Origin of the sequence: Nocardioides aequoreus (genome assembly GCF_000720335.1) — a bacterium.
GTDB lineage: Bacteria > Actinomycetota > Actinomycetes > Propionibacteriales > Nocardioidaceae > Marmoricola > Marmoricola aequoreus.
Map to the genome: position 1 here is coordinate 282,711 of NZ_JOJN01000001.1, position 57,671 is coordinate 340,381.

48 protein-coding genes and 1 pseudogene (2 of these 49 cut by a window edge) are annotated in these 57,671 nt (G+C 73.1%); 27 read left to right on the forward strand and 22 right to left on the reverse strand.

Translation table 11 applies throughout. The annotated features are described in order from the left end of the window. The 4 genes and pseudogenes from IG63_RS0101295 to acpS form a co-directional block, all read left to right on the forward strand. A protein-coding gene (locus tag IG63_RS0101295; RefSeq protein ID WP_030482575.1) for an acetyl/propionyl/methylcrotonyl-CoA carboxylase subunit alpha crosses the window boundary here: on the forward strand, window positions 1–764 show its final stretch. The gene continues 1,018 nt to the left of window position 1, outside the view; only the last 764 of its 1,782 coding nucleotides appear in the window; its start codon lies beyond the left edge, outside the window; it ends in the stop codon at window positions 762–764. Between the two features lie 335 nt (window positions 765–1,099). Next, window positions 1,100–3,613, forward strand: a pseudogene (locus tag IG63_RS23165) (FAD/NAD(P)-binding protein); the annotation flags it as partial. 257 nt (window positions 3,614–3,870) lie between these two features. After that, complete coding sequence (locus tag IG63_RS0101305) at window positions 3,871–12,993, forward strand: type I polyketide synthase (RefSeq protein WP_051706021.1); 9,123 nt, start codon at window positions 3,871–3,873, stop codon at window positions 12,991–12,993. Beyond that, on the forward strand, window positions 12,990–13,493 hold the full coding sequence (acpS, locus tag IG63_RS0101310; RefSeq protein ID WP_245604237.1) for a holo-ACP synthase AcpS: 504 nt from the start codon (window positions 12,990–12,992) through the stop codon (window positions 13,491–13,493). Before IG63_RS0101305 ends, acpS begins: the two co-directional genes overlap by 4 nt. Window positions 13,494–13,753: 260 nt before the next feature. Here the strand turns inward: acpS and IG63_RS0101315 are convergent, their stop codons facing one another. Continuing rightward, on the reverse strand, window positions 13,754–14,026 hold the full coding sequence (locus IG63_RS0101315) for a hypothetical protein (protein ID WP_157209973.1): 273 nt from the start codon (window positions 14,024–14,026) through the stop codon (window positions 13,754–13,756). 186 nt (window positions 14,027–14,212) lie between these two features. Here IG63_RS0101315 and IG63_RS0101320 point away from each other — a divergent pair, with 186 nt between their 5' ends. Further along, complete coding sequence (locus tag IG63_RS0101320) at window positions 14,213–14,446, forward strand: DUF4177 domain-containing protein (protein WP_030482579.1); 234 nt, start codon at window positions 14,213–14,215, stop codon at window positions 14,444–14,446. Window positions 14,447–14,525: 79 nt separating this feature from the next. Then, window positions 14,526–15,884, forward strand: a complete 1,359-nt coding sequence (locus IG63_RS0101325; RefSeq protein ID WP_084596473.1) for an HNH endonuclease — start codon at window positions 14,526–14,528, stop codon at window positions 15,882–15,884. A gap of 124 nt (window positions 15,885–16,008) precedes the next feature. Here IG63_RS0101325 and IG63_RS22475 read toward each other — a convergent pair whose 3' ends face one another. The 3 genes from IG63_RS22475 to IG63_RS0101335 form a co-directional block, all read right to left on the reverse strand. Then, window positions 16,009–16,398: a hypothetical protein gene (locus tag IG63_RS22475; RefSeq protein WP_169741740.1), complete on the reverse strand. Its 390-nt coding sequence runs from the start codon at window positions 16,396–16,398 to the stop codon at window positions 16,009–16,011. A 76-nt stretch (window positions 16,399–16,474) separates the two neighbouring features. Beyond that, a complete protein-coding gene (locus tag IG63_RS21950) occupies window positions 16,475–17,845 on the reverse strand; it encodes an AAA family ATPase (protein ID WP_169741741.1) in 1,371 nt (456 codons plus the stop codon). Window positions 17,846–18,188: 343 nt separating this feature from the next. Beyond that, window positions 18,189–18,593, reverse strand: a complete 405-nt coding sequence (locus IG63_RS0101335) for a nitroreductase family deazaflavin-dependent oxidoreductase (RefSeq protein ID WP_030482582.1) — start codon at window positions 18,591–18,593, stop codon at window positions 18,189–18,191. Window positions 18,594–18,648: 55 nt separating this feature from the next. On the opposite strand from IG63_RS0101335, the gene IG63_RS0101340 reads away from it, so the two are divergent. Then, a complete protein-coding gene (locus IG63_RS0101340) occupies window positions 18,649–19,563 on the forward strand; it encodes an alpha/beta hydrolase fold domain-containing protein (protein ID WP_211249162.1) in 915 nt (304 codons plus the stop codon). Window positions 19,564–19,569: 6 nt separating this feature from the next. Here the strand turns inward: IG63_RS0101340 and IG63_RS0101345 are convergent, their stop codons facing one another. The 4 genes from IG63_RS0101345 to IG63_RS0101360 all read right to left on the reverse strand — a co-directional run bounded on the left by IG63_RS0101345 (window position 19,570) and on the right by IG63_RS0101360 (window position 27,307). Further along, a complete protein-coding gene (locus tag IG63_RS0101345; RefSeq protein WP_030482584.1) occupies window positions 19,570–20,517 on the reverse strand; it encodes a class II glutamine amidotransferase in 948 nt (315 codons plus the stop codon). A 64-nt stretch (window positions 20,518–20,581) separates the two neighbouring features. Next, complete coding sequence (locus tag IG63_RS0101350; protein WP_051706022.1) at window positions 20,582–26,179, reverse strand: ATP-binding protein; 5,598 nt, start codon at window positions 26,177–26,179, stop codon at window positions 20,582–20,584. Window positions 26,180–26,242: 63 nt separating this feature from the next. Next, a complete protein-coding gene (locus IG63_RS0101355; RefSeq protein ID WP_030482586.1) occupies window positions 26,243–26,896 on the reverse strand; it encodes a TetR/AcrR family transcriptional regulator in 654 nt (217 codons plus the stop codon). A 39-nt stretch (window positions 26,897–26,935) separates the two neighbouring features. After that, complete coding sequence (locus IG63_RS0101360; protein ID WP_030482587.1) at window positions 26,936–27,307, reverse strand: VOC family protein; 372 nt, start codon at window positions 27,305–27,307, stop codon at window positions 26,936–26,938. Window positions 27,308–27,333: 26 nt separating this feature from the next. Here IG63_RS0101360 and IG63_RS0101365 point away from each other — a divergent pair, with 26 nt between their 5' ends. After that, on the forward strand, window positions 27,334–28,179 hold the full coding sequence (locus IG63_RS0101365) for a helix-turn-helix domain-containing protein (protein ID WP_030482588.1): 846 nt from the start codon (window positions 27,334–27,336) through the stop codon (window positions 28,177–28,179). Here IG63_RS0101365 and IG63_RS0101370 read toward each other — a convergent pair. The 3 genes from IG63_RS0101370 to IG63_RS0101380 form a co-directional block, all read right to left on the reverse strand. Beyond that, window positions 28,176–28,658, reverse strand: coding sequence for a nucleoside deaminase (locus IG63_RS0101370; protein WP_030482589.1), 483 nt, complete (start codon window positions 28,656–28,658; stop codon window positions 28,176–28,178). The two genes, IG63_RS0101365 and IG63_RS0101370, sit on opposite strands and share 4 nt — an antisense overlap. A 27-nt stretch (window positions 28,659–28,685) precedes the next feature. Further along, window positions 28,686–29,882 (reverse strand): SpoIID/LytB domain-containing protein, encoded by a 1,197-nt coding sequence (locus IG63_RS0101375; protein ID WP_030482590.1) that lies wholly within the window; start codon window positions 29,880–29,882, stop codon window positions 28,686–28,688. A gap of 124 nt (window positions 29,883–30,006) precedes the next feature. After that, window positions 30,007–31,428, reverse strand: coding sequence for an NAD(P)H-quinone dehydrogenase (locus IG63_RS0101380; protein ID WP_245604242.1), 1,422 nt, complete (start codon window positions 31,426–31,428; stop codon window positions 30,007–30,009). Window positions 31,429–31,495: 67 nt separating this feature from the next. Between IG63_RS0101380 and IG63_RS0101385 the strand changes: the two genes are divergently transcribed. Genes IG63_RS0101385 through IG63_RS0101395 form a run of 3 tightly spaced genes read left to right on the forward strand, consistent with a single transcriptional unit; the run spans window position 31,496 to window position 33,419 of the window. After that, window positions 31,496–31,951 (forward strand): gamma-glutamylcyclotransferase family protein, encoded by a 456-nt coding sequence (locus IG63_RS0101385; RefSeq protein ID WP_030482592.1) that lies wholly within the window; start codon window positions 31,496–31,498, stop codon window positions 31,949–31,951. A 17-nt stretch (window positions 31,952–31,968) separates the two neighbouring features. Beyond that, window positions 31,969–32,769, forward strand: a complete 801-nt coding sequence (locus IG63_RS0101390) for a purine-nucleoside phosphorylase (RefSeq protein ID WP_030482593.1) — start codon at window positions 31,969–31,971, stop codon at window positions 32,767–32,769. Window positions 32,770–32,795: 26 nt separating this feature from the next. Further along, window positions 32,796–33,419, forward strand: coding sequence for a class I SAM-dependent methyltransferase (locus IG63_RS0101395; RefSeq protein WP_030482594.1), 624 nt, complete (start codon window positions 32,796–32,798; stop codon window positions 33,417–33,419). Window positions 33,420–33,782: 363 nt separating this feature from the next. Here IG63_RS0101395 and IG63_RS0101400 read toward each other — a convergent pair whose 3' ends face one another. Further along, window positions 33,783–34,007, reverse strand: coding sequence for a hypothetical protein (locus IG63_RS0101400; protein ID WP_030482595.1), 225 nt, complete (start codon window positions 34,005–34,007; stop codon window positions 33,783–33,785). A gap of 47 nt (window positions 34,008–34,054) precedes the next feature. On the opposite strand from IG63_RS0101400, the gene IG63_RS0101405 reads away from it, so the two are divergent. Genes IG63_RS0101405 through IG63_RS0101425 form a run of 5 tightly spaced genes read left to right on the forward strand, consistent with a single transcriptional unit; the run spans window position 34,055 to window position 38,970 of the window. Continuing rightward, entirely contained in the window at window positions 34,055–35,035 is a 981-nt protein-coding gene (locus tag IG63_RS0101405) for an aldo/keto reductase (RefSeq protein ID WP_030482596.1), read from the forward strand. A 25-nt stretch (window positions 35,036–35,060) separates the two neighbouring features. Beyond that, the gene (locus tag IG63_RS0101410) at window positions 35,061–35,897 is read left to right on the forward strand and encodes a crotonase/enoyl-CoA hydratase family protein (protein ID WP_051706023.1); all 837 of its coding nucleotides are present in this window, start codon (window positions 35,061–35,063) and stop codon (window positions 35,895–35,897) included. Window positions 35,898–35,921: 24 nt separating this feature from the next. After that, on the forward strand, window positions 35,922–36,416 hold the full coding sequence (tpx, locus tag IG63_RS0101415) for a thiol peroxidase (RefSeq protein ID WP_030482598.1): 495 nt from the start codon (window positions 35,922–35,924) through the stop codon (window positions 36,414–36,416). Between the two features lie 28 nt (window positions 36,417–36,444). Continuing rightward, entirely contained in the window at window positions 36,445–37,314 is an 870-nt protein-coding gene (locus IG63_RS0101420; protein ID WP_084596479.1) for an LLM class F420-dependent oxidoreductase, read from the forward strand. Window positions 37,315–37,335: 21 nt separating this feature from the next. Continuing rightward, window positions 37,336–38,970, forward strand: a complete 1,635-nt coding sequence (locus IG63_RS0101425) for a phospho-sugar mutase (protein ID WP_030482600.1) — start codon at window positions 37,336–37,338, stop codon at window positions 38,968–38,970. 7 nt (window positions 38,971–38,977) lie between these two features. Here IG63_RS0101425 and IG63_RS0101430 read toward each other — a convergent pair whose 3' ends face one another. From IG63_RS0101430 to IG63_RS0101445, 4 genes are all read right to left on the reverse strand, one after another. Further along, window positions 38,978–39,517, reverse strand: coding sequence for a PH domain-containing protein (locus IG63_RS0101430; protein ID WP_030482601.1), 540 nt, complete (start codon window positions 39,515–39,517; stop codon window positions 38,978–38,980). A 13-nt stretch (window positions 39,518–39,530) separates the two neighbouring features. After that, a complete protein-coding gene (locus IG63_RS22480; RefSeq protein WP_157209975.1) occupies window positions 39,531–39,710 on the reverse strand; it encodes a hypothetical protein in 180 nt (59 codons plus the stop codon). A gap of 110 nt (window positions 39,711–39,820) precedes the next feature. After that, window positions 39,821–40,852, reverse strand: a complete 1,032-nt coding sequence (gene meaB / locus IG63_RS0101440; RefSeq protein ID WP_036194265.1) for a methylmalonyl Co-A mutase-associated GTPase MeaB — start codon at window positions 40,850–40,852, stop codon at window positions 39,821–39,823. Further along, window positions 40,849–42,039, reverse strand: a complete 1,191-nt coding sequence (locus IG63_RS0101445) for an acetyl-CoA C-acetyltransferase (protein ID WP_030482603.1) — start codon at window positions 42,037–42,039, stop codon at window positions 40,849–40,851. The genes meaB and IG63_RS0101445 overlap by 4 nt, the downstream gene beginning before the upstream one ends. 127 nt (window positions 42,040–42,166) lie before the next feature. Between IG63_RS0101445 and mce the strand changes: the two genes are divergently transcribed. Then, window positions 42,167–42,616, forward strand: a complete 450-nt coding sequence (mce, locus tag IG63_RS0101450; protein ID WP_030482604.1) for a methylmalonyl-CoA epimerase — start codon at window positions 42,167–42,169, stop codon at window positions 42,614–42,616. 70 nt (window positions 42,617–42,686) lie between these two features. Here the strand turns inward: mce and IG63_RS0101455 are convergent, their stop codons facing one another. After that, window positions 42,687–43,901, reverse strand: coding sequence for an endonuclease/exonuclease/phosphatase family protein (locus IG63_RS0101455; protein WP_030482605.1), 1,215 nt, complete (start codon window positions 43,899–43,901; stop codon window positions 42,687–42,689). Between the two features lie 136 nt (window positions 43,902–44,037). Between IG63_RS0101455 and IG63_RS0101460 the strand changes: the two genes are divergently transcribed. The 5 genes from IG63_RS0101460 (at window position 44,038) to IG63_RS0101480 (ending at window position 49,955) form a co-directional block, all read left to right on the forward strand. Then, a complete protein-coding gene (locus tag IG63_RS0101460; protein WP_030482606.1) occupies window positions 44,038–44,700 on the forward strand; it encodes a LuxR C-terminal-related transcriptional regulator in 663 nt (220 codons plus the stop codon). 90 nt (window positions 44,701–44,790) lie between these two features. Further along, entirely contained in the window at window positions 44,791–46,884 is a 2,094-nt protein-coding gene (locus IG63_RS0101465; protein WP_030482607.1) for a chemotaxis protein CheA, read from the forward strand. Then, on the forward strand, window positions 46,881–47,300 hold the full coding sequence (locus IG63_RS0101470) for a chemotaxis protein CheW (RefSeq protein ID WP_030482608.1): 420 nt from the start codon (window positions 46,881–46,883) through the stop codon (window positions 47,298–47,300). Before IG63_RS0101465 ends, IG63_RS0101470 begins: the two co-directional genes overlap by 4 nt. A 26-nt stretch (window positions 47,301–47,326) precedes the next feature. Next, window positions 47,327–48,886, forward strand: a complete 1,560-nt coding sequence (locus IG63_RS0101475; RefSeq protein WP_030482609.1) for a methyl-accepting chemotaxis protein — start codon at window positions 47,327–47,329, stop codon at window positions 48,884–48,886. 10 nt (window positions 48,887–48,896) lie between these two features. Then, the gene (locus IG63_RS0101480) at window positions 48,897–49,955 is read left to right on the forward strand and encodes a chemotaxis protein CheB (protein WP_051706024.1); all 1,059 of its coding nucleotides are present in this window, start codon (window positions 48,897–48,899) and stop codon (window positions 49,953–49,955) included. A 3-nt stretch (window positions 49,956–49,958) separates the two neighbouring features. Here the strand turns inward: IG63_RS0101480 and csrA are convergent, their stop codons facing one another. The 5 genes from csrA to IG63_RS0101505 form a co-directional block, all read right to left on the reverse strand. After that, entirely contained in the window at window positions 49,959–50,228 is a 270-nt protein-coding gene (gene csrA, locus IG63_RS0101485; protein ID WP_030482611.1) for a carbon storage regulator CsrA, read from the reverse strand. A gap of 97 nt (window positions 50,229–50,325) precedes the next feature. Beyond that, window positions 50,326–50,745: a flagellar assembly protein FliW gene (gene fliW / locus IG63_RS0101490; RefSeq protein ID WP_030482612.1), complete on the reverse strand. Its 420-nt coding sequence runs from the start codon at window positions 50,743–50,745 to the stop codon at window positions 50,326–50,328. Window positions 50,746–50,795: 50 nt separating this feature from the next. Then, window positions 50,796–51,683: a flagellar hook-associated protein FlgL gene (flgL, locus tag IG63_RS0101495; protein ID WP_030482613.1), complete on the reverse strand. Its 888-nt coding sequence runs from the start codon at window positions 51,681–51,683 to the stop codon at window positions 50,796–50,798. Further along, on the reverse strand, window positions 51,683–53,077 hold the full coding sequence (gene flgK, locus IG63_RS0101500; RefSeq protein ID WP_030482614.1) for a flagellar hook-associated protein FlgK: 1,395 nt from the start codon (window positions 53,075–53,077) through the stop codon (window positions 51,683–51,685). The genes flgL and flgK overlap by 1 nt, the downstream gene beginning before the upstream one ends. Window positions 53,078–53,080: 3 nt before the next feature. Next, entirely contained in the window at window positions 53,081–53,560 is a 480-nt protein-coding gene (locus IG63_RS0101505; RefSeq protein WP_030482615.1) for a flagellar protein FlgN, read from the reverse strand. 200 nt (window positions 53,561–53,760) lie between these two features. Here IG63_RS0101505 and IG63_RS0101510 point away from each other — a divergent pair, with 200 nt between their 5' ends. From IG63_RS0101510 to IG63_RS21210, 5 genes are all read left to right on the forward strand, one after another. Then, window positions 53,761–54,612 (forward strand): sigma-70 family RNA polymerase sigma factor, encoded by an 852-nt coding sequence (locus IG63_RS0101510; protein ID WP_051706025.1) that lies wholly within the window; start codon window positions 53,761–53,763, stop codon window positions 54,610–54,612. 127 nt (window positions 54,613–54,739) lie between these two features. Beyond that, entirely contained in the window at window positions 54,740–55,525 is a 786-nt protein-coding gene (locus IG63_RS0101515) for a flagellin N-terminal helical domain-containing protein (RefSeq protein WP_030482617.1), read from the forward strand. A gap of 135 nt (window positions 55,526–55,660) precedes the next feature. After that, entirely contained in the window at window positions 55,661–56,992 is a 1,332-nt protein-coding gene (gene fliD / locus IG63_RS20295; protein ID WP_036194137.1) for a flagellar filament capping protein FliD, read from the forward strand. A gap of 13 nt (window positions 56,993–57,005) precedes the next feature. Next, window positions 57,006–57,392 (forward strand): flagellar export chaperone FliS, encoded by a 387-nt coding sequence (gene fliS, locus IG63_RS0101525; protein ID WP_030482618.1) that lies wholly within the window; start codon window positions 57,006–57,008, stop codon window positions 57,390–57,392. Continuing rightward, window positions 57,389–57,671: the 5' portion of a hypothetical protein gene (locus tag IG63_RS21210; RefSeq protein ID WP_051706026.1), read on the forward strand. 56 nt of this gene lie beyond the right edge of the window; only the first 283 of its 339 coding nucleotides appear in the window; it begins with the start codon at window positions 57,389–57,391; its stop codon lies off the right edge, out of view. The genes fliS and IG63_RS21210 overlap by 4 nt, the downstream gene beginning before the upstream one ends.

The window sequence follows — 57,671 nt, forward strand, 5'->3', positions numbered from 1 at the left end:
TCCGCATCAACGCCGAGGACGGCGGCGCCGGCTTCATGCCCGCGCCCGGCACACTCACCCGCTGGCACCCGCCGTCCGGCCCCGGCGTCCGCCTCGACGGCGGCTACGAGGAGGGCGAGACCATCCCCGGCGCCTTCGACTCCCTCGTCGCCAAGCTGATCGTCTCCGGCCGCGACCGCACCCAGGCGCTGGAGCGCTCGCGCCGCGCGCTCGACGAGTTCGTCGTCGAGGGCATGCCGACCGTCATCCCCTTCCACGCCGCGGTCGTCGACGACCCGGCCTTCATCGGAGACGGCGAGTCCTTCTCGGTCTACACGCAGTGGATCGAGACCGACTTCGACAACCAGCTCGAGCCCTACGCCGGGCCCACGGCCGACGCCGACGAGCCCGAGGAGCGCCACCGCGTCACCGTCGAGGTCGGCGGACGCCGCCTCGAGGTGGTCCTGCCCGGCGGCCTCGCCGCCGTGGGCGGGGGCGCCGGTGGCGGCGCTGCGAAGAAGCCGAAGCGGCGTACGGGCGCGAAGGCCGGCGGCGCCGTCTCCGGCGACGCCGTCGCCTCCCCGATGCAGGGCACCATCGTCAAGGTCACCGTCGCCGACGGCGACACCGTCGCCGAGGGCGACACCATCGTCGTCCTCGAGGCGATGAAGATGGAGCAGCCGCTGAAGGCCCACAAGGCCGGCACCGTCACCGGCCTCGACGCCGAGGTCGGCGCGACCATCGCCAACGGCGCCGTCGTGTGCGAGATCAAGGACGCCGAGTAGGCGCAGTCAGGTCCGCCCCCGAGGTCTCGAGACGGTTGCTGCGCAACCTCCTCGACCACCCGGCGACCCGGGTGGTCGAGGAAGGCGCGCAGCGCCTGTCTCGAGACCCGGCGAGGCGGCGTACGGCGCGGCGGGGCGCTAGCGGGCCCACCCCTGCTACCTTTGTCGTCTAACTCACTCGACTTAGGGAGCAGACATGTCCGGTGGTGAGGGCGACTGCTGCGTCGTCGTGGTCGGGGCGGGCGCAGGAGGGGCGCTGACGGCGACCCACCTGCTGAGCGCAGTCTCCCCGCGCTACCGCGTGGTGCTGGTCGACCCGGCCGCGACGACGGGGCGGGGGGGCGGCGTACGCCACGACCGACGAGCGCCACCTGCTCAACGTGCCGGCCAGCGGCATGACCGCCTTCCCGCGCGATCCGGAGCACTTCTTCCGCTGGGTACGCCGCCACCGCGACGCCGACGCGCAGCCGCAGCACTTCGTGCCGCGCCGGTGGTACGGCGACTACGTCGAGGACCTGCTCGAGACGGCGGCGGAGTATCCCGGCAACGCCGGCTTCGAGCGGCGGCGGGCGCGGGTCACCGACCTCGTGCGCGAGGGCGAGCGCCTGGTGGTGCACGACGACCAGGGCGGTACGACGGTCGCGCGCGCCGTGGTGCTCGCCGGCGGCACCGCGAGCGGCAGCACCTGGGCGCCGGGAGAGCTGCGCGGGAGCGCGCGCTTCGTGGCCGACCCGTGGACGCAGCCGCTGCCCGACGACGGCGACCTGCTGCTGGTCGGCACCGGACTCACCATGGTCGACGTCGCCGTCTCCGCCGACCGGCCGGGTCGCACGATCCACACCGTCTCCCGCCACGACCTGCTCCCCCGCGTGCACCGCGTGCCGACCACCCCGCCGGTGCCGCCGCCCCCCGGGATCACCCGGCTGACCGACCTCGCCGAGCTGGGCGAGGCGATCCGCACCCACGTCGCGCGCACCGTCGCGGCCACCGGCGACTGGCGTCCCGCGATCGACGGCCTGCGACCGGTCACCGCGCAGCTGTGGTCGGGGCTGGCGGAGGAGCAGAAGCAGGCCTTCCTCACCCGACACGCCCGCACCTGGGACGTGCACCGCCACCGGATGTCGCCCGACGTGGCGGCGCGACTCGACGCGATCACCGAGGCCGGCCGGCTGCAGCGGCACCGCGGCACCGTCACGGCTGTCCACGAGCACGACGACGGCCTCGAGGTCGACCTCAGCGACGGCTCCACCCTCCGGGTGGCCGGGGTCGTCTCCTGCACCGGCCCGGTCGGCACGATCGCCCACGACCCCCTGCTCACGACGCTCGCCCGCAGCGGCGTCGTGCGTCCCGGACCCGTCGGGCTCGGCATCGACGTCGCCGACGACGGCCGGGTGCGCGGCGTGCTGCCGACGACGATGCCGGTCTACGCGCTCGGGTCCCTGCGGCGCGGCAGCCTGTGGGAGACCACGGCGATGCCGGAGATCCGCGAGCAGGCCTACAACGTCGCCCAGCGCGTCGTCCGCGCCCTGCACGGCGAGACAAAGCGCCGTCCGACCGACGTCTACGGGCTGTGCCTGACCACGGACGCCACGGCGGCGCGGGCCTACAACGACGCCCTCGGCCGGCTGCTCCGGCTGCAGGACGGCGCCGAGCGCGGGCTGCGCGAGGCGGTCGAGCACGACCCCGACTTCGTGCAGGCCCAGGCGGCGCTGGCGCTGCTCGGCCACGAGTGGGGCACCACCACGGACTGGGGACGCCGCCTCGACCGCGCGCACACCGCCGCGTCGCGACGCTTCCTCGACGACCGCGAGGTCAGCTTCCTGCGCGCGGTCACCACGCGGCTGCGCACCGACGAGGCCACCGGCGCGGCCGCCCTGCTGCGCCACGTGCGGCTCTTCCCCCGCGACGCGCTCGCGGTGAGCGTCGCCGTGCCCACCGTCGCCTTCGGCGGGCTCACCTCGGGCCGCCAGACCGCCGACCTGGTCGAGAGCCTGGGCCGCAGCTACGGCGACGACTGGTGGTACGCCGGCCAGCTCGCCTTCGTGCGCCAGGACCAGGAGCGGTGGGCGGAGGCCGAGGAGCTGGCGGCGTACGCCCTCTCCGTGGAGCCCGCCTCCGGCCACGCCGTGCACGCCCGCGCGCACGTCTTCTACGAGACCGGCGCCCACGCCGAGGGCCTGGCGTGGCTCGACGACTGGATCGGGGGCTGCGGTCGGCAGGCCAACCACCGCTCGCACTTCTCCTGGCACGCCGCGCTGCACGAGCTGATGCAGGGCGACCTCGACGGCGTACGCCGCCGCTACGCCCGCGAGCTCGCGCCGCCGGAGGTGCACGGGTCCCGCGCACTGGTCGACAGCGCGGCCCTGCTGTGGCGCTGCCGCGTCACCGGCGCGTGGCAGGACGAGTTGCCGGTGCAGCAGGCCTGCGAGGCCGCCCCCGTGGGCTGGCTCTCCGAGCCGCCGACGCCCTTCGCCGCGATGCACAGCGCGCTGGCGCTCGCCGCCGACGCCGACGACGTCGGGCTCGCCGCGCTGCGCGACGTCGCCGCCCGCCACGCCGACCCCGTCTTCCGCGACGTCGTGTCGCCGCTGTGCGCGGCGCTGGCCCGGCTCGTCGAGGGCTGGTACGCCGAGGCGGCCGACGCCCTGGGCGCCCTGCTCCCCCGCACCGGCGCGCTCGGCGGCAGCGCCGCGCAGCGGGAGGTGCTCGAGGACACCCTGGTGCACGCCCTGGCCCTGGCGGGCCGCACCGCCGAGGCCGCCACGGTGCTCGACCGGCGGCTCGACCGCCGTCCGTCGGCCCTCGACGTACGCCGCCGGGCCCGGCTCCTGAGCCCCTCGCCCCACTGAGTCGTACGCCGAGTGCTACCTCAGCGTCCCTCAGACCTCCTCCCGCCGACCCTGACGTAGCACTCGGCAAATTCACCGGCCGGCCGGTGAATTTGCCGACGGCGGCCCCGACCCGGCGTGACCTGCGCCACGCCCGGAGGGCGGCATGTCCGGGTCTGCAGGGGACTACCAACGAGTATGAAACGGCTACTCGCGAGTCTCGGAAAAAACGTGAGGAGAGATTCGTGTTTGAGCCTGGAACATGACAGACTCCTCGCATGACTCAGGTGCCTCCGACCACCCTCACCCACGACTCCGCCACCCCCGACCGGGGCCAGGCGCTGGCCGACCGGCTGCGCGAGGGTGCGGAGTTCGCCGTGACCTTCGGCGGCCAGGGCACGGACTGGTTCGCCACCCTGCGCGAGCTCCTCGAGGAGGACCAGGCAGGCGACCGCGTCGCCGAGCTGGTCGAGGAGTCGGCCCGCCGCGTGGCTCCCGTCTCCGGCCGTCTCGCCGCCGCGCTGCCGCGCCCCTTCGCGCCGCAGCAGTGGCTGGCCGACGAGGCCGAGGTCGACCGCGACGAGAGCTCGGCGCCCGCGCTCGGCGTCCCCGGCGTGCTGCTGAGCCAGTTGGTCGCGCTCGACCTGCTCTCCGCGGAGGGCCTCGACCTCACCCGCGTGGCGCCCGTCGCCGCCGTCGGTCACTCGCAGGGCATCCTCGGCGTCGCGGCCTTCGCCGGCCGCCGCGAGGAGGAGGCCTGCAGCGACGTCGACCTGCTCGCCATCGCCCGCCTCATCGGCGCCGCCGCGGGCATCGTCTCGCGCCGCGCAGGCCTGGTCGGCCACGGTGACGAGTCCCCGATGCTCTCGGTCGCCGGCGCCGAGCTGCCCGACGTCGAGCAGCTCGCCGCCCAGGTCAGCCGCGACGACGACCAGGTCGTCGTCGCCGCCGTCAACGGCCCCCGTCGCACCGTGCTGAGCGGCTCCCCCGACGGCCTGCGCCGCTTCCGCGCCGCCGCCGACGAGCGCGCCGCCCGCGAGAGCGCCGAGGTCGAGCAGAAGGCCCGCGGCGGTCGTCCCTTCGGCCCCGTGCTCGAGTCGATCCCCGTCGCCGTCGGCTTCCACCACCCCGCCCTCGCGCCCGCCGTCGACCTGGTACGCGAGTGGGCCGAGGAGTGCGGCCTCGACGCCGCCCTCGCCGAGCACCTCGCCCAGGCCATCTGCGTCGAGCAGGTCGACTGGCCGCGCGAGCTCGTCGACGCCGTCGGCGAGCAGACCGCCTGGGTCCTCGACCTCGGCCCGGCCGAGCTGTCGGCCAACCTCACCGCCCGCGCGCTGCGCGGCCGCGGCGTCACCGTCGTCCCCGCCGCCACCGCCGCGGGCCGCGACCAGCTCTTCACCGTGGGCGCCGAGCTCACCCGCGCCGCCGACTGGTCGGCGTACGCCCCCCGGCTGATCGACCGCGGCGACGGCACCCCCGTCGTCGACACCGCCTTCACCCGCCTCACCGGCAAGTCGCCGATCCTGCTCGCGGGCATGACCCCCACCACCGTCGACCCCGCGATCGTCGCCGCGGCCGCCAACCGCGGCCACTGGGCCGAGCTCGCCGGCGGCGGCCAGGTGACCGAGCAGATCTTCGCCGACAACGTCGCCCGCCTGGGTGAGCTGCTCGACGAGGGCGCGACCGCGCAGTTCAACACCCTCTTCCTCGACCCCTACCTGTGGAAGATGCAGGTCGGCGGCCAGCGCCTGGTGCAGAAGGCCCGCCTCGCGGGCGCCCCCTTCGACGGGCTCGTCATCAGCGCCGGCATCCCCGAGACCGACGAGGCCGTCGCGATCATCGAGGACCTCCACGCCGCGGGCATCAGCCACGTGGTCTTCAAGCCCGGCACGGTCAAGCAGATCCGCCAGGTGCTCGCCATCGCCCGCGAGGTCGAGACCCCCGTCATCGCCCACATCGAGGGCGGCGTCGCCGGCGGCCACCACAGCTGGGAGGACCTCGACGAGCTGCTGCTCGCGACGTACGCCGAGCTGCGCAGCGTCGACAACCTCGTCGTCTGCGTCGGCGGCGGCATCGGCACCCCCGACCGCGCGGTCGACTACCTGCGCGGCACCTGGGCCACCGCCCACGGCGAGGCCGCGATGCCCGTCGACGGCGTGCTCATCGGCACCGCGGCGATGGCCACCAAGGAGGCCACCACCGCCGACGCCGTCAAGGACCTGCTCGTCGCCACCCCCGGCGTCGCGACCAGCGACAACGGCGGCTGGGTGGGCGCCGGCCGCAGCGCCGGCGACGTCACCTCCGGTCGCAGCCAGCTCGGCGCCGACATCCACGAGATCGACAACGCCGCCTCCCGCTGCGGCGCCCTGCTCGACCAGGTCGCCGGCGACGCCGAGGCCGCCCTCGCCCGCAAGGACGAGCTCGTCGAGGCCATGGCCGCGACCTGCAAGCCCTACTTCGGCGACGTCGAGACCATGACCTACGAGCAGCTGCTGCGCCGCTACCTCGAGCTCGCCGGCCCGCGCGCCTCCACCGAGTCGCTGACCGGCAAGGACGCCGCCGGCAGCCAGTGGCTCGACGTCACGCTGCGCACCCGCTTCGAGGAGCTGCTCGACCGCGCCCTGGCGCGCGTCGTGCCCGAGACCTCCGGCGAGGTCGAGCGTCCCTACGAGCTCGCCCAGGTCGCCACCGACCCGGCCGGCTGCGTCGACGCGCTCGTGGCGGCGTACCCCGAGGCGAGCGACTGCGTGCTGCACCCCGCCGACGTCTCCTTCTTCGTCGAGGTCTGCCGCCGTCCCGGCAAGCCGGTCACCTTCGTGCCCGTGGTCGACGCCGACGTACGCCGCTGGTGGCGCTCCGACTCGCTGTGGCAGGCCCACGACGAGGCCTACCCCGCCGACCAGGTCATCGTGATCCCCGGCCCGGTCGCCGTCGCCGGCATCACCGTCAAGGACGAGCCGGTCGCCGACCTGCTCGACCGCTTCGAGGCCGCGCTGGTCGACGACCTCGCCGCCGCCGACGTCGCCCCGCTGCGGGCGGTCGCCCGCACCACCGTGGGCGACGACGTCACCCTGCTCGACGCCGCGGCCGCCGCCACCGACCTCGTGTGGGCCGGACGCGTCATCGCCAACCCGCTGCACCGCCTGGTGGGCACCGAGGCCGGCCTCGAGGCCGGCGACGACGACACCACCGCCGTGCTGCGCGTGCCGCTGAGCAAGGGCGAGCTCGCGCTGCGGGTCGACCTCTCCGGCGTGCCCGCCGGCGGTCTCCCCGTCATCAGCGAGGAGTCGGTCACCTCCGCGATGGCCGACCTGCTCGCGGTCACCGCGGGCGGCACCCTGCCCGAGGTCGTCGACGGCAGCGCGACGGTCACCACGACCTGGACCTCCGCGCTCGTCGCCGACCACGTCGGCGTCACCGACCCCGCCCGCCGCCGCAAGGGCGAGGGCCAGGCCGACCCGCAGGCCGGCGTCGTCCCCGACACGCTCGTGGGGCTCGCCTGGCCGGCGGTCTTCGCCTGCATCGGCCCCGTCGAGGGCCTGCTCGACCTGGTGCACCTCGACCACCGGATCAGCCTGGAGCGCCCGCTGACCGAGGTCGCCGACGGCGCCGAGCTGACCCTCACCGCCACCCGCACCGGCACCGTCGACTCGGTCGCCGGCCAGGTGATCTCGGTCGACGTCACCGTCACCGAGGGCGACGCGACCGTGGCCACGCTCTCCGAGCGCTTCATGGTGCGCGGCCGCACGGGCGAGGCCGAGCTGGCCGGTCCCGGGTCGGTCACCGGCGACGCCGAGGAGCGCCCGCGCGCCCGGCTCGACCGCTTCACCGCCACGGCGCCCCAGCACATGGTCGCCTTCGCCGCGGTCAGCGGCGACCACAACCCGCTGCACACCGACGTGCCCGCCGCCCGCCTCGCGGGCTTCGAGGGCCCGATCGTGCACGGCATGTGGACCTCCGCGGTCGCCCAGCGCGCCGCGGCGTCCGCCGGCGCCTCGCACCACCCGCGCGCCGTCCGCTCCTGGCTGACGCGCTGGGTCGCGCCGGTGCAGCCGGGCGCCGAGGTCGAGGTGACCGTCGAGCGCACCGGCGTGCTCGCCGGCGACACCGTGCTCGAGGTCAGCGTGCGCGCCGACGGCGAGCTCGCGATGGTCGCCGAGGCCGTGGTGGCCGCGCCGCGCACGGCGTACGCCTTCCCCGGCCAGGGCATCCAGAGCCAGGGCATGGGCCTCGACGCCCGCACCCGCTCCGCCGCCGCCCGGCAGGTCTGGGACCGCGCCGACGCCCACACCCGCGAGGCCCTCGGCTTCTCGATCCTGGCCGTCGTCCGCGACAACCCGACCGAGCTGTGGGCCGACGGCGAGCTGCACCGCCACCCCGACGGCGTGCTCTTCCTGACCCAGTTCACCCAGGTCGCGATGGCCACGCTGGCCGTCGCCCAGGTGGCCGAGATGCGCGAGAGCGGCGTCTTCGTCGAGGGCGCGATCACCTGCGGCCACTCCGTGGGCGAGTACAACGCGCTCGCGGCGGTCACCGGCATCCTCCCGCTGGAGGCGCTGCTGGAGATCGTCTTCCGCCGCGGCATGGCGATGCACCACCTGGTGCCGCGCGACGCGCAGGGCCGCTCCAACTACCGGCTCGCGGCCATCCGGCCTTCGCAGATCAAGCTCGCCGACGACGAGGTCGCCGGCTGGGTGGCCGAGATCTCCGAGCGCACCGGTGAGTTCATCCAGATCGTCAACTACAACCTGCGCGGCTCGCAGTACGCCATCGCGGGCACCGTGCGCGGTCTGGAGGTCCTCGAGGAGGAGGTCGCCGAGCGCCGCAAGCGCTTCAACGGCAAGGCCGCCTTCATCCTGGTGCCGGGCATCGACGTGCCCTTCCACTCCTCCGAGCTGCACGCCGGCGTGCCCGACTTCAGGGCCACGCTCGACGACCTGCTGCCCGAGACGATCGACCCGACGCTGCTGATCGGGCGCTACATCCCCAACCTGGTGCCCCGCCTCTTCTCCCTCGACAAGAGCTTCGTCGAGGAGGTCGCGGCGTACGTCGACTCCCCGCTGCTCAAGCCGGCGCTGGAGGACTGGGACACCTGGTCGGCCGACCCGAGCCGGCTCGGCCGGGCGCTGCTGATCGAGCTGCTGGCCTGGCAGTTCGCCAGCCCGGTGCGCTGGATCGAGACCCAGGACCTGCTCTTCGCCACCCCGGCGCAGGAGACCGCGACCGGCACCGGTCTGGGGATCGAGCAGTTCGTCGAGGTCGGCGTCGCGGGTGCTCCCACGATCGCCAACCTGGCCGCCAACACCACCAAGCTGCCGACCTACGACGGCGAGGCGCCGCGCATCCTCAACGTGGAGCGCGACTCCGCCGTGGTCTTCGGCACCGACACCCCCGTGGTGGAGGACGAGGAGGAGACCGACGAGACCGCGTCGGGCGAGTCCTCGGCCGCCGAGTCCTCGCCGGTCGAGCCTGTCGAGACCAAGGCGGCCGCTCCCTCTGCCGCCCCCACCGCGGCGCCGGGTGCCGAGCGTCCGGCGGACCTGACCTACAGCGCCGCCGACGCGACCACCACGCTGGCCGCGCTGCGCACCAAGGTGCGGCCCGACCAGATCGGCACAGCCGACACGATCGAGGCGCTATGCGACGGCGTCTCCTCGCGCCGCAACCAGCTGCTGGTCGACCTCGGCGCCGAGCTCGGCCTGGGCGCCATCGACGGCGCCGCCGAGGCCGACTGGAAGTCGCTGGGCGGCAAGGTCGACAAGCTGGCCCGCGGCTACTCCGCCTTCGGCCCGGTGCTCACCGAGGCCGTCGGCGACACGCTGCGCAAGTTCGCCGGCTCGAAGGGCTCGAAGGCCGCGGCCATCACCGACCGCGTCACCGACACCTGGCAGCTCGGCCCCGGGTGGGTCAGCCACGTGCAGGCGCTGCTCGCGTGCGGCCTGCGCGACGGCTCCTCCACCCGCGGCGGCGCGCTCGGCTTCGACAGCCAGCCCGCCGACGTCGCCAGCGCGGTCGACCAGGCCGTGCAGGCCGTCGGCGCCGCCCACGGCGTGAGCGTCTCGATGCCCGCCGGTGGCGAGGGCGGCGGTGGCGGCACCGTCGACGCCGCCGCGCTGGGCGAGCTGACCGAGTCGATCACCGGCCCCGAGGGCGTGCTGGCCTCCACTGCGCGCCACCTGCTGGGCCGGCTCGGCCTGGCCGACGAGGGCGTCGGCGAGTCGGAGGAGGACCTCGACGCCGAGCTGGTGCAGCTCGTCGAGGCCGAGCTCGGCTCCGACTGGGCCAAGAAGGTCGCCCCGGCCTTCGACGCCAAGCGCGCCGTGCTGCTTGACGACCGCTGGGCCTCGGTCCGCGAGGACTTCGCCCGTGCCTGGGCCGGCGACGAGGACGTGCTGACCCGCAGCTACGCCTCGCTCGACGCCAACGCGCAGGCGCAGGCCGCCTGGTGGCTCGAGCGGGCCCGCACCGAGGGCCGCAGCGACCTGGTCGACTTCTACGAGGGCGTGCTCGCCGCGGTCGACACCGCGCCGCAGTACGCAGGCGAGGTCGCCGTCGTCACCGGCGCGGCCCCCGGCTCCATCGCCGGCTCCGTCGTCGGCGACCTGCTGCGCGGCGGCGCCACCGTGGTGGCGACCACCTCGCGGCTCTCCAAGGCCCGGCTCGACTACTTCCGCGGCCTCTACCGCGACCACGCGTCGACCGGTGCTGCCCTGTGGGTGCTGCCGGCCAACCTGGCGTCGTACGCCGACGTCGACGCGCTGGTCGAGTGGATCTCCTCCCCCGTGGTCGAGGAGGCGGGTGGCCAGCGCACCGAGCTGCGCCCCGCGCTCTCCCCGACGCTGGTCTTCCCCTTCGCCGCCCCGCCCGTGCAGGGCACCGCGGCCGACGCGGGTCCCCGCGCCGAGGTGGAGTTCCGCGTGCTGGTCTGGGGCGTGGAGCGCCTCGTCACCGGCCTGGCCGCCCAGGGTGCCGAGCACAAGCTCGGCCAGCGGGTGCACGTGGTCCTGCCCGGCTCGCCCAACCGTGGCCGCTTCGGCGGCGACGGCGCCTACGGCGAGGCCAAGGCGGCGTTCGACGCCTTCGTGCAGCGCTGGCACGCCGAGTCGGCCTGGTCGGCTCGCGTCTCGCTGGCCCACGCCCACATCGGGTGGGTGCGCGGCACCGGCCTGATGGGCGGCAACGACCCGCTGGTCGGCGCCGTCGAGGCCGCCGGCGTCCGCACCTGGAGCCCGGAGGAGATGACCGCCGAGCTGCTCGAGCTGTGCACCGCCGACGCGCGGGCCAAGGCGGCGCAGGCGCCGATCACGGCCGACCTGACCGGCGGCCTGGGCGAGGCCGACCTCGACCTCGCTGCCCTGGCGCGCGAGGCCCGCGACGCCGCGACGGCGTCCGACGCCGACGCTGACGAGACCGACGCCAAGACCACGGTCACCGCGCTCACGCACCCCGCCGGCTGGGGGACCACCCAGGCGACGATGCCGTGGGCGGACCTCGACGCCAAGCCCGAGGACCTCGTGGTCATCGTGGGCGCCGGCGAGGTCGGCCCCGTGGGCTCGGCGCGCACCCGCTTCGAGATGGAGGTCGAGGACCACCTCTCCGCCGCGGGCGTGCTCGAGCTGGCCTGGGTCACCGGCAAGATCGTGTGGGAGCACGAGCCCACCGCCGGCTGGCACGACGCCGCGTCGGGCGACCCGCTCACCGAGGCCGAGGTCGTGGAGAAGTACGCCGAGGAGCTCGAGGCGTCCGTCGGCATCCGCCGCTTCCGCGACGACAACCAGCTCATCGACGGCACCGCGCCGCTGATGGTCTCGGTCTACCTCGACGAGGACACCTCCTTCGTCGTCCGCACCGAGGAGGAGGCCCGCGCCTTCGCCGAGGCCGACCCGAAGCACACCCGGATCGCTCCGGGTGAGGACGGCGACTGGGTGGTCACCCGCCTGGCCGGCGGCGAGATGCGGGTGCCGCGGCGCTTCAAGCTCACCCGCTTCGTCGGCGCCCAGGTGCCCGACGGCTTCGACCCCGCGGTCTGGGGCCTCGGCGCCATGGTCGAGTCGGTCGACCGGCTCGCGGCGTGGAACCTCATCGCCACCGTCGACGCCTTCGTCTCCAGCGGCGTCACCCCGGCCGAGCTGCTGCGCTGGGTGCACCCCACGCAGTTCGCCAACACCCAGGGCACCGGCATCGGCGGCATGCAGTCGACCCGCCGGATGTACGTCGACGCGCTGCTCGGCGAGGAGCCGCCCAACGACGTGCTCCAGGAGGCGCTGCCCAACGTGGTGGCCGCGCACACCGTGCAGAGCTACCTCGGTGGCTACGGCGCGATGGTGCACCCGGTGGCCGCCTGCGCGACCGCCGCGGTCTCCGTGGAGGAGGGCGTCGACAAGATCAAGCTGGGCAAGGCCAGCGTGGTCGTGGCCGGCGGCTTCGACGACCTCGGCATCGAGGGCATCCTCGGCTTCGGCAACATGAGCGCCACCGCCGACACCGCCCAGATGCTGGGTCGCGGCATCGAGGAGCGGCACGTCTGCCGGCCCAACGACCGCCGTCGCGGCGGCTTCGTGGAGGCCCAGGGTGGCGGCGCCGTCGTCCTGGCCCGTGGTGACGTGGCGGCCGAGCTCGGCCTGCCCGTGCTGGGCGTCGTGGCCTACGCCGCGTCGTTCGCCGACGGCATCCACACCTCCATCCCGGCGCCCGGCATCGGCGCGCTCGGTGCGGGCGTGGGTGGCACGAAGTCGCCGCTGGCGAAGTCGCTCGACAAGCTCGGCCTGGGGGCCGACGACCTCGCGGTGGTGAGCAAGCACGACACCTCCACGGCGGCCAACGACCCCAACGAGTCGCAGCTGCACGAGAAGCTCGCCGACGCGCTCGGCCGCACCCAGGGCTCGCCCCTCTACGTGGTCTCGCAGAAGTCGCTGACCGGTCACTCCAAGGGCGGGGCCGCGGCCTTCCAGCTCAACGGCCTGTGCCAGATGCTGGCCGCCGGCGTCGTCCCGCCCAACCGCGGGCTCGACTGCGTCGACGAGCAGCTCGCCGTCAACGAGCACCTGGTCTGGCTGCGCAAGTCGCTGGAGACCGGCCCGCTCAAGGCCGGCGTGCTGACCAGCCTCGGCTTCGGGCACGTCTCGGCGATGATCGTGGTGGCCCACCCGGGCGCCTTCGCCGCGACGCTGTCTGACACCCAGCGCGAGGCGTGGCTCGAGCAGGCCTCCGCCCGCCTGGTCGCGGGTGAGGCCCGTCGCCTCGACGCGATGCACGGCGGCGACCCGCTCTTCGTCAAGGCCGAGCAGCGTCGCTTCGCCGACGCCGACCTTGCCGCGACGAAGGCCGACGAGAGCGCCATGCTCGTCGACCCCGAGGCCCGCCTCGGCGCCGACGGCGTCTACGCCCGAGCCGCCCGTTGACCGACGACCGGATCCCCGGGGAGGCGACCAACCCGTCGCCTCCCCGGGACCGGGTCGTCGAGGAGGTTGCGCAGCAACCGTCTCGAGACGCCCCGACCCTCGACCTCGAGGGCGCCGTCGGCATCGGCGTCGACCTCGTCGCCATCACCGCCTTCGCCGAGCAGCTCGAGGAGCCCGGCACGCGCTTCGCCCGCGTCTTCACCCCGGGTGAGCGGCGTACGGCGGGCGACGACCCGCAGCGCCTCGCCGCCCGCTGGGCGGCCAAGGAGGCGGTGATCAAGGCGTGGTCGAGCACCTACGCGGGCCGCCCCGACGCCATCGACCGCGACCACGTCGACCTCCGCGAGATCGAGGTCCGCACCGACGCCTGGGGCCGCCCCTCCATCCGCCTCCACGGCGAGATCGCCCGCGGCATGGCCGGCTACACCGTCCTGGTCTCCCTCACCCACGACCCCGCCGCCGACACCGCCGCCGCCTTTGTCGTCCTCCAGAAGACCTGACCCCTCCCCCCTCGGTGGTCGAGGTGCGAGGCGCGCCAGCGCCGAGCCTCGAGACCCGGTGAGCCGACAGCCCGCCCTGAGCCCCGCCGGTCGAGCCCGTCGAGACCCCGTACGCCGCCCGCTCACCCGTACCTCGGGTGGTCGAGTAAGTCGCGCAGCGACTGTCTCGAGACCCGGTGGCCCGACGGGCGCCTCCACCCCTGCCGATCGAGCCGTCGAGACCCCTCCCTCGGGCGGTCGATGAGGGCCCCCGGGCGTCCTCAGGACCCCAGCGCGAAGTTTAGATAGACCACAAACGCCACGACGAAGGCCACAACGACGAGGAAGCCGGCGAACAGCCCCTCACCCAGGCGGCGCCAACTCCTCCGGGTGCCGACGAGCCACGTCAACGTCAGACAGACCAGCACCGTCACGAAGAGCAGCTGGCTCTTCAGGAGGAGGACCCCGGCGAACGTGAGGACACCGATGGCGATCCCGACCCCGATCGCAGCCAGACGCTGCGCAGTCTCTGCCCGCATCCGTCGGCGCGTCACCGAAGGAGTGTGCCGTACGTGAAGCCCCTGCGAGTCATGTCTCTGGGGAAATCCTCGCGTCTGGGTCTACGACCAGCGACTGCTGTGGCACTGGGACGTCGCCATCTAGGCACGCTTGCGCTGATCCACCACCACTCGCGAGCAGTGGCGCCTAGCCTGACCTCCTCGCGACCACGAGGAGGATCCATGACCAGCGTTCCCGCCGGCGACGACCGGCAGTACGTCGTACTTCAGACCGTCCTGCGGGAGAAGATGTGGAGCGCTGGGTCGGGAAACCTCACCGAGTTGGAAGACGTGCTCAACGACCAGGCCGCCCGCGGCTACCGGCTGCACACCATCACCACCGCGTCGTCCGGCAGCTCGGGCTTCGGCGGCGGGGACCGCATCCAGGCGACGATGGTCTTCGAGAAGGTCACCTGACCCGGCAGGGTGTGCCCCGACTAGCCGCGCTCCCGAAAAGTTCTCGACATCGCACACCTGTTCGAGTAGAATCGAACACATGTTCGACGTCGCAGTCGCCAGCTCGGCGCCCCAGCACGCGCCCACCGTCGACGACCTCGAGCAAGCCCTCATCGACCTGGCCTTCCTCGACGGAGCGGCAGACACCGAGGCCACCCAGATCGACCTGATCTCCTCCCTCGAGCGCCTCAAGGGCGCGATCGCCGCCGCCCAGGCCCGCGTCACCGACAACCTCGCCCGCGCCCGCACCGCCCGCGAAGCTGACCGAGGTGTCCCCGCCGCGAAACGATGCCGCGGCCTCGCCACCGAGATCGGCCTCGCCCGCCGCAGCGGCACCCACCGCGGCGCCCGCGACCTCGGCCTCGCCAAGACTCTGGTCCGCGAGATGCCGCACACGCTCGACCTGCTCACCCGCGGCGAGATCAGCGAGTGGCGCGCCACCATCGTCGCCCGCGAGACCGCCGTGCTCTCCGTCGAGCACCGCGCCCAGGTCGACGCCGAGCTGGCCGACCAACTCGCCCGGCTCGGTGACGTCGAGGCCGAGGCGAAGGCCAAGTCCATCGGCTACCGCCTCGACCCCGGCTCCGCGATTCGCCGTACGCGCGGCGCCCGCTCCGACCGCCACGTCAGCGTCCGCCCAGCGCCCGACACCATGTGCCGGCTCAGTGCCCTCGTCCCCGTCGAGCAGGGAGTCGCTTGTCTGGCCGCTCTCCAGCGGGCTGCCGACACCGCGCGCAGTGACGGCGAGCCCCGCTCCCGCGGCCAAGTCATGGCCGACACCCTCGTCGAGCGGATCACCGGCCAGGAGCACGCCTCCGACGTCAGCGTCGAGGTCCAGCTCGTGATGACCGACAGCACGCTGCTCGCCGACGACCACACGCCGGCCCAGGTCGTCGGCTACGGCCCGATCCACGCTTCGCTCGCCCGAGACATCGTCCACGGCGCCTCCCGCGCCTGGCTCCGCCGCCTCTACACCCGCCCCGACTCCGGCGACCTGGTCGCGATGGACTCCCGCCGACGCACCTTCTCCGGCGAGCTGCGCCACTTCCTCGTTATCCGCGACCAGATCTGCCGAACCCCCTGGTGCGACGCCCCCATCCGCCACGCCGACCACATCACCCCAGCCGCCGATGGCGGCGAGACCTCAGCCGTCAACGGCCAGGGCCTCTGCGAGGCCTGCAACTACGCCAAGCAAGCCGCCGACTGGGAGGCCATGCACCTACCCGGCGACGGGCACCAAGCCCTCATGAGCACCCCCACCGGCCATACTCACGTGTCATCGCCACCGGACCCACCGTGGTGCGCTCCGCCATCGAGCGCCAGTGTTTGGGGAGACCTCGCCGACTCTCACCCCGGCCCGAGCACGCTCGAGGCTCAGTTGCGCCTGCTGCTGACGTGAGCCCAGGATCTGCATCCGCCTTTACACTCTGCCCAAGTGGGGATGTGCGGATGAACCGTGATCAGGTGCGTTGTCGACGTCCAAACGCCAGTAGTCGTAATGGGACACGTCCTCTGCGAGGCGCTCAAGAAGGTCGCAGAGCGTCTGTGATCGTCACATTCAACTTCGACTGGCAGGCGGCCCGAGTAAAGTCGTCAAAGTCGTCGAAGTCGTTCGTTACGAGCCATTTCGAACCCGAGTTTGCCGCGGCGCCGAGCACAACTCGATCTTTGCGATTCTGTGATATCAAGCCGCGAATGATGCGACTCTGCGTCTGATTTGGCCTTGTGGCAAAGCAGACTCTTCCAGCGTCCAAAGCCTGCTGAAAGAGCAGCATGGCGGAACTGACTTGAGACAGCGTCTGCTGATATTCGGCCCAGATCAGACTTGTCTGCAACACTGGGGCATTTTTGCCGTTGTCGTCAAGAACCCAGTTACGTTCGCTATCGTCGATGAGCCACACGAGGAAGTCCAAGGCGTCAGCATAGAACGCAGAGTTTGGATTCTCGCTATGCGCTAGGACGTTGGTGTCGACGACGACGTCTTCGTGCTCATGCATCTGGGAGTCGTGCAGGCTTGCGGCGGTCACTGCGCTTACCGCGTGCGATTCGCGACTGCATTCGAGCCAAGGCAAGAGAGTCCCGCAACTGCTCCGCGAAGAACCCCTCTGGCCACTCCTCTCTGTCAATGCTCCCGCTGGAGGAAATGTCGATTGACTGCACGCGCGCCACTCCGGCATTTTTGTCAGCGAAGAAGACGGCAACATCACCCGCATCGATCACGTCCTCCGCAATCAGGCGCCTGAGACGCAGCAAGAGGTGTTCGCTGTGGGTCTCGATCAGCACCCTCTTTCCTGCGGCAGCCTGACGCGTGAAGTGATCCATGAGTCGCACCTGGAGCGCGGGGTTCAGGTGAATCTCAGGCTGCTGAACCAGCGATAGATTGTTTCTTTCGGTAGCGACCAGACTCTGGGTAACTAGCGGCAATAGTTGGGATAATCCCATTCCGCTATCCACGAGATTGGAGTCGGCACCGCCTTCTTGCGCCTTGCGCACAAGAAGCTCGAACGAGTCATAATCGGGACCAGACTTGAAGCTGAGCCCGCCGTAACCACATGCAATAAGAAAGTCGTTGACGGCGTCGACGAGTCGACCGTTGCCTTCGTACTTGTCCCTAAAGAGCATCTCCGGCGCAAACTCACCAGCAGTACCCACATGCGACGGCGGCTCAGCGCTCATGCGATAGGTCCGCTCTGGAAGGGCTCGGAGCGGGCTGAGATAACTGACCGACGAGAAGACGCTTCCAATAGCGGCGTTCACGTCAGCCTGGACCTGAAAGAAGCGCAGTCCTGCGTCAACCCAGGCACTGATTCGATCGCGATGCTCCTTCTTCACGTCGCGCAGGCTGCCAATTCCACTTAGCCCTGGAGAGCCGCTGATCAAGAAATGCTCTGGGCTTTGATCACGAATGGCGCGAAGCATTGTCGAGACCGGACCCAAGGGTCGCCCAGCACGGCCAGGACTCGGAACCATGGGACCGCTAATCTTGGTGGTCCGTCCGTCTCGGTCCCACGCAAACATGCGCCGCCCCAATTGATCACGCAACTGGTAGCGCTTCAACGCGCTGCTCGCCCCCCTGTCATCGCCAGCGACGAAAGTGAACTCTACTGAGTTAGGGACCATCGGCTCCGAATCGTCTACCACCCACTGGCGAGCGTCGCCTTCGAGTTCGACCTCGAAAGTGACTGGGAGACTGATATCGTGGTTACGAACAAAATCACGAAATCGTCCCGCCTCATACAGCGGCCCCTGCGACAGAAGCGCAGTCTCTGGGCGCGCCGACTCAAGGGTCTGCTTCAAGAGCAGCAACGGCGAGTAGAGCGACGTCTTGCCCGCGTTGTTCGCGCCGAGCAGGAGCGTCAACGGCTTCAGTTCGACCCACCCAGTGTCGACGTATCCGCGATAGTTCTGCCACCTAAACCTCATGATGCACCCATCCGCTCAAGTCGCGCCGATCGCTGGGGAAAGCATGCCTCACGGCTCCGCAATAACAATAGGGATCCGATCAAACGCGGTTGGCGCCACTTACGAATGCCGCGGAACTCAGGCGGCCCCGGTCTGCGACGGTTCACTGATGTGGGCAGTCAACGCTCCCGTTCCGTGACGCTGATCGTCACCCATGCTGCTGCAGCGCGTGGTGATTCGTACTTCACCGAAGTACTGGCACTGCCGTCAGGTAGCAGGTCAACTCACAGCCAGGGAAGGGTCAGCGTCGCGAAAGCAGCACGACCGGGATCATGCGATCCGTCTTCGCCTCGTACTCAGCGAACCCCGGGTACCGCGCCTTCTGCTCCTCCCAGATGGCAGCGCGCTCGTCACCCTCGAGCACCCGCGCGGTGACGTCGAGGGTCTCGGTGCCGACCTCGACGCGAGCATCCGGGTGGGCGCGAAGGTTGTGGTACCAGGTGGGGTTGGTGGGGGCGCCGGCCTTGGAGGCGAAGACGGCGAAGTCGTCGCCGACGGCCTGGTACATCATCGGGTGCACGCGCTCCTCGCCGCTCTTGGCGCCGGTGCTGTGCAGCAGGAGGAGGGGTGCGCCCGCGAAGGGGCCGCCGACCTTGCCGCCGTTGGCGCGAAACTCCTCGATGATCTGGTCGTTCCAGTCGCTCATGCTCGCCAACCTACGGCTCCTTGACGCGTACGACGGCGGTGTCGATGCTGTCGGCGTGATCGTGCGATCCCGACTTGCGGCCGGTGCCTTCCATCCCGAGCTGCGGTTGGCGTCCCGGCTGCTCCCCTCGGGAGTCGTCTCGCGCCACACGTTGCGACCGATCCGGCGGGCGGAGCGGCTGATGCGCGGCGATCCGGCGTACGTCGAGTACGAGGTCAGCGAGACGGCGTCGGTGCGCGTCTATCGCCCCACCACGCTGGTCGAGCGGGCGCCGGCGGTGCTGTGGGTGCACGGCGGCGGCCTGGTCATCGGTACGCCGCACCAGGACGAGGCGTCGATGCGCGAGATCGCCGACGACCTCGGCGTCGTCGTGGGGCTGGTGCGCTACCGGCTCGCGCCCGAGCATCCCGCCCCCGCAGCGGTGGAGGACTGCTACGCCGCGCTGGTGTGGCTGGCGATGCAGGACGACGTCGACCCCGAGCGGGTCGCGGTCGCCGGGGCGAGTGCGGGCGGTGGGCTCGCGGCGGCGACCGCGCTCGTGGCGCGCGACCGGGGCGGTCCGTCCCTCGCGCTGCAGCTGCTCGTCTACCCCATGCTCGACGACCGTACGGCGGCCCGCGCCGACGCCGACCCGGAGCACCGACGCGTGTGGAGCAACGCCTCCAACCACATCGGCTGGTCGGCCTACCTCGGCGTCGAGGCTGGCTCCCCCGACGTGCCGGAGTACGCCGTGCCCGCGCGCGCCGCCGACCTCAGCGGGCTGCCGTCGGCGTGGCTCGGCGTCGGCACGCTCGACCTCTTCCACGACGAGGACCTCGCGTACGCCGCGCGGCTGCGGGCGGCGGGGGTCGAGGCGCACACGCTCGTCGTGCCGGGCGCCTTCCACGGCTTCGACGCGCTGCGGCGTACGGAGGTGGTGCGCCACTTCCGCGCCGAGATGATCGGCGCACTGCGCGGCGCGCTCACCTGAGGAGCCTCACACCTCCAGGGTGCGCACGTCCTTGGTGATCTGGTCGCCCGACTTCTCCAGGAAGACGATCTGGCCGAACTCCAGCATCGACCAGTCGTCGGCCTCGGTCAGCGGCTCGGAGGCGAAGATCGCCGCGGTCGCCTGCTCCTCGTCGCACTCCTCGAAGTCGTAGGTCGCGTCGTCCTTGTCGAAGTTGCGGCCCATCAGCAGGTACATCGGCTCGAGCAGCATGCCGAGCGCCAGGTCGTCGGAGCCCGGCTCGGCCTTGCGCAGCTCGCGCCAGTCCCCCGCCGGGTCGGTCTCGCCCTGGTAGCCGGTGCCGCAGTTGACGCCGACGATCCGATTGGGCGAGACCAGCGCCATCTTGAGCTTGGCGAGCCCGGCGAGGTCGAGGTCCTGCATCGCCTTCACGATCAGACGCAGCATCTGCTCGAAGGCCCGCTGCACGTCGTCGTTGCTGACGCCCTCCAGCAGCGAGAGCAGCAGCACGTAGAGGAACTCCGTGTCGGTGGTGCCGGCCATCTGCTCGAGGTAGTCGTCCTTGCAGTGCTGCAGCAGCTCGCGCTGCAGGACCTTCCAGTGCGGGAGGTCGCCGTTCTGCGCGACGATCCAGGGCGTGCCCTTGTAGGAGTAGGGGTGGCAGTTCTCGTCGGCCAGCACGGCGCCGGCGTTGTACGCCGCGGCGCGCACGTGGGCCAGCATCGTGCTCACCTGCAGGCTCGGCACGATCCCCTCGACGTTGTCGTCGTAGAAGGCGGCCATGGGGCGGCGGTAGAGGAAGGGCACCTCGGGCTTGAGCAGGTGCTCGCTCCAGCCCGCGAAGCCCCAGCCCGCCAGCTGCAGCTCGGGGTGCAGCTCAGGGTCGAGCGTCTGGTTGACCAGGCTGTTGGGCGGGTTGAGCAGGAGGTTCTCCAGCGGGAGCTCCGGCCCGATGTAGGCGAGCACGCGGCACATGGGGTCTCCCTGGTCGACAGCCCCGAGATCACGAAGCCCCTGCAGGCTACGGCGTGCGCCCCCGTCAGGACCCGGCGCCGTGCCTCTCGATCGCCTCGATGATCTCGGGACGCAGCCGGGCCGCGGGGATCACGGCGTCGACCGAGCCGACCTCGACGGCACGGTGGATGTCGTGGATGCCGTCGAACTCCGCGGCGACCTCGCTGATCTTCTCCGCGCGGATCGCGGTGCGCAGCTGCGCGCGCTCGACCAGCAGGCCGATGCGCTCGGCGCCGCGGGCGTTGCCGATCCGCTCGTCGAGCTCCTTCATCGCGGGCGAGGCGGCGGTGCGCTTGTCGACCTCGCCGGTGAAGACGACGGCCGCGGCGGGGGCGCCGCCGATCACCGAGGCGAAAGAGCCCTCGACGGCGAGCACCGTCATGTTGGGGTTCAGCGCCTTGGAGAAGACCACGAACGCGCCACCGTGGTAGCGGGAGATCACGGTGAAGACGATCGGGCCGCGGAAGTTGACGATCGCGCGGCCGATCTCGGCGCCGTACTCCAGCTGCAGGTTGCGCATCGACTCCGGGGAGCCGTCGAAGCCCGAGAGGTTCGCGAGCACGACCAGCGGCCGGTTGCCGCTGGCGGCGTTGATCGCCCGGGCCGCCTTCTTCGACGACTTCGGAAAGAGCGTGCCCGCGGTGTAGGTGTCGGGGCCGTCGGTGGGCGGGAAGCCGGAGCGACGGACGGACTTGCTCTCGATGCCCAGCAGGCACACCGGGTAGCCGCCCACGTGAGCGTCCTGCACCACGGCGGTGTCGGCGTCGGCCATGCCGGCCCACCGCTCCAGGACGCTGTGGTCCTGGTCGGCGACGGCACGCATCACCGTGCGGATGTCGAAGGCCTTCTTGCGGTCGGGGTTCGACTGGGGCGAGAAGATCTCGCCGACGGTCTGGAAGTCGCTGCCCTCGATCGCGTGCGGGTACGACGAGATGTCGCGGTCGACCGGGTCGGTGGACGCCGCCCGGCGCGGGCCGCGCTCCCCCGGCACCACGTAGGTGTGCTCGTAGTGCGCCATCAGCACGCCGAAGGCGCCGGCGAGGTCGGGCGCCCAGTACTGCGCCTGGCCGTTGGGGCCCATGACGCGGTCGTAGCCGCCGATGCCGTAGTTGTCCTCGGCCGAGACGCCGCCGGAGAAGTCGAGCGACTGCTTGCCGGTGAGCACCATCGCGCTCTCCGGCGTCATCACGAGGATGCCCTTGGTGTGCATCAGCATCGTGGCCTCGGCATTCCAGTACGGCTGGGCGCCGACGTTGATGCCGGCGACCACGACGTTGATCTCGCCGCCGTCCTGGGTGAACTCCACGATCCGGCGCAGCGCCTTGGCCACCCAGTCCATGTTCTCCGTGCCGGAGTCCATCGAGATGCGGGCGCCCGCGGAGAGGGCGAACCACTCGACCGGCACCTGCATCTGCTCGGCCAGGTCGAGCGCGGCGATGACGCGCAGGCACTCCTGCTCGGCGACCGACCCGAGCGACTTGGTCGGGTCGCCGCAGAGCACGACGCGGGTGACGCCCTCGGGGTAGAGCGGCGTCGGGGTGGAGACGACGGCGGCCAGGATGCCGGCCTTGTTGAGGCCGAAGGGCCGGTCGACCGGCACCAGCCGGCCGGTGTCGTCGAGGTCGTGCTCGACCAGCGAGCCGCCGGGGCCGGCGAGCACGCCGCTGAGCTCGTAGGGGTAGACCAGGCCGCGGCGACGCGACCGGACCACCTTGGAGGCGTAGTCGTCGAGCGGCTTGAGCAGCTCGGTTGGCGGCTCCTCGACGGTGCTGGAGACGCCCGACCCGGGCTGGGCGCTGAAGCGCACCGCCACCGGCACCGGCTCGCCGGCGGGGCTGGCCAGGCGGCCCTGCGCGAGGACCTCCTCGACGCCGGCGCCGTCGGTCAGCGGGCTGATCTTTGTGCCGAGCGCGTCGAGCGCCTCGAGGTCGAGGTCGACGACGGGCCACACGGTGACCCACACGTGGTTCATGTCGAGCTTGGCGCCGGCGGCGCCGCGCGCCACCCGCTCGCGGCGGATCGCCTCGAGGCAGTTCTCCACCGCGCGCTCGGCGTGCGGCAGCGAGGTGATGGTGCCCTGCTCGTCGCGGACGACGGACATCTGCCGCACCTGCGCCAGCGCCACGAGGCGCCGGTCGGAGGGGTTCTCCCGGGCGACGCAGTCGTAGAGCAGCACGTCCTCGGGCGCGTCGACGCGGGTGATGTCGAAGTTGCGCAGCCGCCACAGGTCGAGGCGGCGTCCGACCATCGGGTGCACGCCGCGGGTCAGGTCGTCCTCGACGACGCCACCGTCGGCACTGGGGCGGAAGGCGTAGTAGCCGACGTTGCGGTCGCCGCCGCCGGAGCAGACGGCCACGCAGACGCGGCGTACGTCGTGGGCCAGCGGCAGCGCGGCCAGCCGCTCGCGCAGCTGCGCGCTCGCCTCGTCGGCCGACGACGGCACCTCGGGCCAGGAGAGGTAGAGGTCGACGACGGCGTCCTCGCGGTCGTCGCGCTCGGCGACGTGGGCGGCCACCGTGGTGACCAGCGGGGAGCCGGTGGTCAGCTCGTCGACCGTGCCGATCGAGGAGACCAGCCGCGTGGGCCGCTCGTCGAGGGCGTAGCCCGCGACCACCACGGGACGGTCGGAGTCGGGGCCGGCGTCGTAGGAGCGCACGTCGTGCAGGGCGTACTCGCGGTAGTGGCGGCGCGCCAGCACCTCGAGCATCGGCTCGCGCTCGGGGAGGCCCTGCGCGAGCCGGTCGCACAGGAAGCCGACGGTCTGCTCGGGGATCGCAGCGAGGGCCTCGATGCGACGCGCGTAGTCGGCTTGGTCTCGACCGGCTCGACCGTCAACGGCCGCCAGCGCCTCGACCTCGTCGCGCACGCCGAGGAGGACCTCGGAGCGGTCGGCGTCGACGGCCGGCTGGTCGAACCAGCGGAAGCGCACGCTGCGGGCCAGGTCGCCCACCGCGGGGTAGCGCGCCTGCGGCACCCGGCCGAGGCGCTCGAGCACCTCACGGGCGCGAGCGGCGAGCTCGCCGGTGGGCGAGGGCTCGTTGCTCCACGAGCCGAGCAGCGCGGAGACGAGCGCGACCTCGGGGGTGGTGCGCTGCTGGGCCAGGAAGATCCGGAAGACGGCACCCTCCAGCTCGGGGGTGCGGTCGACCTTCTCGACGCCGTAGTGGCGCAGCACGCGCTGCAGCTTGTCGCGGAACTGCGCGGGCAGGCCGCCGCGGTCGAGGTCGAGGCTCTGCAGGAAGGTGTGGAAGTGCTCACGGGAGCTGTGCACCCGCAGCTCGGTCTGCCGGTCCTCGTCGACCGGCCGGTTGCGGGTCAGCTCGGCGAGGTCGGCGAAGGTCTCCAGCAGGCAGACCTCGTCGCGCAGCACCGACGCGTCGTTGGCGTCGTTGGCGTCGCGCACGGCCAGGTACGCCGACAGCGCGGCGTCCTGGTCCTCCGGCGGCACGTCGTAGCCGAGCACCACGGCGCTGAGCGCGTCGCGGGCGCGGGCGCGCAGGGTGGCGGGGTCGACCGCGGCGGTGTCGTCGGCCGGCAGGTCGAGCGTCGCGCCGGAGTCGGAGGACTCCTCGACGACGTCGTCGAGCGGCTCGAGCTTGATCAGCGCGGCGCCGGTCTCGACCTGGCTGCCTGTGATGACGTGCAGCTCCTTGACGCGCGCGGCGTACGGCGCGTGCAGGGCCGTCTCCATCTTCATCGACTCGAGCACCACGACGGTGGCGCCCGCCTCGACCTCGGTGCCGACGGGCACGGGCGTCGCCACGACCAGGGCCGGCGCGGGCGAGCGCAGCACGCCGCCCTCGTCGCGGCTGACGCGGTGGGCCACGCCGTCGACCTCGACCAGCGTGGTCGGGCCGTGGGTGGCGGTGACGATGCTGTAGCGGCGGCCGCCGACGACGAGGCGGCGGCGTACGTCGTCGACGTGCTCGCGCACCACGTCGACGGTCTGCGTGGTCTCGCCCGAGGCGACGGTGACGCGGAAGCGGCCGGGACCGGTGTTGACGGTCGAGACCTGGTAGGGCGTGCCGCGCAGCTTGAGCTCGACCGGGCGGCCGACCTCGTGGGAGGCCGACGGGCGGCCGCCGCGCGCGGTGTCGAAGAGGCGAGCGGTCTCCAGGCGCACCCGGTCGAGGTAGGCCTCGACGCCCGCCGTGACCACGGCGACGCCGGCGTGGGCGTCGGAGACCAGGCGGCCCTCGGCGCGGACGCGGTCGATCCAGCCGGTGTCGGCCCAGGCCGGGTCGCCGGAGACGACCTCGGGCTGGGCGAGCAGGTCGAGCACGAAGCTCTTGTTGCAGGCGCCGCCCTCGATCACCACGGTGGTCGAGGTCATCGCGCGGCGCAGGCGGGCGAGAGCCTCCTCGCGGGTGCGGCCGTAGGCGATGACCTTGGCGATCATCGAGTCGAAGTCGGGCGGGATGGTGTCGCCCTCGGCGACGCCGGTGTCGACGCGGATGCCGGGGCCCGAGGGCAGGTCGAGGTGCTCGATGCGGCCAGGCGACGGCGCGAAGTCGCGGTCGGGGTCCTCGGCGTTGAGCCGCGCCTCGACGGCGTGGCCGCTCTCGGCGGGCCGCTCCCCCTCGAGCCGGCCGCCCTGCGCAACGTGGATCTGGGCCTTGACCAGGTCGACGCCGGTGGTGAGCTCGGTGATCGAGTGCTCGACCTGCAGCCGGGTGTTGACCTCGAGGAAGGCGAAGGTGCCCTCGCCCGGGTGGTAGAGGAACTCGACGGTGCCCGCGCCGACGTAGCCGACCGCCAGGGCGAGCCGCTCGGCCGCGGTCTTGACCTCCTCGACCTGCTCGGGGCTGAGCAGCGGGGAGGACGACTCCTCGATGACCTTCTGGTTGCGGCGCTGGATCGAGCAGTCGCGCACGCCGAGCGCCCACGCCGTGCCGTGGCTGTCGGCGATCAGCTGCACCTCGACGTGGCGGGCGCCGGTGACCAGGCGCTCGAGGAAGACGGTGCCGTTGCCGAAGGCGCGCAGCGCCTCGTCGCTGGTGCGCTGGAAGGCGTCCTCGAGGTCGGCGGCCGAGGCGACCATCCGGATGCCGCGGCCGCCGCCGCCGGCGCTGGCCTTGAGCATCAGCGGGTAGCCGATGCCCTCGGCGGCCTCGAGCGCCGCCTCGAGCGTGTCGACCGCGCCCCGGCTCCACGGGGCGACGGGCACGCCGACCTCCTCGGCGATCAGCTTGGAGCCGATCTTGTCGCCGAGCCGGCGCATCGCCTCGGCGCTCGGGCCGATGAAGGTGATGCCGTGCTTGTCGCACAGGTCGACGAAGCCGGGGTCCTCGGCCACGAAGCCCCAGCCGGGCCACACCGCGTCGGCGCCGGTGGCGAGCAGGGCGCGCTCGAGGGCGGCGAGGTCGACGTACGGCCGCGCGGACGCCGGCCCGAGGTCGTGGGCGAGGTCGGCCTCGCGCACGAACATCGCGTGGGCCTCGCCGCTGGTGTGCAGGGCCACCGTCTGCAGCCGGGTGGCGGGGTCACCCGTCGTGGCGTTGAGCTCGCGGACGGCGTGGAGCAGCCGCATGGCGGACTCGCCCCTGTTGACGATCGCAATGCGACGAAAAGACACGAAGAACCCCTCAGGTTGACCGCTGAGAATGCGAGGCTGATCTCGCATTGAGTCCACCGTCCCACGACTCCGGGGTTACGGGCCAGTCACAACGTCAGGTCCTGGCGTGTCTCAGCTCGCCTGGCGGCGCTTGGCCTCGGCCTCGGTGGCGAGCAGGTAGTGCGTGAGCATCCGCTTGAGCTGGACCACGGCGTCGGGGTGCGACTGGCCGTCGCGGATGGAGAAGTTGAGCATCGAGTAGGTGACGTGCACGATCACCTCGGCCAGCGTCTGCCGGTCGCCGACCTTGGAGCCGGGGGTGAGCGGGGCCAGGATGCGGGTGACCCGCGAGGCCAGCTGGCGCTCGTGCTCGGCGGCGATGGCACGGGTGGGCGGTGTGGCCTGCATCGCCAGCCAGACCGCTCGGCGCGACGGGTCGGTGCGCCAGAGCATCGCGAGGTGGTCGAGCAGCTTCTCCAGCAGCTGGGCCCAGTCGAGCGTGGGGATCTCGTTGGCGAAGTCCTCCAGCGCCTTCTCGACGTTGGCGGTGTCGAGCCGGTCGAGCTCGCAGATGATGGCGTACTTGTTGCCGAAGAACTGGTAGAGCGAGCCGATCGGCACGCCGGCGCGCAGCGCCACCTGCTCGGCGGTGAAGGCCTCGAAGCCCACCTCGACCAGCAGCGCCCGCGCGGCCCGCAGGATGTCGTCGAAGCGGCGCCGACTGCGCTCCTGGGCGGGGCGACGCCGCGGGCGGAACTCCCCGGGGTCGTTGGCCTGCGTGGTCACCCGGCCAGAGTACGTGAGACTAGCCTCACGTGTGGGACGTCAGCCCCAGTTCTCCGCGCGCGTCAGGCAGAAGGGGTGACCCGACGGGTCGAGCAGCACCCGCCAGGTCTCGCCGGGCTGCGGGTCGGCGAGCCTCGCGCCGAGCTCGAGCGCGCGGGCCTCGGCGGCCTCCATGTCGTCGACCGCGAGGTCGAGGTGGAACTGCTTGCTGCCGCGCTCGTTGGGCCAGGCCGGCGGCTCGTAGTCGGGCACCGTGCCGAAGCCGAGCGCGTGGTCGGGGCCGGTGAGCATGGCGTACTCGTCCTCCACCACGGCGACCTCCCAGCCGAGCATCGCCGACCAGAAGGCGGCGCTGGCCCGGGAGTCGGCGCAGTCGAGGGAGAGCATGGCGAAGCGTGCGGGAGCGGTCATGGCGCCAGGCTCCTACGATCCCCGACGTGGGGTCTTGGACAAACGCGTCAGCGCCGCCCACCGCCACCACGGCGGGGGTGCTGCGGCCCGAGGAGCTCGCCCGGTACGTCGCGCTGCGCCGCTGGCCGGTCTCCCCCGCGCTCGAGCCGTGGGTGGAGAACCTGTGGGGGCTGCGCTGGGCGCTGCCGCCGGACCTGGTGCACGTGAGCTCGGTGCTCCCCCACCCCGCCTGCAACGTGACCGTCGAGCGCGGCGTCGACCGGGCCGGGCTGGGTGAGGGCGCCGTGGTCACCGGCGTGGTCACCCGCCGCTTCGACACCGAGGTGCGCGGCAGCGGCTGGGTGCTCGGCGCCAAGCTCCGCCCCGGCGGGCTGCGGGCGCTGGTCGGCGTGCGCGCCGACACCCTGCGCGACCGCACCGTGGCGGCGGCCGACGTGCTGCCCGGCGACGTCGTGGCCGAGCTCGAGCGGCTCGGTCCCGACGGCGACGACGACGCGCAGGCCGAGCGGCTCGACGCCGCCCTGGCGGCGCTCGCCGGCGAGCCGGACCCCGAGCACCAGGTGGTGCTCGACGTCGTCGCCACGATGCTGCGCGACCGCTCGCTGCTGCGCGTCGACCAGGTCGAGCAGGCCTGCGGCCTCGGGCGGCGCCGGCTGCAGCGCCTCTTCGCGGAGTACGTCGGCGTCGGCCCCAAGTGGGTGCTCGCGCGCTACCGGATGCACGACGTCGTCACCGCCCTCGACGAGGGGTACGCCGGCTCGCTCGCCGACCTGGCCGCCGCCCACGGGTGGTTCGACCAGGCGCACTTCACCCGCGACTTCACCCGGCTCGTCGGGGAGAGCCCGACCCGCTACCGCGACCGACGCCGCTAGGGAGCCTGCAGGCTCCGGCGGTGCAGCTCGCGGATCTCGGCCTCGAGCTCGGGGGCCGGTCCGTCGACGGGGACGCCCGGGGCGACCTCGCCGATGGCCAGGGGGAGCACGGGCGAGGCCGAGGCGCCCCACTCGGCCCGCCAGGCGACGAGCTGCGCGGTCGAGGCGGCGTACACCACCCGGCCGAGGCCGACCCAGGCGTGCGCGGCGGCGCACATCGGGCAGTGCTCGCCGGAGGTGTAGACGGTGGCCGCGGCGCGCTCCTCGGGCGTGAGGTGGGCGGGCGCCCAGCGGGCGATCTCGAGCTCGGGGTGGCGGGTCTGGTCGCCGTCCTTGACCCGGTTGCGGTCCTCGAGGCGCACCACGCCCTCGGCGTCGACGAGCAGCGACCCGAAGGGCTCGTCGCCGTCGTCGAGCGCCTCGCGCGCGAGCTCGACGCAGCGCCGCAGGTGGGTCAGGTCGGTCTCGTCGAGCGCCATGGCGTCATCAGACCACCGGCCCGCGCGTCAGGAGAAGCGGAACCAGCTCGACCGCAGCCCGAAGCTGCTGCGGAAGGCGTTGCCGCTCACCGTGACGGTGCGCTTGCTGCCCACGACCTTGAGCTCCTCGACGCGTCCCTTCCAGGAGCCGTTGCCGTCGCGCTCGGTGACCACGAGCCGCTGCACGCGGCCCGCGCTCGGGTAGGCCGCCTGCAGCCGCTTGCGGGTCAGCGTCACCCGCCACACGCTGTTGGGGTTGCCCGAGACCTTCTCGTCGTCGTACGGGTCGGCCTGGGCGGCCAGGTACGACCGGCTGCCCTGGCTGGACCAGCCGCCGTTGCTGGAGGAGAACTGGGTGAAGGCGGGCGCGCCGTCGAAGGTGCGCACCTGCCGCGAGGTCGCGTCGACCGCGGCGTTGCCGCGCGGCTCCTCCGCGCCCACCCCGCCGTAGACCTGGCAGGCGGTGGTGTCGCAGGTGTGCCAGGCCCGCGACTTGTTGGCGGCACGGTCGAAGGCGGCGTAGGTGCGGGCGGCCACGGCCTGGGCGCGCACCGCGGCGGGCTCCCACGACGCGGGCATCTCGCTGGCGACGACGCCGCGCACCAGGTCGTCGAGCGAGACCACGTTGATCGTCATGCGCGCGTCGTGGCGCAGCACGCCGCGGTAGGTGCGGTCGCCGCTGGGCAGGCGCAGCGTGACGGGGGCGCCGCCCGAGCGGACGAAGGCGCCGGCCTTGGGCACGCGGGCGAAGGAGCGCCAGCTGCCGCCGGCGTACCCCGCCACCAGGACGCGGTCGCCCGAGGTGCGCATCCGCCAGACCGAGACGCGCTCGCCCCCGAGACGCGCGGGGAGGAGCCGCGCGTCGGAGCCGCGGCGCAGGTGCAGGCCCGACTGCGCGGGGGCGCGGGTGTCGCCGTCGGTGTCGGCTGTGATCCGCACGCGGATGCCACCCGTGGCCTTGCCGGCCTCGGTGCCCGGGTAGTAGAAGCCCAGGATCTGCTGGTGGTCCAGGCCCTGGCGGGCCGCGCCGCGCGCGCCGTACTGCGACATGCCGTGGCCGTGGCCGTAGCCGCGGCCGGTCACGGTCACCTCGCCGTCGGCCGGCAGGGTGAAGGACTGCGAGACCCGCTCGGCCGAGGCGGGCGGCGCGACGGCGACCGCGAGGGCGCCGGCGAGCGCGGTGGACAGGACGGCCGACGTGACGACGGCACGACGCAGGTGCATCCGAGACTCCCGTGACTCATGTGATCAGAGTTAACAGAAGTCGATTATGTCGATTTTCAGAAATGCGGGAAGGGCATTTCCGCAATTGCCGTGAATTACACGCGTGGAATTAACAGCGTGAATTTCACGAGGGCCGGGCGTGCAGCCGGCGGGCCGCCTCCGCGATGGAGCCGCTCATCGAGGGGTAGACGGTGAAGATGTTGGCGACCTGGTCGACGGTCAGCGACTCGGTCACCGCGATGGCGATGGGGTGGATCAGCTCGCTGGCCCGCGGGCCCACCACGACGCCACCGATGACCACGCCGGTGCCGCGGCGGGCGACGAGCTTGACGAAGCCGTCGCGCACGCCCTGCATCTTGGCGCGCGGGTTGCCCGCGAGCGGGAGCATCACGACCTCGGCCGGCACCTCCTCGCTGTCGACGTCCTGCTGCGAGACGCCCACGGTGGCGATCTCGGGGGCGGTGAAGACGTTGGAGGCGACCTGCCCGAGGTCGAGCGGGTGCACCGCGTCGCCCAGCGCGTGCCACATCGCGATCCGGCCCTGCATCGCGGCGACGCTCGCGAGCATGAGCACCCCGGTGCAGTCGCCGGCGGCGTACACGCTGCGGGCGCTGGTGCGCGAGACCCGGTCGACGCGCACGAAGCCGCCGTCGTCGAGCTGCACCCCGGCCTCCTCGAGCCCGAGGCCGGAGGTCTTGGGCACCGAGCCCAGCGCCAGCAGGCAGTGGGAGCCCTCGACGGTGCGGCCGTCGGTGAGCGTGACCACCACGCCGTCGCCGGAGCGCTCGACCGACTGCATCCGCGACTTGCCAAGCACGTGCATGCCGCGGCGGGTCAGCACCTGCTCGAGCACCTCGGCGGCGTCGGCGTCCTCGCCCGGCAGCACCCGGTCGCGCGAGGAGACGAGCGTGACCTCGACCCCGAGCGAGGTGTAGGCCGAGGCGAACTCCGCGCCGGTCACGCCCGAGCCGACCACGATCAGGTGCTCGGGGGTCTCGGTCAGGTCGTAGACCTGCTCCCAGGTCAGGATCCGCTCGCCGTCGGGCTCGGCGGTCGGCAGCGTGCGCGGGGCGGCGCCCGTCGCGATCAGCACCGCGTCGGCCTCGAGCCGCTCCTGGCCGCCCTCGGCGAGGTCGACCACGACCGCGTCGGGCCCCTCGAGCCGGCCGGTGCCGCGCAGCACCTGCACGCCCTCGCGCTCGAGGCGGCGTCCGATGTCGGCCGACTGGTCGGCCGCGAGCCGCATCACCCGCGCGTTGACCTTGGCCAGGTCGACGGCGACCTCGTGGGCGGGGTCGCCCTCGTGGTCCTTGAACTCCACGCCGAGCTCGGGGGCGTCGCCCAGCTCGGTCATCAGCTCGGCGGTGGCGATGAGGGTCTTGCTGGGCACGCAGTCGGTGACCACGGCCGAGCCGCCCAGCCCGTCGCTGTCGACCACGGTGACCTGGGCGCCGAGCTGTGCGGCCACCAGCGCGGCCTCGTAGCCGCCGGGTCCCCCGCCGACGATCGCGATGCGTCGCGCCTGCCCGAAGTCTGCTGTCGTCACCGCGCCATTGTGTCCGATGCGCAGGGCGTCTCGGCAGCGCCACCCGACGGGCCCTAACCTGTGCGCCGTGACCCTGTACGCCGCCTACGGGAGCAACCTCGACCCCGCCCGCATGGGTGAGCGCTGTCCCCACTCCCCCCTGCGCGGCACCGGCTGGCTCAGCGGCTGGCGGCTCACCTTCGGCGGCGAGGACCTCGGCTGGGACGGCGCGCTGGCCACGATCGTGCAGGACCCCTTCGAGCAGGTCTTCGTCAGCGTCTACGACGTGACCGACGACGACATCGCCGCCCTCGACGCCTGGGAGTCGGCCGACACCGGCCTCTTCCGCAAGGTCAAGGTGCGCGTCTCGCTGCTCGACTCCGAGGTGGTCGCCTGGGCCTACACCCTCGACGCCTACGAGGGCGGCCTGCCCTCGGCCACCTCCCTCGGGCTGCTGGCCGACGCCGCCGAGGCCGCCGACGCCCCGGCCGACTACGTGACGGCGCTGCGCTCGCGGCCCTGCCGCTCCAACTTCGGCGGCTGAGCCCGTAGGGTCCTCGGGTGACTGAGCAGACCTGGTCCGAGGCCGCCACGGAGGCGGCCGCCGCCCTCGCCGAGCAGACGGGGGTCGCGCAGCACGACGTCGCCCTGGTCATGGGCTCGGGCTGGCTCCCGGCCGTCGACGCCCTCGGCGAGACCGTGGCCGAGGTCGCGACCACCGACCTCCCCGGCTTCGCCCCGCCCGCCGTCGAGGGCCACGCCGGCAGGATCCGCTCGGTGCGGGCCGGCGACCGTCGGCTGCTGGTCTTCCTGGGCCGCACCCACCTCTACGAGGGCCTCGGCGTGCGCGCGGTCTGCCACGGCGTCCGCACGGCCGCCGCCGCGGGCTGCGGCACCGTGGTGCTCACCAACGGCTGCGGCGGTCTCGACGAGCGCTGGACGCCCGGCACGGCCGTGCTCATCAGCGACCACGTCAACCTCACGGCGACCTCCCCGATCGAGGGCGCCAACTTCGTCGACCTCACCGACCTCTACAGCCCGCGGTTGCGCGCGCTGTGCCAGGAGGTCGACCCGAGCCTCGACGAGGGCGTCTACGTGCAGTTCCGCGGACCCCACTACGAGACCCCCGCCGAGATCGCGATGGTCCGCGCCATCGGCGGCACCCTGGTCGGGATGAGCACCACGCTGGAGGCCATCGCGGCCCGGGAGTCGGGCCTGGAGGTGCTGGGCCTGAGCCTGGTCACCAACCTCGCCGCCGGCATCTCCGGCCAGCCGCTGGACCACCAGGAGGTCCTCGAGGCCGGTCGCGCCTCGGCGACCCGCATGGGCGAGCTGCTCGGCGCCGTCGTCCCGCGCCTGTAGGTCCGACCCTGGTCCACACTGGAGCGGTGTCCGACGACCCCACCGCCCGCCAGCGCGAGGTCTGGGACGCCGCCGCGCCGGCGTACGACCGGCAGATCAGGCTCTTCGAGCGGATCTGGTTCGCCGGCGGCCGCGAGTGGCTCGGCGCCCGGGCGCAGGGCCGGGTGCTGGAGGTGGCGCCGGGCACCGGCCGCAGCCTGGAGCACTACCCCGCCGGGGTGCAGGTCTCCGGCCTCGACCTGAGCCCGGAGATGCTGGCGCAGGCCCGTCGCCGCGCCGCCGAGCTCGGCCTCACCGTCGACCTGCGCGAGGGCGACGCCGCCCAGCTGCCGTACGCCGACGCGTCGTTCGACACCGTGCTGTGCGCGCTCGCGCTCTGCAGCATCCCCGACCCCGCCCGCGCCCTGGCCGAGATGCACCGCGTGCTCGTGCCCGGTGGCCGGCTGCTGCTGCTCGACCACGTCGGCAGCACCTGGGCGCCGCTGCGCTGGGGCCAGTGGCTCGTCGAGCAGGTCACCCGCCGCACCGCCGGCGAGCACTTCACCCGCCGCCAGCGCCCCCTGGTCGAGGCCGCCGGCTTCGAGGTCGTGGAGGCCGAGCGCCTCAAGGCCGGCACCGTCGAGCGCCTCCACGCCGTACGCCGGGGCTAGTCCCCCGGGTGGTCGAGGAAGGCGTGCAGCGCGGTCCGGACCCGGTCTCGACAAGCTCGACCATCAGGCCCCGGCTCCGGGTGGTCGAGGAAGGCGCGCAGCGCCTGTCTCGAGACCCGGTGAGCGGGCGGCGTACGGGGGTCTCGAGACGGTTGCTGCGCAACCTCCTCGACCACCCAGGCCAAATGTCGCATCCCCAGACCCGGTCTCGAAAGAGCTCGACCACCAGGCCGGAGCCCGGGTGGTCGAGGAAGGCGCGCAGCGCCTGTCTCGAGACCCGGTGAGGTCTCGACCAGCTCGACCGGCAGACCCGGCGAGGTCTCGACAGGCTCGACCGGCGGGGGTCGCCGGGGGTCGGGCTGGCTAGTCGTCCTCGGGCTCGGCGTAGGGCTTCTCGGACTCGTCGTAGTCCTCGGAGTCGGTGAAGAGGCCGGCCTCGACGTCGAAGTCGCGCTGGGTGTTGTCGACCTCGGCGGCGTCGGGGCGGTTGTCGGGGTCGAGGCGCTCGGCGCGCTCGGCCTCGACCTGCTCGGGGTCCGGCTCGGGGTCGGTGTCGGTCTCGGCGGCTGGCTCGCGCTCGGTGTTCACGACGGCGCTCGTACCCCGCGCTTTCGTCGCCGACGCAGACTGGACGCATGACGATCCGGACACGCACCCTCGGCGACCTCCCCGTCTCCAGCCTCGGTCTCGGCTGCATGGGGATGTCGGAGTTCTATGGCACCCCTGACGAGCAGGGCGGCATCGAGACCATCCACCGCGCGCTCGACCTCGGCGTGACCTTCCTCGACACCGCCGACATGTACGGCCCCTTCACCAACGAGCGCCTGGTCGGCCGCGCGATCGCCGACCGGCGGGACGAGGTGGTGCTGGCCACGAAGTTCGGCAACGTCCGGGGCGAGGACGGCGCCCGGCTCGGCATCGACGGCTCGCCGGACTACGTGCGCCGCGCCTGCGACGCCTCGCTGGAGCGGCTCGGCGTCGACCACATCGACCTCTACTACCAGCACCGCGTCGACCCCACGGTGCCGATCGAGGAGACCGTCGGCGCGATGGCCGAGCTGGTCGAGGCGGGCAAGGTGCGCCACCTCGGGCTCTCCGAGGCCAGCGCCGCGACGGTGCGCCGGGCGCACGCGACCCACCCGATCACCGCGCTGCAGACGGAGTACTCGCTCTTCACCCGCGACCTCGAGGACGAGATCCTCCCGGTGATCCGCGAGCTCGGCATCGGCCTGGTGCCCTACTCCCCGCTCGGGCGCGGCCTGCTGACCGGCACCATCACCGCGCCGCCGGCCGAGGGCGACAGCCGCGGCACGGCGTACTTCCCCCGCTTCCAGGGCGAGGCGCTCGACGCCAACCTCCAGCTGGTGGCCCGCGTCCGGGAGGTCGCGGCCGACAAGGGCTGCACCCCGGGCCAGCTCGCGCTCGCCTGGGTGCTGGCCCAGGGCGAGGACGTGGTGCCCATCCCGGGCACCAAGCGGGTGCGCTACCTGGAGGAGAACGTCGCGGCCACCGACGTCGAGCTGACCGCCGCCGACCTCGCCCGCCTGGAGGAGGCCGTGCCGCGCGGCGCGGTGCAGGGCGAGCGCTACGGCGACATGAGCCACATCGACGCCTGAGCGCGGCCCGGACTACGGTGCGAGCATGACGAGCGAGCAGGTGACGGGGTGGCGCGCCGACGGCGAGCTGGTGGCGTGCGAGGTCGGCGACGACGCGATCGCGCGGGTGCGGCTGACCCGGCCCGACAAGCTCAACGCGCTCACGCTGCAGACCCTGCAGGAGCTGGTCGACGTCGCCCACCGGCTGCGCCGTGACCGCACCCTGCGGGCGGTGGTGATCAGCGGCGAGGGCAGCTCCTTCTGCGCCGGTCTCGACTTCGCGACCGTGATGAAGTCACCCGGCGGCGTGGCGCGTGCCTTCGTGCCGCTGCCGTGGCGCGGCACCAACCTCTTCCAGGAGGCCTGCTGGGCCTGGCGGCGACTCCCCGTGCCGGTGATCGCGGCGGTCGAGGGCCACTGCCTCGGCGGAGGGCTGCAGATCGCGCTCGCGGCCGACTTCCGGGTCGCCAGCGCCGACTCGGAGTGGTCGGTGCTGGAGGGTCGCTGGGGGCTGATCCCCGACATGAGCGGCGTCGCCAGCCTCAAGCAGCTCGTCGGCATCGACACCGCCAAGCTGCTCACCATGTCGGCCCGGCGGGTCAGCGGCGCCGAGGCGCACCGGCTGGGCCTGGTCACCGAGCTGGCCGACGACCCGCAGGAGGCCGCGCTGGCGCTCGCGCGGGAGCTCGCCACCCGCTCCCCCGACGCGCTGGCCGCGGCCAAGCGGCTCTTCGACGGCACCTGGACCGCCTCGCTGCGGCGTACCTTCGCCGCCGAGCGCGCCGAGCAGCTCTTCCTCCTCGCGGCGGAGAACACCAAGCGCGCGCGGCGCGCGGCGTACGCCCGGCTGGCTCCGGAGTACGGACCTCGCGCGCGCCGCTGAGCATCGGTCACTAGATTGGCCGGCATGGCCACCACTGCGCTCGGACCCGACCCCGCCCAGACCTCCGGCGAGCTTCCCGCCGTCGGCACCAAGGCACCCGACTTCACGCTGGTCGACACCGACCTCAAGGAGTTCTCGCTGGGCGACCTGCCCGGCCGTGCGGTGATCTCGATCTTCCCCAGCATCGGCACCGGCGTCTGCCAGGCCAGCGTGCGGAAGTTCAACGAGCTCGCCGCCGGCCTTGAGGACACCACCGTGCTCAACGTGTCGGTCGACCTGCCCTTCGCCCAGACCGCCTTCTGCGCCGCCGAGGGCCTCGACCGCGTCAAGGTCGGCTCGGCCTTCCGGTCCTCCTTCGGCGACGACTACGGCGTCCGCCTGACCGACACCAAGTTCGAGGGCCTGCTCGCCCGCGCCGTGGTGGTCGTCGACGGCGACGGCACCGTGCTGCACAGCGAGCTGGTGCCGCAGATCGGGCAGGAGCCCGACTACGACGCTGCGGTCGCCTCGCTAGCCTGATTGGGAGACCTCGAGCCAAGGAGTCGCCGTGGAACTCGCCGTGCACGTCTCGCAGCTGAGCTGGGCCGGTGGGGCCGAGCAGATGGCGACCACCTTGGCGGAGGTCGCCCGCACCGCCGACGAGGGCGGCGTCGAGACCCTCACGATGATGGACCACTGGTTCCAGATGGAGGTCTTCGGCGGCCCAGCCGAGCCGATGCTCGAGGGCTACACCTCGCTGGGCTTCCTCGCCGGGCAGACCCAGCGCATCGAGCTGGGTCTGCTCGTCACCGGCGTGACCTACCGCCACCCCGGCCTGCTCGCCAAGATCGTGGCCACGCTCGACGTGCTCAGCCGCGGCCGGGCGATGCTGGGGCTCGGCGCGGCGTGGTACGACCGCGAGCACCACGGGCTCGGCGTCCCCTACCCGCCGATGAAGGAGCGCTTCGAGCGGCTCGAGGAGGCGCTGCAGATCTGCGCCCAGATGTTCGGCCCCGACGAGGGGCCCTACGAGGGCACCCACTACCAGCTCGCCGAGACCATCTGCCGGCCCGCGCCGGTGCGCGAGGGCGGCCCCCGGGTGATGATCGGCGGCAGCGGGGAGCGCAAGACGCTGCGCTTCGTGGCGCAGTACGGCGACTCCTGCAACCTCTTCCCGGTGCCCGACGACGAGCTGCGCCACAAGCTCTCCGTGCTCGACCAGCACTGCGCCGACGTGGGCCGCGACCCGGCGGAGGTACGCCGCACGGTGCTGGCCCGCGACGTGCTCGCTGACGTCGACGGCTTCCTGCGCCAGGCGGAGACCTGGGCCGAGATGGGCTTCACCCAGGTGTGGGTCGGCCCGGGCAACGACGACCCCGTCGGCGCCACCGAGCGCTACGTCACCGAGGTGCTCCCCCGGCTGCAGCAGATCGGCTGACCCTTACCTAGTCTCGGGCCCATGAGCGACCTGATCTCGCAGGCCCGGAGCTGGATCGACGACGACCCCGACCCCGAGACGCGTGCCGAGCTGGAGCGGCTGCTCGAGGCGGGCGACACCGACGAGCTCGCCGACCGCTTCTCCGGGCCGCTGGAGTTCGGCACGGCGGGGCTGCGCGGGGCGATGGGCGCCGGCCCGCACCGGATGAACCGCGCCGTGGTGCTGCGCGCGGCCGCCGGGCTGGCGGCGTACCTGCGCGAGAGCGGCGCCGAGGGACCGGTCGTCATCGGGTACGACGCCCGGCACGGCTCGGAGGTCTTCGCCCACGACACCGCCGAGGTGATGTCGGGCGCCGGCCTGGCGGCGCTGCTGCTCCCGCGACCGCTGCCAACCCCCGTGCTGGCCTTCGCGATCAAGGACCTGGGCGCCGCGGCGGGCGTCATGGTCACCGCCTCCCACAACCCGCCGCAGGACAACGGCTACAAGGTCTACCTGGGCGACGGAAGCCAGATCGTGCCGCCGGCCGACGCCGGCATCGCCGCCCACATCGCCGCGGTCGGCACGGTCGCCTCGGTGCCGCGGTCGCAGGAGCACGTCGAGGTGCTCGACGACGACGTGCTGCGGCGCTACCTGCGCTCGGTGGCGCGGCTGACCGGCGGCGGCACGCACGACCTGCGCGTCGTCTACACCCCGCTGCACGGCGTGGGTCGCGACGTCGTCGTGGCCGCCATGCGGCAGGCGGGCTTCGCCGAGCCGCACGTCGTGGCCGAGCAGGCCGAGCCCGACCCCGACTTCCCGACCGTCGCCTTCCCCAACCCCGAGGAGCCGGGCGCGATGGACCTGGCGCTGGCGCTGGCCGACGAGGTCGACGCCGACGTCGTGGTGGCCAACGACCCCGACGCCGACCGCTGCGCCGTCGCCGTGCCGGGCCCGCAGGGCTGGGCCATGCTCAGCGGCGACGAGGTGGGGGTGCTGCTCGCCGACCACCTGCTGCGGCTGCGGCGCGAGGGCACCTACGCCACGACGATCGTCTCCTCCACCCTGCTCGGGAAGCTCGCCCGCTCACGCAAGCAGCTGTACGCCGAGACGCTCACCGGCTTCAAGTGGATCGGCCGGGTGCCCGACCTCGCCTTCGGCTACGAGGAGGCGCTGGGCTACTGCTGCGACCCGCGCCACGTGGCCGACAAGGACGGCGTCTCGGCGCTGCTGGTGGTGCTCGACGTCGCCGCCCGCGCCAAGGCCTTCGGCAAGACCCTGCGCGACTTCCTCGACGAGCTCGCCCTGGAGCACGGCCTGCACGCCACCGACCAGGTCTCGGTGCGGATGGGCGACCTCGCCGCGATCCCCGCGGCGGTCGACCGGCTCCGCTCCGAGCCGCCGCGCTCCCTCGGCGGGCTGGCCGTCGAGCGCGTCGACGACCTCGCCCACGGCTCGACGTCGCTGCCGCCGACCAACGGGCTGCGGCTCGTGCTCACGGGCCTCGCGGGAGGAGACGCGCGCGTCGTCGTACGCCCCTCGGGCACCGAGCCCAAGCTGAAGTGCTACCTCGAGGTCGTCGTGCCCGTCGGCCAGGGCGGGGTCGACGCCGCCCGCATCGCCGCCACCGGACGTCTCGACGCGATCGCGGCCGACCTCAAGGCCGCCGCGGGGATCTAGCGGGAATCTAGCCCCGCTGGACCTTCTTGCTGCGCAGGCCGGCGTCGCGCTGGACGCGCTGGATGGTCAGGTTGCGCTCGTCGATGCGTGGCACGAAGTGGATGTCGCGCAGCCCCTGCTCCTGCGCGGCCGACTCGAAGGTGAAGTGGCCGAAGCCGAGCACCCGGCCCCACAGCGGCTTGTCGACGGTGATGTCGAGGATGCGCCCCAGCGGCATCGAGGCCTCGTGGCGGTTGAGCAGGCCGTGCACGCGGAAGACCTTGTCGCTGGTGATGACGAAGCGGTCGATGTTGCGCGAGAGCGCCATGTAGCCGCCGACGAGGACGAGCCCGAGGCCGGCGAGGAAGGGGAACCAGGCGGCGTCGAGCGGCACGACGAGGAAGAGCAGCCACACGGCCAGGCCGAGCAGCGAGACCAGCGCGGGCACGACGTAGACGACGGGGTGCTTGAGCACCACGTCGGCGATCACCTCGTCGTCGACGCCGTCCTTGAGCAGACGGTCGGAGATGTTGGGATCGGTGAGGTGGCGCCAGAGGGCCCGCAGCACGGCGGCCCCGCCTCTAGGCGAAGAGGCCGTTGAGGAAGCGGCTCAGCGCGTCGAAGAGACGGGAGAGCAGGTCCCAGATCGCGGTGCCGATCTCGCGGACCATCCCAGCGGCGCCGTTGGGGTCGGTGAAGAGGAACCAGAGCAGGAAGAGGACGACGACGAGCCCGACGCCCTTCTTGATCACTGCCGTCATCGCTTTTGCTCCTTGCACGGGGGAAGCCACGCCGAGGGCGCGGGACACCACCGTTGTACCAACTCCGGGCCCCTCGGCGCGAGAGGCGCGCTGCGGTGCGCCTAGGTGCCCTAGGTGCCCTGGGGCGTGGTGTCGACGCCGTCGAGGCGCTCGAGCAGCGCGTCGGCGGCGGCGTACGGGTCGGAGCGCCCCGCCACGACCTCCGTGGCCAGCTCGTCGAGCGCGTCGTGCTCGTGCACGCCACGCCACTGCTCGCGCAGCGCGGTGACCGCGATCGCCTCGATCTCGTCACGGGTACGCCGCACGCGGCGGCGCTGCAGGTCGCCGGTGTCGACGAGGTGGGTCCAGTGCTGCTCGAGGGCGTCGACGAGCTCCTCGACCCCCTCCCCCTTGCTGGCGACGGTCTTGACGATGGGCGGCCGCCAGGCCTCGGCCGGGCGCTCAGCCATGCCGAGCATCGAGCGCAGGTCGCGGCGCACCTGGTCGGCGCCGTCGCGGTCGGACTTGTTGATCACGTAGACGTCGCCGACCTCGAGGATGCCGGCCTTGGCGGCCTGGACGCCGTCGCCCATGCCGGGCGCGAGCAGCACGAGCGTGGTGTCGGCCAGGCCCGCCACCTCGACCTCGCTCTGCCCGACACCGACGGTCTCGACCAGCACGACGTCGCACCCGGCCGCGTCGAGCACGCGGAGCGCCTGCGGCGTCGCCCACGACAACCCCCCGAGGTGGCCCCGCGAGGCCATCGAGCGGATGTAGACGTCGCGGTCGAGCGCGTGGTCCTGCATCCGCACCCGGTCGCCCAGCAGCGCGCCGCCGGAGAAGGGCGAGGAGGGGTCGACGGCCAGCACGCCGACGCGCTTGCCGCGCCGGCGCAGCGCGCCGACGATCGCGTTGGTGGTGGTCGACTTGCCGACGCCCGGAGGGCCGGTCAGCCCGATGACCTGGGCACCCTCGCCGTCGCCGGCCGAGGCGGCGTACGGCGCGAGCGCGGCCATCACCTCGCGCAGCCGCGGCGAGGCGTCCTCGACCAGCGAGATCAGCCGGGCCACCGCCCGGGGGTCGCCCTCCCGGGCGCGGCCGACGAGGGTGGGGACGTCGCCGCCCGAGCGGCGACCCGGTGGCCTGCTCTGGCGTCCGCTCAGCTGCTCGGCACCTTCACCACGAGCGCGTCGCCCTGGCCGCCGCCACCGCACAGCGCGGCCACGCCGATCCCGCCGCCGCGTCGCCCGAGCTCGAGCGCGAGGTGGAGCACGACCCGGGCGCCCGACATGCCGACCGGGTGGCCGAGGGCGATGGCGCCGCCGTTGACGTTGACCTTGTCGTCGGGGAGGCCGAGCTCGCGGGCCGAGGCGATGCCGACGGCGGCGAAGGCCTCGTTGAACTCCACGAGGTCGACGTCGTCGACGCCGATCCCCTCCTTCTGCAGCGCCTTGGCGGTGGCGTTGGCGGGCTGCAGCTGCAGCGTGGAGTCGGGCCCGGCGACCTGGCCGTGGGCACCGATCTCGGCGATCCACGACAGCCCGAGCTCCTCGGCCTTGGCCTTGCTCATCACGACCACGGCGCAGGCGCCGTCGGAGATCTGGGAGGCGGAGCCGGCGGTGATGGTGCCGTCCTTGGCGAAGGCGGCGCGCAGCTTCCCCAGCGACTCGGCGGTGGTGTCGCCGCGGACGCCCTCGTCGGTGTCGACGACCAGCGCGTCGCCGCGGCGCTGCGGGATCTCGACCTTGACGACCTCGTCGTCGAAGAGGCCGTTCTTCCACGCCGCGGCGGCCTTCTGGTGCGACTGCGCCGCGAACTCGTCCTGCTCCTCGCGGGAGAGGCCGAGCCCGTCGCTGTTGCACTGCTCGGTGAGCCCGCCCATCGCCTGCTGGGTGGCCTGGTCGAAGAGCGCGTCGTAGGCCATCGAGTCGACCAGCGAGGTGTCGCCGTACTTGAAGCCCTCGCGCGACTTGGGCAGCAGGTGCGGGGCGTTGGTCATCGACTCCATGCCGCCGGCCACGACGACGTCGAACTCACCGGCGCGGATCAGCTGGTCGGCCGTCGCGATGGCGTTGAGGCCCGAGAGGCACACCTTGTTGATCGTGGTCGAGGGCACGGCCGGGGGCAGCCCGGCGGCGAGGCCGGCGGTGCGCGCGGGGTTCTGCCCGGCGCCGGCCTGGATGACCTGGCCCATGATCAGGTAGTCGACCTGCTCGGGGCTCACGCCGGCCTTCTCGAGGGCGCCCTTGATGGCGATCCCGCCGAGCTCGGCGGCCGAGAGCGACTTCAGGCCCCCCAGCAGCCGGCCGATCGGGGTGCGGGCACCGGCGACGATGACGGATCCGGACATGGGGGCCTCCTGTGACGCGGCTGCGGGCTACGTGAGCGAGGTTAACGCTCGTTCGCAGCGGCACGGCAGGGTGTCGCGCACGTCACACGTGGTTGAGGGGGTGGGCCCCGGCGACCACACTCGGCGCATGAGCGAGACCGGCCCGTCCACGCAGCTGCCCCAGCACCTCTTCACCGCGATCGACCACGTCGGCGTCGCCGTGCCCGACCTCGACGCGGCGATCGCGACGTACACCGAGAAGTTCGGCATGGTCGTGCTGCACGAGGAGACCAACGAGGAGCAGGGCGTCCGCGAGGCGATGGTCGGCGTCGGCGACTCCGGGTCGTGCATCCAGCTGCTGGCGCCGCTCGACGAGACCTCCACGATCGCGAAGTTCCTCGACCGCAGCGGTCCCGGGCTGCAGCAGCTCGCCTACCGCGTCGACGATGTCGAGCAGGTCAGCGCCGTGCTGCGCGAGCGCGGCCTCCGGCTGCTGTACGACGCCCCCAAGCGCGGCACTGCCGGCTCCCGCGTCAACTTCGTGCACCCCAAGGACGCCGGCGGCGTGCTCGTCGAGCTGGTCGAACCCGCCCGCTGACCGCCCATCCGCCTCAGATGTCGGCATCTCAGGCGGGTCGGCGTACATCTGGGGCGGGTCGGCGGGCTCGCTAGCCGAAGGTGGCGTCGGTGACCACGAGCGGGTGGTCGGTGGCGAAGCGCATCGCGGCGCCGCGGTCCTGCTGGTAGTCGCTGAAGGTGAGCGAGGGGCTGCCGAAGATCCAGTCGATACGGGCGTTCTTCGGGGGCTTGCAGGTGCCGCCGCGCGAGCCGCCCGCGGCCGCCTTGAGCGGCGTACGGGAGGTGACGCGGCAGAAGTAGGTCTTGTACTCGTTCATGTCGCCGGTGACGACCTGCGGGTGGCCGGTGGCCTCGAGGCGGTTGAAGAGCCGGACCTGGCGGTCGGTGGCCTGGTCGCGCCACTTCTGCGCCGGTCCCCGGGCGTCGGCGGGGTTGTGGAAGCTGGAGACCCACAGCTTCTTGCCCGTGGCGCGGTGCTCGAGCAGGACGTAGGGCATCTTCTTGCGCTCGCCGTGGAAGTAGGGGATGACGATCAGGTGCTGCTCGCGCACCTTCCAGACCGCGGTGTTCCACGCCACCGCGTCGGCGCCGGAGCGCGGCGGGGCCTTGATGCCGGGGTACTGGGCCCACCCGGGTGAGAGGCGCTGGAACTCGCGCCGCTGCGGGGGCTCGAACTCCTGCAGCCCGACGACGTCGACGCCGTGACCGTTCATCACCCGCTTGGCTGCGGCCATCCGCTTGTAGCTGCTGGCCCAGCCGGGCTTGTTGCCCCCCGGCTTGGTGTGGTCGTGGCCGAGCACGTTGAGCGAGGCGACGGTGAAGTCGCCACCGCCGTCGGCGACCGGGCCAGGCGTGGTCGTGCCGGGATCGGTCGGAGCCGGTGCCGGGGCGGGCGCCGTGGTCGCGCCCGGCTCGGCCACGGGCATGGGCGCCGCGGTCATGCCGGTCGCCTGGGGGGCGGTCGAGGCGGCACCGCTCGTGGCGGCGCCGGCCAGCAGCGGGAGCGGCGCGCGCGTGGGCGCCTGCAGGGGCACCGGCTGCCAGGGCGCGGGCGACTGGCCGGCGCGGGCGGGCTTGCGCGTCGGCTGCTCGGTGGGCTCGACACGGGGCTGGGAGCGGAAGGTGCCGTAGCCGGCCGGTGCGTCGGCGGCCCCCGCGGCCTCGGGGGCCTCCACCACGCGCTCGGCGACGGTGCCGAAGTCGGCCTCCACGGGGTCGAAGGCGCCGACGGCCCAGGCGTACGTCGTACCGACGGTGAGGGCGACGCTGGACACGGTCAGCGTGACGACGAACTTCTCGAGCACGTGCGAACGCTAAATCGGGTGAAACGGGCAGTCTTGTTATTAGGTACAGACGGGACATAAGTCCCTGGACCACCACAGGACCACCCAGTATCGGCCAACGCCGACGGATCCTCGCCCGGCCCGGCATACTCGTCCCATGCCAACGCGGGGTACCTCGGGCACCACGCGCACCTTCCTCATCGACAGCCACGACATCTTCCGGCTGGGTGCGCGGCTCTCGCTGGCCGATCACCCTCGCATCGAGGTGGTCGGTGACTGCGGCGACTTCGAGGACGGCACCCGGCGGGTGCAGGACCTGCGGCCCGACGTCACGCTGGTCGGCGTCCGCTCCCACGAGCAGCCGCTGCTGCGCGAGCTGTGGCGGCTGCGCACCGGCGCGCCCGGCACCCGGGTGCTGGTGCTCTCGCGCCGCGTGGAGGATCGCGAGCTGGCGGTGCGCTACGGCGCCAGCGCGACCCTCGGCAAGGACGTGAGCGGCGAGGAGGTGGCGCGCGCCATCGAGGTGGCCTCGGGCCAGGCGCCCACGACCTCCCCGGCCCCCGCGCCCGGCGACGCGGCCGGCGGTCACCGCTCCGAGCGCGACGCGATCGCCAACCTGACCAGGCAGGAGCGCCGCATCCTCGGCCTGATCGGCCAGGGACTCTCCAACCGCGAGATCGCCGAGTCGCTCTTCCTCGCCGAGAAGACCGTGCGCAACCACGTGACGCGCCTGCTGGCCAAGCTCGGCGTGAGCCGCCGCACCCAGGCCGCCCTCATCGCGGCCCGCCAGGACGCACTGCACGACTCCGCCCGGCACTGACGCGCCGGGTTCCGCTCAGGACGGCGCAGCGCCTGCCGATCCTCCCCCTGCGGCGGAGCCACGCCCGCCCGCGGAAGGGTGCCCGGAGCAGTGGACGACCTCGTCACGGAGTTCCTGGTCGAGTCCCACGAGGGGCTCGACCGGGTCGACCGCGCCCTGGTGGACCTCGAGCGCCGACCCGACGACACCGCGCTGGTCGCGGAGATCTTCCGCGCGGTGCACACCATCAAGGGCACGGCCGGCTTCTTCGACTTCACCGGCCTCGAGGCCGTCACCCACGCCGGCGAGACCGTGCTGGCCCGGCTGCGCGACGGCGGGGCGGCGCTCACCCCGGAGGTCACCGAGGCCCTGCTCCGCATGGTCGACGTCGTACGCCGCCTGCTCGCCACCGTGGAGCGGGAGGGCACCGAGGGCGACCTCGACGTCAGCCCCGTCGTGGCCGCCCTGGCGGCGCTCGGCCCCGGGGCGGCAGCGACGAACCACGGCGCGCCGGACGCACCCCTGCCCTCGACCGACGACCCGGAGGCCGTGGGCCCCGACCGCTCGGCCGCGGTCGACTCGACGGTGCGCGTCGACGTCGAGCAGCTCGACCGGCTGCTGCGGCTCGTCGGCGAGCTGGCGCTGACCCGCAACCAGGTGCTGCAGCACGCCACCTCCCCCGTCCCCGGACCGGGGCTGCTGCACGTGGCGCAGCGGCTCAACCAGGTGGCCGGAGAGCTGCACGAGCGCGTGATGCAGACGCGGCTGCAGCCCATCGACCACGTCTGGCACAAGCTGCCGCGGGTGGTCCGCGACGTGGCCGCCGCGTGCGGCAAGGAGGTCGACCTGCAGCTGACCGGGGGCGACACCGAGCTCGACCGGTCACTGCTCGAGGCGATCCGCGACCCGCTGCTGCACCTGGTCCGCAACGCGGTCGACCACGGCCTGGAGCCCGCCGAGGCGCGGGTCGCCTCGGGCAAGCCCGCGGTCGGGTCGCTGGCGCTGCGCGCCTTCCACGACAGCGGCCTGGTGGTCGTGGAGGTCAGCGACGACGGCGCCGGCATCGACCCCGCCAGGATCGCCGCCGTGGCGCGCGAGCGAGGTCTGCTGCCGGCCGAGGAGCTCGACCGGATGAGCGACCGCGACCTGCTCCAGCTGGTCTTCTGGCCGGGCTTCAGCACGGCGGGCGTCGTCACCCACGTGTCGGGCCGCGGGGTGGGGATGGACGTCGTGCGCGCCCACGTGCACGCCATCGGCGGCACCGTGGAGGTCGACTCGACCCCGGGCCTGGGCACGACCTGCCGGCTGCGCATCCCGCTCACCCTCGCCGTCGTGCCCGCGCTGGTCGTCGAGTCCGCCGGCGACCGCTACGCCCTCCCGCAGGCGCACGTCAGCGAGCTGATCTCGCTCGACCCGAGCCGGAGCCCGCAGGCGGTCGAGGACGTCAACGGCGTGCTGGTGCACCGGTTGCGCGGGACGCTGCTCCCCCTGGTGCGCCTCTCCGAGCTGCTCGGCGTCGACCCGGGCCACCCGCCCGACGCCGCGATGCTGGTCGCGGTGGTGCACGCCGACGGCCTGCGCGTCGGCCTCGCCCTCGACGCCGTGCTCCACAGCGAGGAGATCGTGGTCAAGCCGCTCCCGTCGAGCCTGGCCACGCTCGAGTTCTACAGCGGCGCCACCATCCTCGGCGACGGTCGCGTGGCGCTGATCCTCGACCTCCCGGCCGTGTGCCGCCGCGTCCTCGGACCCGACGTCGCCCCCCAGGAGCCGGCCGCACGCTCCGACCTCGACGACCTGCCGCCCGGCCCCCGCCTGGTCGTGGCGGGCGTCGACGGGGGCCGTCTGCTCGGCATCCCGATGCGCTCGGTGACGCGGCTCGAGCGGGTGCCCGCCCGCGCCGTGCAGGTCGTGGGCGACCGGGAGATGATCCGGCTGCGCGACGACCTGCTCCCGGTGCTGCGGCTGGGCCCGGTGAGCAGCGAGGAGGTCTCGGTCGTCGTGCACACCGACAGCAGCAGCCGGGTGACCCAGAGCGTCGCGCTGGTCGTCGACGACGTCATCGACATCGTCGACGCCGCGGCCGCCCTCGACGGCGACGTGCACGAGCGCGGGCTGCTCGGCTCCGCCGAGTTCCGCGACCGCATCGTCGAGGTCGTCGACGTGCGCGCCGCGCTCGCCGCGTCACGGCTGGAGGGGGCCCGATGAGCACCCGGCTGGTCACCTTCGTGCTCGACCGCGGGCTGTACGGCGTCGACGTCACCGCCGTGCGGGAGGTCCTGCGCGGGCTGCCGACGACGCGGGTGCCGCTCGCCCCCGCCGGGCTCGCGGGCCTGGTCAACCTCCGCGGCGAGGTGCTGGCCACCGTCGACCTGCGCCAGCGGCTCGGTCTCCCCCCGCGCGAGGAGGACGCCGAGCCGATGCTCGTGGTCACCCACGGCCGGTCGGAGTCCGACGCCCTGCTCGTCGACCGCATCGGCGAGGTCGTCGACGTCGGCGACCTCCCCCTGCTGCCGCCGCCGGAGACCCTCGACGGCCCCGCCCGCCCCCTCATCGTCGGCTGCTACCCGCTGCCCGACCAGCTGCTGCTCGCGCTCGACGTCGAGCACCTGGCACCCGCCTGAGCGCTCACCACTCTCGGAGGACACCCATGAAGCCCCCCATCCGCTGGACCGTCGGACGACGGATCTCGGTGATCACCGCGATCGGCGTGCTGACGACCCTGCTCGTCGGCGGCATCGCCCTGCTGGTCGACGCCCGGGCCACCGGACTCTCCCGCGACGTCGACTCGCGGCTGACCGCCTCGCAGCACGTGGCCCACCTCGACGGCCTGGCCGCGGAGATGCGCGCCGACGCGTCCGACGCCCTCGTGACCGGCGACGCCGAGCGCGCCCGCGACCGCGTGGGCGAGGTGCTGACGGAGTCCGACGCCGAGCTGCGCGAGCTCGCCGCCCTCCCGCTGGAGGCCCGCGACCAGCAGCGGGTCGCCGAGCTCCGGGTCGAGCTCGACGCGTACGCCGCCGAGGTCGAGGCCGTCCTCGACGACGAGGACGCCACCCCGGCGGCGGCCCAGGAGGAGCTGCGGCGGGCGCACACGCGGATCGACGAGAGCCTGGGAGCGACCGTGGGAGGTCTCGAGCAGGCCGGGCGGTCGAGCGTGGTGGAGCTGCGCGAGAGCCTCGACACGGCCCGGACCTGGCTGCTCGCGGTCGGGCTGCTGGGCTGCCTCGCGCTCGTCGTGCTGACCGTCGCCATCACCCGGAGCCTGGTGCGCCCGCTGGAGCAGGCGGTGCACGCCGTCGAGCGCTTCGCCGAGGGCGACCTCACGCACCGGCTCCCCGAGACCTCGAGCGGGACCGTGGGCGACCTGCAGCTGGCGGTCAACCGCTCCCTGGACCAGGCCACCGTCATCCTGGGTGCCTTCACCGCCACCGCCGACGCCGTGGCCGCCGCCTCCGAGGAGCTCGCGCGCAACTCCCAGGAGATCACCTCGGGGGCCTCGCAGACCTCCGCGCGGGCCAACCTCGTCGCCGGGGCGGCGGAGGAGGTCTCGCGCAACGTGCAGACGCTCGCCGACGGCGCGGAGCAGATGGGCGCCTCCATCCGCGAGATCGCCCACTCGGCCAACGAGGCCGCCCGGGTCGCGGCCCACGCCGTGACGGTGGTCGACGCCACCAACGACTCGGTCGGCAAGCTCGGCGTCTCGAGCCAGGAGATCGGCAACGTCGTCAAGGTGATCACCTCGATCGCCGAGCAGACCAACCTGCTCGCCCTCAACGCCACCATCGAGGCGGCCCGCGCGGGCGACGCCGGCAAGGGCTTCGCCGTGGTCGCCAACGAGGTCAAGGAGCTCGCCCAGGAGACCGCGCGCGCCACCGACGACATCGCCCGTCGGGTGGAGACCATCCAGGGCGACACCCTCGGCGCGGTCGACGCGATCACCGAGATCTCCTCGATCATCACCACCATCAGCGACTACCAGCTGACCATCGCCTCCGCGGTGGAGCAGCAGACGGCCACCACCAACGAGATGGGTCACAACGTCGCCGAGGCCTCCACCGGCTCGGTCGAGATCGCCAGCAACATCGGCGGGGTCGCGACCGCGGCCTCCGCCACCACGACGACCGTCGAGCAGACCTCCACCGCGGTGGCGGAGCTGGCGCGGATGGCCTCCGACCTGCGGTTGCAGGTCGCGATGTTCCGGTTCTGAGCGGGCCGACGTGACGGCGGCGGTCCGGGTCCTGGTGGCCGAGCGGCCCCCGCCGCACGGCGGCAGCCTGCGCGAGGCGCTCGAGCGCCGCGGCCTCGAGGTCGTCGCCACCGCCCAGGGGGCGCGCGACCTGCTCGCGGCCACCGCCAGGCGGCGTCCCGCCGTCGTCGTGGCCCGGGCCGACCTGCCGGGCTCCGACGGCCCCGCGTGGGTACGCCGGCTGCGCGAGGCCGGCTCGGTCACCCGCGTGCTCGTGGTGGGCTCCCCCGACGACGTGCGCCGCGGCGTACGACGCACCGCGCTCGCGGCCGGTGCCGACGACTGGCTCACCGCCGTGCCCGGTGCCGACCACGAGCTGGTACGCCGCGTGCTCGCCCTGGCGCCGCCCCCGCCGGCGGCACCGACGGCCGCGGCCGCGCTCGCCCTCCCGTCTCCTCTCCCGCCCCTCCGGCCCGCCCGCGCGGTCACCGGACCACCGGTGCGCCTGCTCGTCGTCGCCGGGTCGACCGGCGGCCCCGAGGCGCTGCTCGACCTGCTGCCGGCGCTGGCGCCCCTGAGCGTGCCGGTCGCCGTGGTGCAGCACCTGCCCGAGCACCACGTCGGGCGGCTGGTGGCGCGGCTGCAGCGCGCCTGCCCCTTCCCCGTCGTCGAGGCCGCGCACGACGCCGCGCTGCTGCCCGGGGTGGTGCACCTCGCCCCGGCCGGCCGGCACCTGGAGGTGACGGGGAGCCGGGGGCGCTACCGCAGTCGGCTGGGACTCCGCGCGCCCGAGCACCACGCCCGGCCCGCCGCCGACGTGCTCTTCCGCACCGCCGCGAGCGCGGCGGGCAGCGGCGTCCTCGCGGTGGTCCTGACCGGGATGGGCCACGACGGCGTCCGCGGCGCGGCGGCCGTGGTCGCGTCGGGCGGGCGGGTGCTGGCGCAGGGCGAGGCGTGCTCGGTCGTGTGGGGCATGCCGGGGGCGGTCGTCGCCGCCGGGCTCGCCACCGAGGTGGTGCCGCTGCGGTCGATGCCGCTCGCGGTCAGGACCCGGATGCCGCTGCCGGCACGGGCGCGGGCGTCGGGCTGAGGCTCACGCCTCGTCGGTCGACCCGGCCTCGCCGTCGGCCGAGGAGCGCTTCTGGAGCGCGTCACGCAGCGACTGCACGGTGTCGGGGCTCGGCGACGCCGCCTGCTTGTTGCTGCTCTCGAGCTGCTCGAGCAGCTCGGCGCGGTGCACGCGCACGCTACGGGGCGCGTCGATGCCGACACGCACCACGTCGCTGCGCACCTCCAGGATGGTGACGACCACGTCGTCACCGATGGTGATGCTGTCGCCCACGCGACGGCTGAGGACCAGCATGGCGTCACGCTACCCGCTGGCCCCCGGGGGACGCGCGAGGTGGGGTGCGCGGGCGCGTGGCCCGGGACCCGGACCGGGCCGGGAGCCAGGCGGCGGCTCAGGCCGCGGCGAGCGGTGCGGCCAGCGGCAGCGAGGCGTCGTCGAGCACGACCTGCTGGGCACGGAGGTTGTGCACGTTGACCAGGACCGGGGCGGCGAGGTTGGCCGTCGAGGTGGCCAGACTGGTGCCCGCGGTGACCACGACGAGCAGCAGCACGTCGTCGGCCTGCACGACGCCCAGCCCGCTGACGGAGTCCTCGTCGACCTCGGCGACGTAGTCGGGGAAGAAGGTCGCGGGCGGCACCACGAGGAAGCTCGTGGCCGGGTCGTCGACCGAGCGCAGCTCGCACAGCAGGCCGCTCTCGTCGATGCGCACCAGGGCGAAGCGGCGCAGCGCCGGGAAGCCGGGCATCGGCTGCGTCATCTCGATCACGGGCAGCTCGGGCAGGCCTGCCTCGCGGGGCGCCGTCACGGTCATGGAGGGGTCCTCACTGTGCGTGTCAGCGGGTCGGACGAGGGTGTCGGTCATCATCGCAAGAACTCCCTCAGGCTGGGCTGCAGGACACGGGCAGTCGCCCCCAGGGCGGCCTGGTAGGCCACCTCCTGGAGCTGCAGCTGCACCACGGTGGCGGCGAGGTCGACGTCCTCGACCGCGCTGAGATCCTTCTTCATCCGCAGCTCGGCGTCGGCCGCGACCTGCGCGGCCTGGTCGACGCGGGCGGCGCGGGTGCCGGCCTCCGCCTGCGCGGTGCCGAGCCGGTCGAGGTCGGCGGCGAGTGCCGCGAGCGCCGTGCCGACGGCGGCGTCGTCGCCGGCCGTGATGGCGGTCGAGAGGGCGCTGAGGTGGGTGAAGACCGAGTCGCCGTCGGCGCCGAAGGCGTCCTGGCCGCCGACGTCGACGCGCACCCGGCTGCCGTCGCCCACGGTCCGCACCACCGCGCCGGGCTCGCCGACGAAGGCGCCCGAGGCGTCGTACGCCGTGGTGCCGGCGGTGACGCCGCCGAAGACCGGACGACCGAGGTAGGCGGTGTTGGCGGTGCCGATCAGGCTCTCGCGCAGCTGGTCGACGCTCGCCGCCAGGGCGGCACGGGAGCTCTGCCCCATGGCGCCGTTGACGGCCTGCAGCCCGAGCTCGCGGGCGTTGCGCACCGTGTCGGTGGCCGTGGTCAGGGCGTTGTCGACGGTGGACAGCCAGCTCGCGCCGTCCTGCGCCGCGCGCTGGAACTGCTGCACCTGGGTCATCGAGGTGCGCAGCCGCATCGCCGAGCTCGTGCCCGAGGGCGAGTCGGAGGGCCGGTTGATGGTCTTGCCCGAGGTCAGCTGCTCCTGCAGCTGGCCGAGCCGTCCCAGCCCGACCTGGAGGTTCTCCAGCGAGCGGTGGCTCAGCATCGACTGGGTCACGCGTCCGACGGACATCAGCCCACTCCCATCCGGTTGATCAGCGTGTCCAGCAGCGAGTCGACGGTCGACATCACCCGCGCGGCTGCCTCGTACTGGCGCTGGAGCACGGTCAGGTTGACCATCTCCTCGTCGAGGCTGACGCCGCCGAGCTGGTCACGGGCGAGGTCGACCTGGGTGGTGAGGACCTGCTGGCTGGCGGCCTGACGGTTCAGCGACGACACCGAGGCGCCGAAGCCGCTGACGAGGCGCTGGTAGCCGTCGCCGAGGCCGGCGAGCTCCCCGATGCGGGCGGCGTTGTCGCCGTCGGCCCCGGTGGGCCCCGCGGACGCCGCGAGCAGCCGCGGGTCGCTGAGGGCGACCTCGACGGTGCCGAGCACGTCGGCGGGGTCGTAGGAGAAGACGGCGGCCCCGGCGTTGCCCTGGGCGTCGTACCCGGCGGCGTGCTGGGTGTTGACGCGGTCGGCGACGTCGCGCACCACGGCGGCGAGGTCGGCCAGGTAGGTCGGGAAGGTCACGTCGAGCAGCTGCGCGACGCCCCCGAGCTCGCCACCGGCGGCGACGACGGCCGAGCCCCCCTGCGGCGAGGTCACCGCGAAGCGCAGCGGCTGGCCGTCGGCCTCGCCCGTGGGGGTGACCCCGGAGGCCACGGTGAAGCTGCCGGCGGCCGAGCCCTCGACGAGCACGGCACCCCCGATGCGCACGGTGGCCGACCCGTCGGCCTGCACGGTGGTGACCGCGCCGGTCAGCTCGGCCATGCGCCCGGCGATCTGGTCGCGGGAGTCGAGCAGGGCGTTGACGTTGCTGCCGTTGAGCCGGCCCGACACGATCGAGCTGTTGATCTTGGCCAGGTCGCGTCCGAGGGTGTCGACCTCGGAGGCGTCGGTCAGGGCGAGCACCCGCTGGTCGCCGGCCTCCGCGCCGACCTGGCGCAGCTGGCCGCGGGCGGTGTCGACGACGGTGGCCGCGGCGGCGAGCACGTTGGCCCGCGCCGCGGAGCTGGACGTGCCGGCGGGGTTCATCGAGAGCGTGCCCCACGCCGACTGGAAGCGGTCGAGCGCCGCCGAGAGACCGTTGGCGCCGGGCTCGCCGATGCCGTCCTCCACCCGGGCCAGGGCGGTGGCCTGCACGTCGAGGAAGCTCTGGTTGCCGTGCTCGCGCCGGGCGCGCACGTTGAGCAGCTCGTCGGTCATCCGGCTCACGCCGGTCACCGCCACGCCGTCGCCGACGTTGGCGGAGCGGAACCACATGGCCGGGGTGGCTCCGCCGGCGACCGAGGCGCTGTCGCCCCGGCGCCGGGCGTACCCCTCGGTCGAGATGTTGGCGATGTTGTCGCTCGCCACGTCCATCGCGACGCGCGTGTAGCGCAGGGCGCTCAGCGCGGTGTTGAGGGACGCGAAGCCGCTGGTCATGGGCTACAGGCTCCGGTCGACGAGTCGCGGGGCGGGAGCGCCGCCGGTGACGGCCACGCCGTCCTGGCCGTAGCCCTCGGTGGCCTCCTCCAGGCTCAGCAGCGCCTCCCGCGCCGAGCGGAGCCCGGAGGTGAGCAGCTGCCGGTTGCGCTGGGCCAGGGCCTCGATGTCGCGCGTCGCCTGCTCGAAGGCGTCGCGGTGGTCGAGCAGGATCCCCCGCCAAGGCTCGTCGACCGCCTCGGCGAGCACGCGGAGGCTCGGCGTGCTGCCGAGGCCCAGGGTGGCGGCGGCCTCGTCGGAGGCCACGGCGCGGAGGATCTCCGCCTCGCGGAGCATCTCCAGGACCAGCTCGACCTCCTTGGTCGCCCGGGCGAGCCAGGTGGTGCGGCCGCTCGCCAGCACCAGCTGCTCCACCTCGAGCTTGAAGGTCAGGGACTCGAGCAGCTCGCGCTCCCGCCAGAGCACCTGCGAGAGCTTGTCCATGGTTCACCTTCCGGATCTGTGGGGGTCGACACCGGCTCGATCGGCCGCGGCGGGGTGGACCTGAGGAGAAATGCGAGACCCGGGCGAGAATCCGGTGGTCTGCACTCATCTAGGCCACCATGGGGACAGACGTCCCTATTGCGGGGCCTTATGGATGATTCGTGTGCGAATCGGACATTGCGACACGCAGAGTTCCCGCTGTGACCCCGCCGCTCTCCTCCTCCCTCCCCGGCCCCGCCGACACCTCGGACCTCGCGTCGTCGCACCTGCCGCTGGTCGCGCACCTGGTGCGCGAGCTGTCCGGACGGCTCCCCAGCCACGTCGGCCGCGACGACCTGACCTCGGCGGGGATGCTGGCGCTGGTGCAGGCGGCGAGGTCCTTCGACCCCACCCGCGGCGCCTCGTTCGCCAGCTACGCCACGCCCCGGGTCCGTGGGGCGCTCCTCGACGAGCTGCGCGGCATCGACTGGGCCTCCCGCTCGGTGCGGCGCCGGGCCCGCGACCTCGACCAGACCCGTCACCAGCTCGCCGGCGCGCTCGGCCGCGCCGCCACCGAGCAGGAGGTCGCCGACGCGACCGGCATGACCGTCGAGGAGGTGCGCCGCAACGCCGAGGACGTCGCCCGGGCCAAGGTCACCTCGATCCACGCCTCGGAGGACTCCGACCTCGAGGGCCTGCTGCCGACCGCCGGTCCGACGCCGGCCGACGTCGTCGAGCACCGCGAGCAGCTCTCCTACATGACCGCCGCCGTCGCCCAGCTCCCGGAGCGCCTGCGCACCGTGGTCGAGCAGTACTTCCTCGCCGAGCGCCCGATGACGGAGATCGCCGCCGAGCTCGGCGTCTCGGAGTCGCGCGTCTCGCAGATCCGCGCCGAGGCGCTCGTGCTGATGCGCGGGGCCATGGACCGCGCCCTGGGCGACGCCGAGGCCCCGGCCGCGGCCCCCGCCGGCTGCGCCGCCCGGCGGCGCGAGGCCTACTACGCCTCCGTCGCCACCGCCGCCACGGCGTCCGCCTCGGCCCCCCGGCCGCTGCGCGCCGGCGTCAGCGCCTGACGCCGACACCTCGCCGAAACTTTCTCCGCAGAATCTCTCAGGTCTTCCCCGCCGCAGCCGATGTGCTCGGCGAAGGGCCCACGGACGGGCCCGGCTCCACGACTCAAAATCCAGGAAGGAATTCATCATGGGTCTCCGCATCAACACCAACACCGACGCCTTCAACGCGTACCGCAACCTCTCGGTCACGCAGAACGACATGTCGAAGTCGCTCGAGAAGCTCTCCAGCGGCTTCCGCATCAACCGCGCCGCCGACGACGCCGCCGGCCTCGCCATCTCCGAGGGCCTGCGCTCGCAGGTCGGCGGTCTCCAGGTCGGTGTCCGCAACGCTCAGGACGGCATCAGCGTCGCGCAGACCGCTGAAGGCGCCCTGACCGAGGTCCACAGCATGCTGCAGCGCATGAACGACCTCTCCGTGCAGTACAACAACGGCACGCAGAACACCGACTCGCAGGCCGCTCTGACCGCCGAGTTCGACGCGCTGCAGACCGAGATCACCCGGATCACCGACAACGCCAAGTTCAACGGCGTCGACCTCTTCGCCGGTGCTGCGCTGACCTTCCAGGTCGGCGGCGACAGCGCCGACACGATCGACGTCTCGGCCACCGCGCTCGCGGCGGTCGACACCTCGGCGGCCGTCATCACCGACAGCACCACCGTCCAGACCGCCATCACGGCCATCTCGACGCAGCGTGCGGAGCTCGGTGCGATCCAGAACCGGTTCGAGCACACCATCAACTCCACCAACGTCGCGATCGAGAACCTGACCGCGTCGGAGAGCCGGATCCGCGACACCGACATGGCTGCGGAGATGAGCAACTTCACCCGCGCCCAGATCCTGTCGCAGGCCGGCACCGCGATGCTGGCCCAGGCCAACAGCGCCCCGCAGTCGGTCCTCCGACTGCTCGGCTGAGCCTGAGGGTTCCGCGGACCAACCACCCCCGGACCCCTGAGCTGAACCCACCTGACCTGGCGGGGGCCGGTCGCAACCCGACCGACCCCCGCCAGCGTCGTACCCCCACCCGAAGCACAGACCAAGGAGCGAGCGATGGCGTCGATCAGCGGCCTCGTCAGCGGGCTCGACACGGCCACCATCGTCAACCAGCTGATCACGCTGGAGGCCGCGCCCCAGACCCGGCTGAAGAAGCAGCTGAGCACCGAGACGTCGGTCAAGACCGCGCTCCAGGCGCTCAACACCCAGGTCGCCGCCCTCGCCACCCAGGCCAAGGACCTGGCCAAGCCCGGCGCGTGGCAGGCCCTCACCGTGACCTCCTCCTCGACCGCCGTGGCCGCCAGCGCCAGCACGACCACCGGCGCCGGCAACGTCTCGGCCGGCAGCTTCTCCTTCACCGTCGACCAGGTGGCCAGCGCGCACCGGCTGACCTTCGCCTCGACCGCCGCGCGCACCGACACCGTGGTGCCGAGCGGCACCACCGTCCAGCTCACCGTCGGCGGCGAGACCAAGACGCTCGACACCGGCGACGGCACGCTCGCCGGCCTGGCCAACGCGCTCAACGGCGCCGGCACCGGCGTGCAGGCCGCGACCGTGAAGCTCGACGACGGCAGCTACCGCCTGGTCGTCACCGCGGCGAGCACCGGCACCGCCGGCGCCTTCACGCTCACCGACGCCGACGGCGCAGACCTGCTCGGCGGCGCCGCCGTGACCCAGGGTCGCAACGCCCAGATCACCATGGGCAGCGACACGATCTCCTCGACCTCCAACACGTTCACCGACGTGCTGCCCGGCCTGAGCTTCACCGTGAGCGCACCCGCCATCGGGACCACGGTCGACCTGACCAGCACCCGCGACGGCGCCAGCACCCGCGACCAGGTGAAGTCGCTCGTCGACAACGTCAACGCGCTGCTGACCCGCATCGACAGCGTCAGCAGCAAGACCGGCAGCAGCGCCGGCGTGCTCGCGCGCGAGAGCAGCGTGCGCGACCTGCGCAACGCGGTGCTGCAGAGCGTCTACCCCGCCGACGGCAGCTCGATGGCGGGCTACGGCATCCAGCTCGACCGCTACGGCAAGCTGCAGCTGGACACCGACGCCTTCGACAAGGCCTACGCCGCCGACCCCGTCGCGGTGCAGGGTGCCTTCACCACCGGGACCACCGCCGGCTTCGCCGCCCGGCTGCACTCCGTCACCGACAAGGCCAGCGACGCCTACACCGGCACCCTCAGCGACGCCATCGAGGGCCGAGACGAGTCCATGCGTCGCCTCACCGACCGCATCGAGGGCTGGGACACCCGCCTCGAGCTCAAGCGCACCGCGCTCACCCGTCAGTACACCGCGCTCGAGACCGCGCTCTCGGCCCTCAGCAGCCAGTCGTCGTGGCTGGGCTCCCAGCTGAGCTCGCTCAACAGCAGCGGAACGAACTGAGGAAGGCCCGACCATGAGCTTCAGCACCAACGCCCGCGCGGCCTACCTCGGCGCCTCCGTCACCACGGCCGACCCGAGCCGCCTGCTCGTCATGCTCTGCGACCGGCTGGTGCTCGACGTCAGCCGCGCCGGCAGCTGCTTCGCCGACAACGCCGGCACCGAGGCCCGGCTCCACCTGCGCCACGCGCAGGACATCGTGCTCGAGCTGCGCGCGACCCTGGTCGTCGACGGCTTCGAGGGCGGCCGCGAGCTGGCCGCGCTCTACGACTACCTGCTCTCGCGCCTCGTGCGTGCCTCGATCGACCAGGACGCCGAGGCGACCGCGGAGTGCCTGCGGATCGCCGACGGCATCGCCGACACCTGGCGCACGGCCGCCTCGATGATGGTGAAGTCGGCGTGAACGGGCCCGACCCCGTCGACGCCCGTGACCCGCGCGACCTCGGCGAGCTGGAGCTGCACTGGAGCACCGAGCTCGACCGGCTCGAGCTGGAGCTGATGTGGACCGAGCGGCTGCTCAAGGTCGCCGAGCCGCTCGACCGCGCCGGCTGGTCACCCCACCAGCCGGAGGGACCGCTGCCCGCGCACCTCGTGCCGCGGGCCCGCGACATCGTCCGTCGGCAGGCCGACCTGCAGGCGCGCCTCTTGCAGGCGCTCGCCCAGCTCGACCAGGAGCGGCGCT

Coding starts and splice junctions, on each gene's coding strand:
- IG63_RS0101305 (WP_051706021.1), top strand. CDS start 3,871: ATGACTCAGGTGCCTCCGACCACCCTCACCCACGACTCCGCCACCCCC.
- IG63_RS0101320 (WP_030482579.1), top strand. CDS start 14,213: ATGACCAGCGTTCCCGCCGGCGACGACCGGCAGTACGTCGTACTTCAG.
- IG63_RS0101325 (WP_084596473.1), top strand. CDS start 14,526: ATGTTCGACGTCGCAGTCGCCAGCTCGGCGCCCCAGCACGCGCCCACC.
- IG63_RS0101335 (WP_030482582.1), bottom strand. CDS start 18,593: ATGAGCGACTGGAACGACCAGATCATCGAGGAGTTTCGCGCCAACGGC.
- IG63_RS0101345 (WP_030482584.1), bottom strand. CDS start 20,517: ATGTGCCGCGTGCTCGCCTACATCGGGCCGGAGCTCCCGCTGGAGAAC.
- IG63_RS0101350 (WP_051706022.1), bottom strand. CDS start 26,179: ATGCGAGATCAGCCTCGCATTCTCAGCGGTCAACCTGAGGGGTTCTTC.
- IG63_RS0101360 (WP_030482587.1), bottom strand. CDS start 27,307: ATGACCGCTCCCGCACGCTTCGCCATGCTCTCCCTCGACTGCGCCGAC.
- IG63_RS0101370 (WP_030482589.1), bottom strand. CDS start 28,658: ATGGCGCTCGACGAGACCGACCTGACCCACCTGCGGCGCTGCGTCGAG.
- IG63_RS0101375 (WP_030482590.1), bottom strand. CDS start 29,882: ATGCACCTGCGTCGTGCCGTCGTCACGTCGGCCGTCCTGTCCACCGCG.
- IG63_RS0101405 (WP_030482596.1), top strand. CDS start 34,055: ATGACGATCCGGACACGCACCCTCGGCGACCTCCCCGTCTCCAGCCTC.
- IG63_RS0101410 (WP_051706023.1), top strand. CDS start 35,061: ATGACGAGCGAGCAGGTGACGGGGTGGCGCGCCGACGGCGAGCTGGTG.
- tpx (WP_030482598.1), top strand. CDS start 35,922: ATGGCCACCACTGCGCTCGGACCCGACCCCGCCCAGACCTCCGGCGAG.
- IG63_RS0101425 (WP_030482600.1), top strand. CDS start 37,336: ATGAGCGACCTGATCTCGCAGGCCCGGAGCTGGATCGACGACGACCCC.
- IG63_RS22480 (WP_157209975.1), bottom strand. CDS start 39,710: ATGACGGCAGTGATCAAGAAGGGCGTCGGGCTCGTCGTCGTCCTCTTC.
- IG63_RS0101445 (WP_030482603.1), bottom strand. CDS start 42,039: ATGTCCGGATCCGTCATCGTCGCCGGTGCCCGCACCCCGATCGGCCGG.
- mce (WP_030482604.1), top strand. CDS start 42,167: ATGAGCGAGACCGGCCCGTCCACGCAGCTGCCCCAGCACCTCTTCACC.
- IG63_RS0101460 (WP_030482606.1), top strand. CDS start 44,038: ATGCCAACGCGGGGTACCTCGGGCACCACGCGCACCTTCCTCATCGAC.
- IG63_RS0101470 (WP_030482608.1), top strand. CDS start 46,881: ATGAGCACCCGGCTGGTCACCTTCGTGCTCGACCGCGGGCTGTACGGC.
- IG63_RS0101475 (WP_030482609.1), top strand. CDS start 47,327: ATGAAGCCCCCCATCCGCTGGACCGTCGGACGACGGATCTCGGTGATC.
- csrA (WP_030482611.1), bottom strand. CDS start 50,228: ATGCTGGTCCTCAGCCGTCGCGTGGGCGACAGCATCACCATCGGTGAC.
- fliW (WP_030482612.1), bottom strand. CDS start 50,745: ATGACCGTGACGGCGCCCCGCGAGGCAGGCCTGCCCGAGCTGCCCGTG.
- flgL (WP_030482613.1), bottom strand. CDS start 51,683: ATGTCCGTCGGACGCGTGACCCAGTCGATGCTGAGCCACCGCTCGCTG.
- flgK (WP_030482614.1), bottom strand. CDS start 53,077: ATGACCAGCGGCTTCGCGTCCCTCAACACCGCGCTGAGCGCCCTGCGC.
- IG63_RS0101505 (WP_030482615.1), bottom strand. CDS start 53,560: ATGGACAAGCTCTCGCAGGTGCTCTGGCGGGAGCGCGAGCTGCTCGAG.
- IG63_RS0101515 (WP_030482617.1), top strand. CDS start 54,740: ATGGGTCTCCGCATCAACACCAACACCGACGCCTTCAACGCGTACCGC.
- fliD (WP_036194137.1), top strand. CDS start 55,661: ATGGCGTCGATCAGCGGCCTCGTCAGCGGGCTCGACACGGCCACCATC.
- fliS (WP_030482618.1), top strand. CDS start 57,006: ATGAGCTTCAGCACCAACGCCCGCGCGGCCTACCTCGGCGCCTCCGTC.